At 71.4% G+C, this 54,695-nt stretch carries 58 protein-coding genes (1 of these 58 running past the window's edge); 30 read left to right on the top strand and 28 right to left on the bottom strand.

Translation table 11 applies throughout. From position 1 onward, the window contains the following. The 6 genes in view from CCS38_RS27110 to CCS38_RS27085 are tightly spaced (at most 10 nt apart) and all read right to left on the bottom strand, a layout consistent with a single transcriptional unit that may run on beyond the window. On the bottom strand, positions 1 to 902 hold the 5' portion of the coding sequence (locus CCS38_RS27110; RefSeq protein WP_223735949.1) for an LLM class flavin-dependent oxidoreductase. The gene continues 142 nt to the left of window position 1, outside the view; the window shows 902 of its 1,044 coding nt (coding positions 1–902); its start codon is at positions 900 to 902; the stop codon falls past the left edge of the window. Next, positions 899 to 1,108 (bottom strand): tautomerase family protein, encoded by a 210-nt coding sequence (locus tag CCS38_RS27105; RefSeq protein WP_223735948.1) that lies wholly within the window; start codon positions 1,106 to 1,108, stop codon positions 899 to 901. Before CCS38_RS27105 ends, CCS38_RS27110 begins: the two co-directional genes overlap by 4 nt. Positions 1,109 to 1,118: 10 nt before the next feature. Then, entirely contained in the window at positions 1,119 to 2,606 is a 1,488-nt protein-coding gene (locus tag CCS38_RS27100; protein ID WP_223735947.1) for an aldehyde dehydrogenase, read from the bottom strand. Beyond that, complete coding sequence (locus CCS38_RS27095; protein ID WP_223735946.1) at positions 2,599 to 3,330, bottom strand: alpha/beta fold hydrolase; 732 nt, start codon at positions 3,328 to 3,330, stop codon at positions 2,599 to 2,601. Before CCS38_RS27095 ends, CCS38_RS27100 begins: the two co-directional genes overlap by 8 nt. 6 nt (positions 3,331 to 3,336) lie before the next feature. After that, a complete protein-coding gene (locus tag CCS38_RS27090) occupies positions 3,337 to 3,888 on the bottom strand; it encodes an amino acid synthesis family protein (protein WP_223735945.1) in 552 nt (183 codons plus the stop codon). Beyond that, on the bottom strand, positions 3,885 to 4,514 hold the full coding sequence (locus tag CCS38_RS27085; protein ID WP_223735944.1) for an amino acid synthesis family protein: 630 nt from the start codon (positions 4,512 to 4,514) through the stop codon (positions 3,885 to 3,887). The genes CCS38_RS27090 and CCS38_RS27085 overlap by 4 nt, the downstream gene beginning before the upstream one ends. Positions 4,515 to 4,835: 321 nt before the next feature. Between CCS38_RS27085 and CCS38_RS27080 the strand changes: the two genes are divergently transcribed. The 4 genes from CCS38_RS27080 to CCS38_RS27065 all read left to right on the top strand — a co-directional run bounded on the left by CCS38_RS27080 (position 4,836) and on the right by CCS38_RS27065 (position 8,049). Further along, positions 4,836 to 6,338 carry a BCCT family transporter gene (locus CCS38_RS27080; protein ID WP_223735943.1) on the top strand — a complete coding sequence of 501 codons (1,503 nt, stop codon included), beginning with the start codon at positions 4,836 to 4,838 and terminating at the stop codon, positions 6,336 to 6,338. Then, positions 6,325 to 6,750, top strand: a complete 426-nt coding sequence (locus CCS38_RS27075) for an ester cyclase (protein ID WP_223735942.1) — start codon at positions 6,325 to 6,327, stop codon at positions 6,748 to 6,750. Before CCS38_RS27080 ends, CCS38_RS27075 begins: the two co-directional genes overlap by 14 nt. 56 nt (positions 6,751 to 6,806) lie before the next feature. Then, entirely contained in the window at positions 6,807 to 7,310 is a 504-nt protein-coding gene (locus CCS38_RS27070) for a flavin reductase family protein (protein ID WP_223735941.1), read from the top strand. 70 nt (positions 7,311 to 7,380) lie between these two features. After that, the gene (locus CCS38_RS27065; protein WP_223735940.1) at positions 7,381 to 8,049 is read left to right on the top strand and encodes a GntR family transcriptional regulator; all 669 of its coding nucleotides are present in this window, start codon (positions 7,381 to 7,383) and stop codon (positions 8,047 to 8,049) included. 18 nt (positions 8,050 to 8,067) lie between these two features. On the opposite strand, the gene CCS38_RS27060 is transcribed toward CCS38_RS27065, so the two are convergent. Further along, positions 8,068 to 8,937, bottom strand: a complete 870-nt coding sequence (locus CCS38_RS27060; RefSeq protein WP_223735939.1) for an ABC transporter permease — start codon at positions 8,935 to 8,937, stop codon at positions 8,068 to 8,070. Next, positions 8,934 to 9,929, bottom strand: a complete 996-nt coding sequence (locus CCS38_RS27055; protein WP_372457152.1) for an ATP-binding cassette domain-containing protein — start codon at positions 9,927 to 9,929, stop codon at positions 8,934 to 8,936. The genes CCS38_RS27060 and CCS38_RS27055 overlap by 4 nt, the downstream gene beginning before the upstream one ends. Before the next feature lie 93 nt (positions 9,930 to 10,022). Here CCS38_RS27055 and CCS38_RS35770 point away from each other — a divergent pair, with 93 nt between their 5' ends. The 4 genes from CCS38_RS35770 to CCS38_RS27035 all read left to right on the top strand — a co-directional run bounded on the left by CCS38_RS35770 (position 10,023) and on the right by CCS38_RS27035 (position 12,814). After that, positions 10,023 to 10,136 (top strand): lasso RiPP family leader peptide-containing protein, encoded by a 114-nt coding sequence (locus tag CCS38_RS35770; protein WP_223735937.1) that lies wholly within the window; start codon positions 10,023 to 10,025, stop codon positions 10,134 to 10,136. Positions 10,137 to 10,205: 69 nt separating this feature from the next. After that, positions 10,206 to 11,921, top strand: a complete 1,716-nt coding sequence (locus CCS38_RS27045; protein WP_223735936.1) for an asparagine synthase-related protein — start codon at positions 10,206 to 10,208, stop codon at positions 11,919 to 11,921. Between the two features lie 75 nt (positions 11,922 to 11,996). Next, on the top strand, positions 11,997 to 12,272 hold the full coding sequence (locus CCS38_RS27040; RefSeq protein WP_223735935.1) for a PqqD family peptide modification chaperone: 276 nt from the start codon (positions 11,997 to 11,999) through the stop codon (positions 12,270 to 12,272). A gap of 44 nt (positions 12,273 to 12,316) precedes the next feature. Next, on the top strand, positions 12,317 to 12,814 hold the full coding sequence (locus tag CCS38_RS27035; protein WP_223735934.1) for a lasso peptide biosynthesis protein: 498 nt from the start codon (positions 12,317 to 12,319) through the stop codon (positions 12,812 to 12,814). 19 nt (positions 12,815 to 12,833) lie between these two features. Here the strand turns inward: CCS38_RS27035 and CCS38_RS27030 are convergent, their stop codons facing one another. Beyond that, on the bottom strand, positions 12,834 to 13,607 hold the full coding sequence (locus CCS38_RS27030) for an IclR family transcriptional regulator (RefSeq protein ID WP_223735933.1): 774 nt from the start codon (positions 13,605 to 13,607) through the stop codon (positions 12,834 to 12,836). Between the two features lie 179 nt (positions 13,608 to 13,786). On the opposite strand from CCS38_RS27030, the gene CCS38_RS27025 reads away from it, so the two are divergent. Genes CCS38_RS27025 through hxlB form a run of 5 tightly spaced genes read left to right on the top strand, consistent with a single transcriptional unit; the run spans position 13,787 to position 18,158 of the window. Then, positions 13,787 to 15,106, top strand: coding sequence for an MFS transporter (locus CCS38_RS27025; RefSeq protein ID WP_223735932.1), 1,320 nt, complete (start codon positions 13,787 to 13,789; stop codon positions 15,104 to 15,106). A gap of 7 nt (positions 15,107 to 15,113) precedes the next feature. Further along, positions 15,114 to 15,911 (top strand): fumarylacetoacetate hydrolase family protein, encoded by a 798-nt coding sequence (locus CCS38_RS27020; RefSeq protein ID WP_223735931.1) that lies wholly within the window; start codon positions 15,114 to 15,116, stop codon positions 15,909 to 15,911. Next, the gene (locus CCS38_RS27015; RefSeq protein ID WP_223735930.1) at positions 15,908 to 16,882 is read left to right on the top strand and encodes a sugar kinase; all 975 of its coding nucleotides are present in this window, start codon (positions 15,908 to 15,910) and stop codon (positions 16,880 to 16,882) included. The genes CCS38_RS27020 and CCS38_RS27015 overlap by 4 nt, the downstream gene beginning before the upstream one ends. A 39-nt stretch (positions 16,883 to 16,921) precedes the next feature. Then, positions 16,922 to 17,548 carry an orotidine 5'-phosphate decarboxylase / HUMPS family protein gene (locus tag CCS38_RS27010; RefSeq protein ID WP_223735929.1) on the top strand — a complete coding sequence of 209 codons (627 nt, stop codon included), beginning with the start codon at positions 16,922 to 16,924 and terminating at the stop codon, positions 17,546 to 17,548. Positions 17,549 to 17,579: 31 nt separating this feature from the next. Then, on the top strand, positions 17,580 to 18,158 hold the full coding sequence (hxlB, locus tag CCS38_RS27005; RefSeq protein WP_223735928.1) for a 6-phospho-3-hexuloisomerase: 579 nt from the start codon (positions 17,580 to 17,582) through the stop codon (positions 18,156 to 18,158). Between the two features lie 24 nt (positions 18,159 to 18,182). On the opposite strand, the gene CCS38_RS27000 is transcribed toward hxlB, so the two are convergent. Then, a complete protein-coding gene (locus tag CCS38_RS27000) occupies positions 18,183 to 19,181 on the bottom strand; it encodes an aldo/keto reductase family protein (protein ID WP_223735927.1) in 999 nt (332 codons plus the stop codon). 210 nt (positions 19,182 to 19,391) lie between these two features. On the opposite strand from CCS38_RS27000, the gene CCS38_RS26995 reads away from it, so the two are divergent. From CCS38_RS26995 to CCS38_RS26960, 8 genes are all read left to right on the top strand, one after another. Next, positions 19,392 to 20,696 carry an ATP-grasp domain-containing protein gene (locus tag CCS38_RS26995; RefSeq protein WP_223735926.1) on the top strand — a complete coding sequence of 435 codons (1,305 nt, stop codon included), beginning with the start codon at positions 19,392 to 19,394 and terminating at the stop codon, positions 20,694 to 20,696. Between the two features lie 61 nt (positions 20,697 to 20,757). Then, positions 20,758 to 22,809 (top strand): CocE/NonD family hydrolase, encoded by a 2,052-nt coding sequence (locus CCS38_RS26990; protein ID WP_223735925.1) that lies wholly within the window; start codon positions 20,758 to 20,760, stop codon positions 22,807 to 22,809. A gap of 42 nt (positions 22,810 to 22,851) precedes the next feature. After that, complete coding sequence (locus CCS38_RS26985) at positions 22,852 to 23,052, top strand: hypothetical protein (RefSeq protein WP_223735924.1); 201 nt, start codon at positions 22,852 to 22,854, stop codon at positions 23,050 to 23,052. Continuing rightward, positions 23,049 to 23,507: an MrpF/PhaF family protein gene (locus CCS38_RS26980; protein ID WP_223735923.1), complete on the top strand. Its 459-nt coding sequence runs from the start codon at positions 23,049 to 23,051 to the stop codon at positions 23,505 to 23,507. The genes CCS38_RS26985 and CCS38_RS26980 overlap by 4 nt, the downstream gene beginning before the upstream one ends. Next, positions 23,500 to 23,784: a Na(+)/H(+) antiporter subunit B gene (locus tag CCS38_RS26975; protein ID WP_223735922.1), complete on the top strand. Its 285-nt coding sequence runs from the start codon at positions 23,500 to 23,502 to the stop codon at positions 23,782 to 23,784. Before CCS38_RS26980 ends, CCS38_RS26975 begins: the two co-directional genes overlap by 8 nt. Beyond that, on the top strand, positions 23,781 to 24,554 hold the full coding sequence (locus CCS38_RS26970; RefSeq protein WP_223735921.1) for an MnhB domain-containing protein: 774 nt from the start codon (positions 23,781 to 23,783) through the stop codon (positions 24,552 to 24,554). Before CCS38_RS26975 ends, CCS38_RS26970 begins: the two co-directional genes overlap by 4 nt. Then, on the top strand, positions 24,551 to 24,901 hold the full coding sequence (locus tag CCS38_RS26965) for a sodium:proton antiporter (protein WP_223735920.1): 351 nt from the start codon (positions 24,551 to 24,553) through the stop codon (positions 24,899 to 24,901). Before CCS38_RS26970 ends, CCS38_RS26965 begins: the two co-directional genes overlap by 4 nt. Then, positions 24,898 to 26,658: a complex I subunit 5 family protein gene (locus tag CCS38_RS26960; RefSeq protein ID WP_223735919.1), complete on the top strand. Its 1,761-nt coding sequence runs from the start codon at positions 24,898 to 24,900 to the stop codon at positions 26,656 to 26,658. The genes CCS38_RS26965 and CCS38_RS26960 overlap by 4 nt, the downstream gene beginning before the upstream one ends. On the opposite strand, the gene CCS38_RS26955 is transcribed toward CCS38_RS26960, so the two are convergent. Both CCS38_RS26955 and CCS38_RS26950 read right to left on the bottom strand, forming a co-directional pair. Continuing rightward, on the bottom strand, positions 26,655 to 27,755 hold the full coding sequence (locus tag CCS38_RS26955; protein WP_223735918.1) for a M20 family metallopeptidase: 1,101 nt from the start codon (positions 27,753 to 27,755) through the stop codon (positions 26,655 to 26,657). The two genes, CCS38_RS26960 and CCS38_RS26955, sit on opposite strands and share 4 nt — an antisense overlap. Next, positions 27,721 to 28,701, bottom strand: coding sequence for a cation diffusion facilitator family transporter (locus CCS38_RS26950; RefSeq protein ID WP_223735917.1), 981 nt, complete (start codon positions 28,699 to 28,701; stop codon positions 27,721 to 27,723). The genes CCS38_RS26955 and CCS38_RS26950 overlap by 35 nt, the downstream gene beginning before the upstream one ends. 166 nt (positions 28,702 to 28,867) lie before the next feature. Here CCS38_RS26950 and CCS38_RS26945 point away from each other — a divergent pair, with 166 nt between their 5' ends. Further along, positions 28,868 to 29,833: an LLM class F420-dependent oxidoreductase gene (locus CCS38_RS26945; RefSeq protein WP_223735916.1), complete on the top strand. Its 966-nt coding sequence runs from the start codon at positions 28,868 to 28,870 to the stop codon at positions 29,831 to 29,833. 24 nt (positions 29,834 to 29,857) lie between these two features. Here CCS38_RS26945 and CCS38_RS26940 read toward each other — a convergent pair whose 3' ends face one another. From CCS38_RS26940 to fdh, 4 genes are read right to left on the bottom strand one after another with little or no spacing between them, the layout of a single operon-like run. Next, the gene (locus CCS38_RS26940) at positions 29,858 to 30,886 is read right to left on the bottom strand and encodes a phosphotransferase family protein (protein ID WP_223735915.1); all 1,029 of its coding nucleotides are present in this window, start codon (positions 30,884 to 30,886) and stop codon (positions 29,858 to 29,860) included. A gap of 4 nt (positions 30,887 to 30,890) precedes the next feature. Further along, positions 30,891 to 31,832, bottom strand: coding sequence for an NrfD/PsrC family molybdoenzyme membrane anchor subunit (gene nrfD, locus CCS38_RS26935; RefSeq protein WP_223735914.1), 942 nt, complete (start codon positions 31,830 to 31,832; stop codon positions 30,891 to 30,893). Then, positions 31,829 to 32,773 carry a 4Fe-4S dicluster domain-containing protein gene (locus tag CCS38_RS26930; protein ID WP_223735913.1) on the bottom strand — a complete coding sequence of 315 codons (945 nt, stop codon included), beginning with the start codon at positions 32,771 to 32,773 and terminating at the stop codon, positions 31,829 to 31,831. The genes nrfD and CCS38_RS26930 overlap by 4 nt, the downstream gene beginning before the upstream one ends. After that, positions 32,770 to 36,045, bottom strand: coding sequence for a formate dehydrogenase (fdh, locus tag CCS38_RS26925; protein WP_223735912.1), 3,276 nt, complete (start codon positions 36,043 to 36,045; stop codon positions 32,770 to 32,772). Before fdh ends, CCS38_RS26930 begins: the two co-directional genes overlap by 4 nt. 203 nt (positions 36,046 to 36,248) lie before the next feature. Between fdh and CCS38_RS26920 the strand changes: the two genes are divergently transcribed. Together CCS38_RS26920 and CCS38_RS26915 are read left to right on the top strand one after the other, a co-directional pair. Beyond that, positions 36,249 to 36,806 (top strand): cysteine hydrolase family protein, encoded by a 558-nt coding sequence (locus CCS38_RS26920; RefSeq protein WP_223735911.1) that lies wholly within the window; start codon positions 36,249 to 36,251, stop codon positions 36,804 to 36,806. Positions 36,807 to 36,890: 84 nt separating this feature from the next. Beyond that, on the top strand, positions 36,891 to 37,223 hold the full coding sequence (locus CCS38_RS26915; RefSeq protein ID WP_223735910.1) for a plasmid stabilization protein: 333 nt from the start codon (positions 36,891 to 36,893) through the stop codon (positions 37,221 to 37,223). A gap of 42 nt (positions 37,224 to 37,265) precedes the next feature. On the opposite strand, the gene CCS38_RS26910 is transcribed toward CCS38_RS26915, so the two are convergent. Genes CCS38_RS26910 through CCS38_RS26885 form a run of 6 tightly spaced genes read right to left on the bottom strand, consistent with a single transcriptional unit; the run spans position 37,266 to position 43,836 of the window. Beyond that, complete coding sequence (locus tag CCS38_RS26910; RefSeq protein ID WP_223735909.1) at positions 37,266 to 38,651, bottom strand: alpha/beta hydrolase family protein; 1,386 nt, start codon at positions 38,649 to 38,651, stop codon at positions 37,266 to 37,268. Further along, positions 38,651 to 39,982: an MFS transporter gene (locus CCS38_RS26905; protein WP_372457151.1), complete on the bottom strand. Its 1,332-nt coding sequence runs from the start codon at positions 39,980 to 39,982 to the stop codon at positions 38,651 to 38,653. The genes CCS38_RS26910 and CCS38_RS26905 overlap by 1 nt, the downstream gene beginning before the upstream one ends. Next, positions 39,979 to 40,434 carry a MaoC family dehydratase gene (locus tag CCS38_RS26900; protein ID WP_223735907.1) on the bottom strand — a complete coding sequence of 152 codons (456 nt, stop codon included), beginning with the start codon at positions 40,432 to 40,434 and terminating at the stop codon, positions 39,979 to 39,981. The genes CCS38_RS26905 and CCS38_RS26900 overlap by 4 nt, the downstream gene beginning before the upstream one ends. Continuing rightward, on the bottom strand, positions 40,431 to 41,966 hold the full coding sequence (locus CCS38_RS26895) for an acyl-CoA synthetase (RefSeq protein ID WP_223735906.1): 1,536 nt from the start codon (positions 41,964 to 41,966) through the stop codon (positions 40,431 to 40,433). Before CCS38_RS26895 ends, CCS38_RS26900 begins: the two co-directional genes overlap by 4 nt. Positions 41,967 to 42,015: 49 nt before the next feature. Further along, positions 42,016 to 42,882 (bottom strand): amidohydrolase family protein, encoded by an 867-nt coding sequence (locus CCS38_RS26890; protein ID WP_223735955.1) that lies wholly within the window; start codon positions 42,880 to 42,882, stop codon positions 42,016 to 42,018. Between the two features lie 18 nt (positions 42,883 to 42,900). Next, on the bottom strand, positions 42,901 to 43,836 hold the full coding sequence (locus CCS38_RS26885; protein WP_223735905.1) for an SDR family NAD(P)-dependent oxidoreductase: 936 nt from the start codon (positions 43,834 to 43,836) through the stop codon (positions 42,901 to 42,903). A gap of 243 nt (positions 43,837 to 44,079) precedes the next feature. On the opposite strand from CCS38_RS26885, the gene CCS38_RS26880 reads away from it, so the two are divergent. Then, positions 44,080 to 44,574, top strand: coding sequence for a MarR family winged helix-turn-helix transcriptional regulator (locus tag CCS38_RS26880; protein ID WP_223735904.1), 495 nt, complete (start codon positions 44,080 to 44,082; stop codon positions 44,572 to 44,574). 6 nt (positions 44,575 to 44,580) lie between these two features. On the opposite strand, the gene CCS38_RS26875 is transcribed toward CCS38_RS26880, so the two are convergent. Both CCS38_RS26875 and CCS38_RS26870 read right to left on the bottom strand, forming a co-directional pair. Further along, positions 44,581 to 45,111, bottom strand: coding sequence for a hypothetical protein (locus tag CCS38_RS26875; RefSeq protein ID WP_223735903.1), 531 nt, complete (start codon positions 45,109 to 45,111; stop codon positions 44,581 to 44,583). Positions 45,112 to 45,281: 170 nt separating this feature from the next. Further along, a complete protein-coding gene (locus CCS38_RS26870; protein WP_223735902.1) occupies positions 45,282 to 46,979 on the bottom strand; it encodes an IclR family transcriptional regulator domain-containing protein in 1,698 nt (565 codons plus the stop codon). Positions 46,980 to 47,164: 185 nt separating this feature from the next. Here CCS38_RS26870 and CCS38_RS26865 point away from each other — a divergent pair, with 185 nt between their 5' ends. From CCS38_RS26865 to CCS38_RS26845, 5 genes are all read left to right on the top strand, one after another. Then, positions 47,165 to 48,361, top strand: a complete 1,197-nt coding sequence (locus CCS38_RS26865) for a 4-hydroxybenzoate 3-monooxygenase (protein WP_223735901.1) — start codon at positions 47,165 to 47,167, stop codon at positions 48,359 to 48,361. A 108-nt stretch (positions 48,362 to 48,469) separates the two neighbouring features. Next, positions 48,470 to 49,144 (top strand): HAD family hydrolase, encoded by a 675-nt coding sequence (locus CCS38_RS26860; protein ID WP_223735900.1) that lies wholly within the window; start codon positions 48,470 to 48,472, stop codon positions 49,142 to 49,144. 182 nt (positions 49,145 to 49,326) lie between these two features. Beyond that, positions 49,327 to 49,641, top strand: coding sequence for a hypothetical protein (locus tag CCS38_RS26855; RefSeq protein WP_223735899.1), 315 nt, complete (start codon positions 49,327 to 49,329; stop codon positions 49,639 to 49,641). A 35-nt stretch (positions 49,642 to 49,676) separates the two neighbouring features. Further along, positions 49,677 to 50,909, top strand: coding sequence for a cytochrome P450 (locus CCS38_RS26850; RefSeq protein ID WP_223735954.1), 1,233 nt, complete (start codon positions 49,677 to 49,679; stop codon positions 50,907 to 50,909). A 25-nt stretch (positions 50,910 to 50,934) separates the two neighbouring features. Continuing rightward, on the top strand, positions 50,935 to 51,594 hold the full coding sequence (locus CCS38_RS26845; protein WP_223735898.1) for a chemotaxis protein CheB: 660 nt from the start codon (positions 50,935 to 50,937) through the stop codon (positions 51,592 to 51,594). 18 nt (positions 51,595 to 51,612) lie between these two features. Here the strand turns inward: CCS38_RS26845 and ligD are convergent, their stop codons facing one another. From ligD to CCS38_RS26825, 4 genes are all read right to left on the bottom strand, one after another. Then, positions 51,613 to 52,629: a non-homologous end-joining DNA ligase gene (ligD, locus tag CCS38_RS26840; RefSeq protein WP_223735897.1), complete on the bottom strand. Its 1,017-nt coding sequence runs from the start codon at positions 52,627 to 52,629 to the stop codon at positions 51,613 to 51,615. 2 nt (positions 52,630 to 52,631) lie between these two features. Then, on the bottom strand, positions 52,632 to 53,276 hold the full coding sequence (locus CCS38_RS26835; protein WP_223735896.1) for a DNA polymerase ligase N-terminal domain-containing protein: 645 nt from the start codon (positions 53,274 to 53,276) through the stop codon (positions 52,632 to 52,634). Positions 53,277 to 53,370: 94 nt separating this feature from the next. After that, complete coding sequence (locus tag CCS38_RS26830; protein ID WP_223735895.1) at positions 53,371 to 53,778, bottom strand: VOC family protein; 408 nt, start codon at positions 53,776 to 53,778, stop codon at positions 53,371 to 53,373. A 245-nt stretch (positions 53,779 to 54,023) separates the two neighbouring features. Beyond that, entirely contained in the window at positions 54,024 to 54,464 is a 441-nt protein-coding gene (locus tag CCS38_RS26825; protein ID WP_223735894.1) for an SPW repeat protein, read from the bottom strand. Positions 54,465 to 54,695: the final 231 nt, after the last annotated feature.

The following is a 54,695-nucleotide window of genomic DNA, read 5'->3' as shown; positions in this document are numbered from 1 at the left end:
GCGGGGGTGCCGATCACCGCGGTCTTGTGCAGCGACTCCGGCGCGAACTCCGGACGGTCCTCGAACTTCGACTCCGGGCTGGGATCGAGAAATCCGTTCACCGGGGTCGTCTTGTTGCCGAACCAGGCGTCGAAGGTGCGGTAGTAGCGGTTGATCGCCTCCGCGGCCGGGCGCCAGCCGTCGGGCTCGTCGGGGGAGTGGACATGGGTGTGCCGCAGCACCATCAGGTCGGGGCGCGGCACCTCGGGGTGGTTCGCCACCGCCGTCTCGAACTTCCGCTTGAGGTCCACGACTTCCTCGTCGCCCTTCATCAGCGGGGTGACCATGACGTTGCAGCCCTGGGCCACCGCGAAGTCGTGGGAGTCGGGGTCGCGCGCGGCGATCCACATGGGCGGGGTGGGCTGCTGCACCGGCTTGGGCACGCTGGTCGACGTCGGGAACTGCCAGATCTCGCCGTCGTGTGCGTAGTCGCCCTGCCAGAGCGCCCGGACAGCCGGCACGAGCTCGCGCAGATGCTTGCCGCCCTCGCGGGCCGACAGCCCGCCCGCCATGCGGTCGAACTCGAACTGATGGGCCCCGCGGGCGAGTCCGACCTCCATGCGGCCGTTGCTGATGACGTCGAGCAGCGCGCATTCACCGGCGACCCGGACCGGGTGCCAGAACGGGGCGACGATGGTTCCCGCGCCCAGCCGGATGGTCGAGGTCTTCGCGGCCAGGTGCGCGAGCAGTGGCATCGGGCTGGGGGAGATCGTGTACTCCATCGCGTGGTGCTCACCGATCCACACGGTGCTGAACCCGCCGTCCTCGGCCATCAGCGTCAGCTCGGAGAGGTTCTCGAAGAGCTGCCGGTGGCTGACCTCCTCGTCCCAGCGCTCCATGTGCACGAACAATGAAAACCTCATGACTGCTCCTCGTTTGCAACATTCATCTCAAGCAGAGTGACATCCCCCGTCGCCCAGTGCGTCCGGGGGACCTCGTGGACGACGACACGGATGTACTCGGGCCGGGTGTCGGTGGTGCGGAGGACCGCGGCGTGCACCTCGTGCATCAGGTTCCGGAGCTGCGCCGGGGTGCGGCCCTCCGCGATGGTGATGGCGACCTGTGGCATGTCGGCTCCCTCAGCTCCGCATCGTGAACGGGTCGGCCACGGGCTCCTCGCTCGTGTTGATCCAGACGCTCTTGAGCCGGGTGTACTCCTTGATCGTCTCGGTGCCGTGCTCGACGCCGACGCCGCTGGTCTTGAAGCCCTGCCGCGGTGACATCGGGGACATGGCCCGGTAGGTGTTGACCCAGACGGTCCCGGCATCCAGGCGCGCCGCCATCCGGTGCGCCCGCGAGAGGTTCTGCGTCCAGACGCCGGCCGCGAGACCGTACTCGGTGTCGTTGGCCAGGCGGATCACCTCCTCCTCGGTGTCGAACGGCATGACCGCCAGGACCGGGCCGAAGATCTCCTCGCGTACGACACGCATGCCGTTGTCGACGTCCACGAGGATGGTGGGCTCGTAGAAGTAGCCGCCGAGGCCGCCGTCGGTGGGGTGCCCGCCGGTCAGTACCCGGGCGCCTTCGCTGCGGCCGAGGTCGACGTACCCGGCCACCTTGTCCCGCTGGGCCTCGAAGGCGAGCGGGCCGAGCTCGGTCGCCTCGTCCATGGGGTCGCCGATACGGATCGTCTTCGCGCGCTCGGAGACTCGCTCCAGCAGCTCGTCGTAGACCGACCGGTGCGCGAACACGCGGCTGCCGGCGATGCAGGTCTGTCCGGCGGCGGCGAAGATGCCGGCGACCACTCCCATCGCCGCGTTCGGGATGTTGGCGTCCTCGAACACGATGTTGGGCGACTTGCCGCCGAGTTCGAGGGTCGAGCCGACGAAGCGGCCCGCGGTCGCCGAGGCGATGCGCGATCCGGTGGCGGTGCTGCCCGTGAACGAGATCTTCGCGAGGTCAGGGTGGTCGACGAGGGCCTGCCCGGCCTCGGCGCCGAACCCGGTGACGACGTTCACCGCACCCGGCGGGAAGCCTGCCTCCAGCGCCAGCTCGGCGAGCCTGAGCACCGTGGCCGAGGTGTACTCGGAGGGCTTGATCACGACGGTGTTGCCGGCGCAGAGAGCCGGTGCCAGTTTGCTGCTGGTCAGCGTCAGCGGAGAGTTCCAGGGCGTGATCGCTCCGACGACGCCCAGCGGCTCCCGTGCCGTGTAGTTCAGCACCCGGCGGTCGGAGGTCGGGACGACGTCGCCGTGGATCTTGTCCGCCAGGCCGGCGTAGTAGTGGTAGTACTCCGGCAGGCCGGCCAGCTGTCCGCGCATCTCGCGCAGCAGCTTGCCGTTGTCCTGCGTCTCCATGCGGGCGAGCTCTTCGGCGTTCTCGGCGATCAGGTCACCGAGGCGGCGCAGCAGGTGTCCGCGGCGCGTCTGGCTGAGGTCGCGCCAGCGCGGGTCCTCGAACGCCTCCTTCGCGGCGGCCACGGCCCGGTCGATGTCGGCGGCATTCCCGCGCGCCGCCCGGTAAAGAACCTGGCGCGTGGCCGGGTTGGTGCTCTCGAAGTACTCGCCCGAGGCGGGCGCGACCCACCTCCCGCCGATGAAGTGCTGCGACGTGTCGATCTCAGGCATGTGCGCACTCTCCGATGAAAGTGGTGAGGGAGCCGACGAACGCCTCGGGGCGCTCGACGGGCAGCATGTGACGCGCCTCGGGGATGACCACCGCGCGGCAGTCCGGAAGCGCCGCGGCGAGCCGACGGGTCATCGCGGGGGTGGAACCCGGATCGTTCTCACCCGTCACCGCCAGCGCGGGCACGGTGATCGCGCCCAGGTCCGGCCCGAGCTCGGCGTCTGCCGTGGCGAAGATGCGGTAGCAGTTGAGGAAGGAGCTGACGTCGTTGGCCCGCAGCGTGGCCTCGGTGCGGGCGACCCGGGCCGGGGCGACGTCGGTACCGGCGTACCAACGCTCCAGGGACGCGGCGGTACTCGCCGCGAAGTCGGCCTCCGCGGCGCGCAGCCGGGCGAGGACGGACGCCCGCTCCTCGGACGTCCGCTCGCACACCGAGCTGACCGAGGTCAGCGTGGCCACCAGCTCCGGCCGGTGCAGCGCCAGGTGCTGGGCGACCAGCGCGCCCAGCGAGAAACCGACCAGGTGCGAGCCCGCCGGAATCCCACCGGCCACCCCGTCGGCCAGGTCTGCGAGTGTCACCCCGTCGCGCGCCGGTGGGCGGGAGCCGTGGCCCGGCAGGTCGGGGGTGAGCACGGTGAATCGGTCGGCCAGCAGTGCGGCGGCGGGCTCCCACATGGTGTGGTCGAGCCCCACGCCGTGCAGCAGCACGATGGTCGGCTTGCTCATCAGTGCCTACTGCTCGGTCGAGAGCGGAGCCAGGCGCTGCTGGGGGCGTCCCTGGGCGGCGGCGGCAAGCGCGATGACGATCTCGTCGGGGTGGGGAGCGTCGGTGATCCGGACCTCGGTGGTCTGGTGGTGCGAGCGGATCGTGGCGTCGGTGATGTGCTTCAGCGGGATGTCGAACACCACGCCGGCGGCTCCGCGCTTCTCGACGGCCGGCAGCAGGGTGGTGGCGTTGGCGGCCTTGCGGAAGTGGTCACCGAACTGGAGTGTGTGGATCAGCGCCGAGCCGTGCTCGATCTCGCCGTCCAGGCCGACGATGGCCGCCTTGCCGTACGCCTCGGCGGGGGCCCCGAGGGCGTCGAGCACCGCCGGGGCCAGCAGCGCGCCGACGTCGGAGGCGTTGGCTTCGATGCCGGGAGCGAGGTCCTCGACGAAGCCCTGACCGGCCCACGGGTTCTCGATCACGGCTGCGACGACGGCGATCCGGGCGGGCGGGCTGACCTCGCGGCCGCCTTCCGTGCGGATCTCCTCGACGGTGGTCACAATCTTGCGGACGTTCATGCGGGGACTTCCTCCAGTGTTTCGGTGGTGACGACAGGGTCGGTCTTGCGGTCCCCGATACGGGGGTGCGGGCGGGGTCCCGTCGACGCGGCGGCGATGACGACGATCTCGTCCGCACGCGGTGCGTCGGCAACGCGGGCGCTGATGGTCTGGTAGTGACTGCGCGTTGCGGCGTGTGTCTTGTGCCAGAGCGGGACGACCAGCGTCTCGCCGGCTTCGGCGCGCGTGTCGGCGAAGCAGATGATCGATTCGCCCTGGAGGAATTCCCGGACGAGGTTGCCGAAGTACGGCGTGTGGATGAGGGCTCCGGCGTGCTCGATCTCGCCCGCCGTGCCGACGATCGCAGCCTTGCCGAAGGCTTCGATCTCCGTCACGCCGCCCAGTGCCTCGATGAGGCGGTCGGCGAGCAGCCGCGCGAGTACCGGGGCGACCCGGCCCTGCTCCGCGGACAGATCGGCCGATGGGCCGGCGCCCACCCAGGGATTCCGCACTACGGCGGCGACGCTGGCTCGCCTCGCGGGCTGTGCGGGGGCCTCGCCCGCCTCGGTGAGGACGACGTCGCGGTAAAGCACGAGCTTTCGGAGGCCGATGCTTTCGTCAGGACGTTCCGTGATGCGCTCTTGCATGCCACAGGACGATAAGTACGCCTCTTGCATCGGTCAAGGGGGTGCGTGGCGAGAGTTCTCCGCGCCTCCGTCCGAACCCCTTGCTGGCGCCTCCATACTGCATCTGAGCTGGACATTCTGGAGCGTGAGCGATCGGGTCGAGATTCCGGTGCGACAGACTCTTGACGCTCAACCTGTGACATGCCTTACTGCTTCTTGTATGCCAGTTCAGGCAGCCGTCGAATCCCGGACTCAAGGAGTTTCATGTCCAGTCCCCCTAGACCGGGTGCGGAAATGGCCCCTGTGACGCCGTCCGGGGGTGCTGACGAAAGCACCTCCCCCGTGGGCAGGCTCGGCTCCGTCTTCTGGTCCTCGCTCGGCATCTCCGCCCTCTTCGTCGGCTGGGCGGTGGTGTTCACGGACAACCTCAACGAGGTCACCACCGCCTCCCTGGACTGGGTGACGGCCACCTTCGGCTGGACCTATCTGGTGGTCACCCTCGCCATCCTGGTCTTCCTGGTGTTCCTGGCCTTCGGCCCCGCCGGTGAGATCCGGCTCGGCAAGGACACCGACCGCCCCGAGTTCTCGACGCCGACCTGGTTCGCCATGATTCTCAGTGCGGTCATGGGCATCGGACTGGTCTCCTACGGCGTCGCCGAACCGATCTCCCACCTCGCGACGCCGCCGCACGGCCTCGCGGAGCCGAACACACCGGCGGCAGCTGTCCGGGCCCTGCAGTACTCCTACTTCGACTGGGGCCTGCACGCCTGGGCGATCTTCGCCGTCTTCGGTCTCGCCATCGCGTACTCGACCCACCGCAAGGGCCGCCGCACTCTGGTCAGCCAGCTGTTCGTACCGCTGCTGGGCGACCGGGTGAACGGGCCGGTCGGCAAGGCGATCGACGTGCTCGCCGTGTTCGCGACGCTCTTCGGCACCACGACGTCCCTCGGCCTGGGCGCGCTCCAGGTCAACAACGGTCTGGGCACCCTGTTCGGGATCCCGGTCAACTCGATGACGCAGGTGCTCATCATCGCCGCCGTCACGTCCCTCTTCACGCTCTCGGCCGTGACGGGTGTCAGCAAGGGAATCAAGTTCCTGAGCCAGGGCAGCTCACTGCTCGCGGTCGCGTTGTTCGTCTTCATGCTGATCGTCGGCCCGACCGTCTTCATCGCGAACCTGTACACCGAGTCCATGGGCCGGTGGGCCACCGACTTCTTCCGGATGAGCCTCCAGGGCACCGCGTTCGGCGGGCTGGAGTGGATGCAGCTGTGGACCTACTTCATGATGGCCTGGTGGGTGTCCTGGGGCGCCTTCGTCGGTGTCTTTCTCGCCCGCATCTCCCGTGGCCGCACCATCCGCGGGTTCATCATGGGCGTCCTGGTCGTCCCCAGCGTGGTGTTCTTCACGTGGTTCACCGTCTTCGGCGGCACGGCGATCCACGTCGACCTGTTCCAGGGCGGCGACATCGCCGAGCAGACCACGGCCGACGTCAACAGCGCGTTCTTCGCGACCCTGGAACACTTCCCCCTCGCCGGCGTCACGTCGGTGATCGCGATCATCCTGGTCGTGCTGTTCTTCGTCTCCGGTGCGGACGCCAACACCTACGTACTGTCCATGATGACCTCGGACGGGTCGCTCACCCCGCGCCGTCCGGTGCTCATTCTCTGGGGCGTCCTCACCGGTGTCACCGCCGTGGTGCTCATGCTCGCCGGCGGACTGACTGCCCTTCAGAACACCGTCATAGTCACGTCGTTGCCGTTCCTCGTGATCATCGCCGGCCTGGCGGTGTCCTTCTGGAAGGAACTGGGCGCAGACCGAAAGGAGAAGACTGATGTCGCACACTGAAACGCGTCGCGGACTCATCGAGAAGGTGTGGGCCGCGGCCTGGGAACAGGGCGATGTCGACGCCCTCGACCAGCTGCTGAGCCCGGACTACCGCCGCCATGGCACGGACGCGGGCCCGCAGGACCTGAGTACCTTCAAGGCATCGATCGTCTCGACCCGAGCGGCGTTCCCGGACCTGGCCACGGCCATCGACGACCTCGTGGTCGACGGCGACAGAGCGGCGATCCGCTGGCACAGCAGCGGAACCCATGTGAACTCGTTTCTCGGTGTCCCCGCCACCGAGCGGCGTGTCGAGGTGAGCGGTGCCACCTTCGCCCGGTTCGAGGGGGACCGCATCGTCGAGGAGTACGTGACCTGGGACCCGAGGGCGCTGCTCTCGGCGCTCGGCATCATCCGGGTGGCACAGGACTGACGGCCTGCCGGCCAAGTGGCACAGGACTGACGATCAACATGACAAGGAGCATTTCCATGGCACCGCTGTCCACGCAGCCCGACATCGACCTGATGAAGCAGGTCAACCGGCAGTTCGTCACCGGCGTCACGGTCGTGACCGCGATGGACGGCGAGACCCCCAGGGGGCTGGCGGTCAACGCGTTCTCGAGCATCTCGCTCGACCCCGCCACCGTGATGGTGTGCGTCCAGCGCACCTCGTCCACGCACGACTGTCTGTTCCGGGCGGGTCACCTCGCGATCAACATTCTCTCTACGGAACAACTCGACGTAGTGCGCACGTTCGCGCAGAAGTCCGATGATAAGTTCAAGGATCTGGACTGGGAGCGCGGCCCGTTCGGGAGCCCACTGATCGCCCGGAGCAGCGCGCAGATGGAGGTCGAGATCCGCGAGCGGCTCCAGGCCAGCACCCACACCGTCTTCATCTGCCGCGTGGTGCATGCTGCGGTCACCGAGAACAATCCCATGGTCTACAGCGCGGGTAAGTTCTTCGACGGTGGCGCGCTCGCGCCTCTGGGATGATCAGCGGGCGGCTCGAGAGACGGAGGAGGGCTCGGTGAATCGCGGCACAAGCGGTGCTACGAAGGGGTCGATGCAGGCCAGGGTCATCGACGAAATGCGGCGGCGCATCATCAAAGGTGACATCAAGCCCGGCGCTCCGGTTTCGGAGCTCGCGCTCGCGGACGAGTTCGGCGTCAGCCGTACACCGGTCCGCGAGGCCCTCAAGCAGCTCCAGACCGAGGGGCTGGTCGAGATCCGGCCCCGCGTCGGTACCTTCGTCACCACCCCCTCCCGCCGTGAGATCACCGAGCTCTTCGAGATGAAGGAGCTCCTGGAGGGGGCGGCCGCCCGCCTCCTCGCCCAGCGTGGCCGGGTCCCGGAGATCGACAGGCTGGAGCGCAACCTGCGCGAAGCCGATGACGCGGTGGCGCGGGACGACCGGGAGCGTTACGCCGAGCTGGTCCAGGAGTTCCACGACGTCCTCATCGCCGGCGCGGACAACAGCAAGCTGGAAGCCCACTACCGGATGCTGATGAACCAGCTGGCGTACTCCCGGTTGGTCAACACGTCCTTGAGCCAACCGGGACGTCCCCTCCAGTCGGACCGCGAGCACCATCTCGTCCTGGAACTGATCCTGGAGAAGGACGGCGACAGCGCCGAACACGTCATGCGCGAACACGTCAGGGCCAGCCGGCGTGCGTTGCTGGCGGGGTTGCCGATCGGCAGCTCGAAGGCGGGTACCGGCACGGCAGGCACCTGATTCCGAGCCGCTGCCGTCTCACTCCAGTCGGCCGAAGCGGTGGGCGGCCCACAGCAGTGCGCTCGCGCCCAGGAGTACCAGGGTCACGATTTCGAGTGCGGCCGGGACCTGCCAGTTGCCCCAGTGCACCGTGGTGGCGGCCGGGGTGCCGGGGACGTGCTGCGCGATGCTGCGGCGCAGTACGTCGACGGCGTACGACAGTGGGTTGACGGCTGTCAGTTGGGCGAGCCAGCCGGGGAGGGCGGTCAGCGGGAAGAACGCTCCGGAGAGGAAGAGCAGAGGCATCAGGGCCAGGCTGAGCAGGACGTGGAAGGACTCCACGCTGCGGATTCCGATGGCCAGTGCCGCTGCCAGGGCGGTGAGGACGAACGAGGCCAGCGCCACGGTGGCGAGCAGCGAGAGCAGCAGCACGGGGTGGTAGGGCAGCCCGACGGTGCCGGCGGTGGCGAGCAGGACCGCGCCCTGGACGGTGGCTTCCGTGGTGCCGCCCAGGCAACTGCCGTACAGCAGGGTGGAGCGGCGTACGGGCGCCATCAGTGTTTCGCGGAGGTGGCCGCTCTCCCGGTCGGTGATCAGCCGCATGCCGACCGTCACCGCGGGGGTCTGGACGGTCATCAGCAGCACGCCGGGGAAGAGGTAGGTGCGGTAGTCGCCGCCCACGGCCGTCGCGGGCACCAGGGCGGCCAGGCCCCCGCCGAGGAGCAGCAGGAACAGCAGGGGCTGAACGAGCATCAGGGCGGTCTGGATGGGCTGGGCGAGCATGCGCAGCAGGTCACGCAGGACGAGGGCGTGGACGGCGCGCAGTTCCCGAACGAGGGGTCCCGGAGTGGCGGGTGGCGCCGGGGCCGGCTGCCGCGGCGGCGCGGCACCTTCCGCGGAGGATGTCACCGCTGCGGTCCGGGGTGGGTGATGCTGCGGCCGGTGTGGTGGAAGAAGACGTCGTCCAAAGTGGGTTCCGTGAGGGTGATGGCGTGCACGGGGATGCCACGGGTGGCCAGTGCGGCGCACAGCCGGGGAATCTGCCGTGCGCCCGCCGCCACCGCGACCGTCAGGCCGTCAGGTCCGGCGGCAGGAAGCAGGCCGAGGTCCTGCCGGAGGGCGGCCGCCGCCGCGGCGTCGTCGGCGGTGCGCACGCGTACCCGGTCGTCACCGATGGCGGCCTTCAGCTCCGCAGGGGTGCCGTGGGCGACGACCCGGCCGCGGTCGAGGATGGCGATGCGGTCGCAGTGCTCGGCCTCGTCCAGGTAGTGGGTGGTGACGAACACGGTGGTGTGCTGGTCGGCGCGGAGGCGCGCCAGGTGGTCCCAGACCTGGGAGCGGGCGTGCGGGTCGAGGCCGACGGTGGGTTCGTCGAGGAAGAGCACGCCGGGTTCGTGGAGCAGGGCGCGGGCGATCTCCAGGCGGCGGCGCAGCCCGCCGGAGAGGGTGCGTACGCGGTCCCGGCGGCGCGCGGTGAGCCCGGTCAGTTCCAGCAGCGCGGCGCCCCGGGCGCGGGCGCGGGAGTGGGAGAGGCCGTAAAGGCGAGCGTGGAGGTAGAGGTTGCGTTCGGCGCTGAGGTCCGGGTCGACGGCACTGTGCTGGAACAGCAGCCCGACGCCGCGCCGCACCTGTTGCGGCTGAGTGCGGATGTCGGCCCCGGCCACGCGCGCGTGGCCCGAGGTGGGGCGGGCCAGGGCACAGAGCATCGCGATGGTGGTGGTCTTGCCGGCACCGTTGGGGCCGAGGAAGGCGAACGTTTCCCCGGGGTGTACGTGGAGATCGACCCCGCGGACCGCCTCCGCGCCGGGGTAACGCTTAGTCAAGCCCTGGGCATAGATTGCATAGCCGTTTCCCGCTCCCGGGCTCACCTGGTTGCTTCCTTTTGACGTAGCACGCTCCACCCCGCAATCTAGAGAAATAGAGGGGGAAAACACTCTATATGTCGCATACCGCCCTAGTGGTAGCGACCCGAGAGCAGAAAGAAAGTGACGACCATGCGCCTGCGTTACACGCCTCCGAAAGTCGTCCGTATCGGACGAGTCGAGAAGTTGACCGGGCAACTGCGGCGGGGTACCCCCGACGTGCTCGGCCACGGCAACCTGGCCTGACCGCCATGAGTACGGGGCGGAGCCGAGGCGGCTCCGCCCCGTACTGCGGTACGACACCCGGAGAGAGCGATGGCCGAGCAGTACCTCACGGAGTTTCCCGGCTGTTCCGGACGGATCGCCGCCGGTACGACCGCCGTGGACTACGCGTACGTACCGTTCGACGCCCGTCATGGCCACCGCCCGGCCGGCAGCCACGTGCGCCAGTGGATTCCGGCAGGAACAGCCGCTCCCGCACCCGGTATTCCCCAACCGGTCCCGGACGCCATCCTCGCCCTGGCCGGTCCGGCTCCGCGAGAACTGCCGACGGAACAAGTGGCGCGTCTGGTTCGGGACGTGGACCGGGGCCGGTACGCCGCGCTCCGCCATCTGCCACCGGAACTCGCCGGCGCCGTCGTGACACCCCGGCGCGTCGTCCTCTTCCGCGGGGTGTGCAGCGCCGACCAGCTCTTCTTCCGCGTAGCGGGCGGCTGGACACGGTGGTCGGGCGACCCCCGCGATCTCCTCGACGGGCCACCGGAGTTCGACCGCGAGACGCTGTGGCGCGCCTGCCGCGGCGAGGACGTCTTTGTCTTCCCCGGCCTGAGCCTGCTGCTTCCCGGCCGTCTCGCCGTCGCGGACGGCCGGACCGCACGCACCGAGACGTACGACACGATCACCGCGCTCCCGCTGCCGCGCCGCACGCCCCTCCGCCGCTACGCCGACCTGGCGTACGAACTGCTGGGGGAGGAGACCCGCCGCTACGCGTCCGCCGGCCGCATCGGCGTCCTGCTCTCCGGGGGCGTCGACTCCGCCACCGTGCTCGCCGCGCTCGCCGATCAAGGGGCCGACGTCACCGCCTACCACATGCACAGCGCCGACCCGCTCGCCGACGAGTCACCGCGGGCGCGCGAGGTGTGCCGTGCACTGTCGGTCCCACTCGTGGTGGTGGAACCGCCCGGCGAGGACGAGTCCTACTTCCCCCGCGCGCACGACTTTCCGCTGCCCTTCAACCATGTCTGGTTCCGGCGCCTGGACCTGACGGCCCGTCGGATCGCCGAGGACGGGGTGCGCACACTGCTCACCGGCCTGGACGGGGACGTCGTCTTCGGCCCGCTGCGCTACGGCCTCTACGACATCGCCGCCGCGGACGTGCCGTGGCGTGAACGGTGGGCCATGGCCAACGGGCTGTTGAGTTCCCGCTGGGAGCTGAGCCGGATCGTCCGCAGCATTCGCCCCGGCTACTCGCTCTACGAGGACCCGGAAGCGAGCGCCGAGACCGAGCGCGCGAGCGACTTCCTCGTTCCCGTCCCCGGCGCCGGTCCCGAGCGCTACGAGCTGGATTCGGCAGCGCAGGAACACACCCTGAACCTCACGGTCTGGCGGCCGCACGGCATCCACTGCGCCAAGCCCTGGGGCGGCCGGGGGCTGCGCAGGCTGGCGGCCCGGCTGCCCCACGCCTACCGGGTCATCCCGTATGCCGGGCGCACCATCGACAAGCCCGTGCTGCGTCTCGCCGCCGCGCGCCGTAACATCCCCTCCCGCGTGTGGCGCCACTACGGGCGGGACTGGCTCGGCTCGCCGGACGAGACGTGGTGCCTGCGCCACCCGGAAGCCGTCGCGGACGTGCTCGGCGGGCCCGGCACCCGGCTGGCCGCCCTGGGCGTCGTCGATCCGCACCGCCTCGCCGCCGTCCTCGCCGATCCGCGCGCACTGCGGCGCAATGCCGAGAACCTGCTCTGTACGGCCATGGTTGAGCTGTTCCTGCGCGACCTGGCAGTCAAGTCGGCGACCGTTCCCCGCACTTGAGATCCGGACACGCGCCGATGTTTCCGCCCACCCGGTGAACGCCGTGGGCCCGGCCCCTGCGACAGGAGATCCCCGATGCCGCTGATCCACCTCGCCGAACACACCGTTTTCGACCCCGCCGACGGTACGGGAGTCCTGCTCGACGCCGCCGAAGGCGTCTACTTCGAGCTGAATCCCACCGCGACCCTCATCCTGGAGGCGGCACTGCGCTGCGAGACGTACGACGAAGCAGTCGGCGACCTCGCGGAACGCATCGACGCCGACCACGGCGAACTGCGCGAGGGCATCACGTCGCTCGCCGCCCAGCTCGCCGAGAGCCGCCTCGTCGAGCCGAGCGGCGTGACGCCGTGACGGACGGGGTGATGCCGGGCCGGGGGACCGCGCACCGATCGGCCGTGCACGGGCCGGCCGCGGACTGGGCCTTCCTGCTGTGGGGCGATGACGCGGCCGGGCCCGCGCCCCGTACGTCCCCTTCGGCGCGGCTGGCCGCCGCCGTGCACACGGCACGGGCGCTGCGGGTCCTGAGCCGGCACGGCTGGGGAGCGGCGCAGGTCCGGCTGCGCGATCTGCGGCCGGCGACGGGCGCCCACCGCGGCCTGCCGGAGGCGACAGCCATCCGCGTCGCGCGCCGCGAACTGCCCCGCTGTCAGCTCGTGGTCCGGCTGGCCGACCCCAACGCGCTGTGCCTGGCCAGGTCGTTCGCCCTCGCCGTCCACCTGTCGGCGATCGGGCTGCCGGCCGAGACCGTCATCGCCCGGCAACGGTCGTCGATCGGCGCCCGGTTCGCCTTCCACTCCTGGACCGAACTGTACGGCGAGGTCCTCAACGACGTACCGGTCGTGCAGAGCGGCCACACGGTGCTGCAGCGGGTCGGGTGCTCCGCACTCCACTGACCGGCCGGCCCGGCCCCTCTCAGAACGGGCGCGGTGGCAGCAGTGCCGCGAGTTCGTGTGCCGCGTCGGCCAGTGCGGGGCGCAGGGTCAGCAGGTCTGCCGTGGGCATGCGGAAGGCGGGGGCCGCGACGGAGAGGGCGGCGTGGGCGATGCCGTCCGGGGTGAGGATGGGGACGCCCAGTGCGCGGATGCCCGGCTCGTGTTCCTCGTCGGCGATGGCGTGGCCTTCGGCGCGCACCTTCTCGATCTCGGTGCGGAATGCCGCGCGGTCGGTGATCGAGTGAGGGCCCAGTGCGGTCAGTTCGACGCCTTCGATGAGTGCGTCGCCTACCTCCGCGGGCGCGAAGGCGATCAGCACTTTGCCCATCGAGGTGCAGTGCACCGGGCCGTGTTTGCCGGGCTCGCCGCGCACGCTCACCTGCTGCGGGCCCTCGACGTGATGGATGTACAGCTGCTTGTCGCCGTCCAGTACCGACATCAGGACGGCCTCCCGGCAGGTCTCGGCGAGCCGGCGCATCACCGGCAGTGCGACGCCCGCGAAGCCGTGCGCGTGCGAGACGCGCTGGCCGAGCTGGTACACCCGTAGCCCCAGCGTGTAGTGCTTGGTGCGGGCGTCGAACTCCACGAAGCTGTCCCGGGTCAGGGACTTCAGGAGCCGGTAGCACGTGCTGGTCGGGAAGCCGGAGGCGCGGGCCAGTTCGGAGAGCGTGACGCCGGCCGGGCGCTCGCCGAGCAGGGTGAGGACGTGCAGGGCCTTGCCGACCATGTCGGAGGCCGGGGTGCTGGTGGACATACGGGCAGTTTCCCACACTCCTTCTCACATGGCGGCAAGGCTTTCTTCCATTCGGAAACAATCCGTTGACAGGCGGAAACGCGGGCGTCATTCTCTTTTCAGTTCGCGGGAGTGCTTGCCGCATCGTGGCAAATAGCCCTGGCCCGCTGCCCTTTCCGTCTCGGAGAAAGGCCACCTGGATGTCGACCCCGCACCCGGCCGCCGCCCCGGCGCCCGCCGTCGCCGATCTCAGCCGCCGGCGCTGGACCCGGCTGATGCCCGTGGTCTTCGTGACCTACAGCTTCGCCTACCTGGAACGCTCCAACTTCTCCGTGGCCGCCGCCGGCGGCATGGCCGACGACCTGCACATCACCGGCTCCGTCTCGGCCCTGCTCGGCTCGCTCTTCTTCCTCGGCTACTTCGCCTTCCAGATCCCCGGCGCCATCTATGCCGAGCGACGGAGCGTCAAGAAGCTCATCGTGTGGTGTCTGGTGCTGTGGGGTGTGCTCGCCACGGCGCAGGGACTGATCCCCGACGTGCGCGTGCTGATGGTGGTGCGCTTCCTGCTCGGCGTCTCCGAAGCCGCCGTACTGCCCGCGATGGTCATCCACATCACCCACTGGTTCACCGCCCGCGAGCGCGGCCGCGCCAACACCTGGCTCATCCTCGGCAACCCCGCCACCGTCCTGTGGCTCACCGTCGTCTCCGGCTACCTCGTCGAATGGGTCGGCTGGCACGGGATGTTCATCGCCCAGGGTCTGCCGGCCCTGATCTGGGCGTTCGTCTTCCACAAGTGCATCGACGACCACCCGCGCGACGCCAAGTGGCTCACGCCCGAGGAGCGCACCGCGCTGGAAGGCGCCCTCGCCGCCGAACAGGGGCGGCTGCCGGCCGGCGGCAGCTACCTCGCCGCGCTCCGCTCCCGCAACGTCGTCCTGCTCTCCCTCCAGTACTTCCTGTGGAGCCTCGGCGTCTACGGGTTCGTCTTCTGGCTGCCCTCCATCGTCCGCGCCGGCAGCGACGAGGGCATCGGCCTCACCGGCCTGATCTCGGCCCTGCCGTACCTCTTCGCCTGTGCCGCGATGCTCTGGAACAGCCGCGCCTCCGACCGCGCCGGCTCCCGCGGCCGGTACGTCTGGCCCTGGCTGCTGCTCGGCGCCGCCGGCTTCTACGGCTCCTATCTGCTCGGCGACGCGTTCTGGCTGTCGTACCCGCTGCTGTGCATCGCCGCGGCCGGTATGTACGCGCCCTACGGCCCCTACTTCGCCACCATCCCCGAACTCCTCCCGCAGAAGCTGAGCGCCGCCGCCGTCGGCCTCATCAACTCCTTCGGCGCGCTCGGCGGCTTCGCGGGCAGCTATCTGATCGGCACGCTGAACGATGTGACCGGCTCCACCGCCACGTCGTTCCTCACCATGGCCGGCTGCCTCGTACTCGCCGCCGCGCTGATGTTCGCGGTAAAGGCACCCCGGGCTGCCGCCCCCGTGCCGCGGCCGGCACCCCTCACGAAGGACGCCTGACAGCAGCATGCGCATCGCCCGAATCGCCCACGCCGGCGGCACCGCACACGCCGTACTCGACGGAGACACCGCCGAGGTCATCGCCGACCCCTTCGGGGCCGGGGGAGCGGCCGGCGGCGCCGCCGGCCGGGCGCCCGTCCGCCTCGGCCCCCGCCTGCCCCTCGCCGAGGTCCGGCTGCTCGCCCCCGTCCAGCCGCGCACGGTCGTCGGCATGGCCCACAACACCGGACCGGCCGACCGCGAACTGCCGCCCCAGGCATTCCTCAAGCCCGCCCGCTCCGTCATCGGCCCGGACGAGCCGGTGTACCTCGCGGACGGCATCGGCCGCGTCGACGCCGAGGCCGAACTCGCCGTCGTACTGGCCGCCTCGCCCGCCGGACACACCCCCGACACCGTGCTGCGCACCGTCTTCGGCTGGACCGTCGCCAACGACGTCACCGCGCGCGACCTGCAACGCAACGACCCGCTGTGGACCTCGGCCAAGGGCCACCCGGGCTTCACCCCGCTCGGCCCGTGGATCGAGACCGCTCTCGACGACCCCGACGACACCGAAGTGGCGCTCGCCCTCGACGGCGTACCGCTGCGCCCCGCCTCGACCCGCGAACTCGCCCGCGGCGTGGCCGAGATCCTCTGCTACCTGGGCGGCTTCCTGCCACTCGGCCCCGGCGACGTGATCCTCACCGGCGCCCCCGGCGAGTACGGCCCCCTTCGTCCCGGCGGCCACGCGGCCGCCACCATCACCGGCATCGGCACCCTGACCACTCCCGTCCCTGCCGGTCCCGTCCCTGCCGGAGGCCCCCGTTGAGCCCCAGCCCGCCTCCTCCGCCCCGCCTCGACGTGGTGACCTTCGGTGAGGTCATGGGCATGCTCGTCGCCGCCGACGACGGACCGCTGGCCGACGTCACCCACTACACCCGCTCGCTGGCCGGCGCCGAGATCAACGTCGCCACCGGACTGGTCCGCCTCGGCCACACCGCCGGCTGGGTGGGCCGCGTCGGCGACGACCCGCTCGGTGCCCACGCCCTCGCCGCCCTGCGCGCCGAAGGCGTGGACACCGCGCAGGTGACCGTGGACCCCGAGGCCCGCACCGGCTTTCAGCTCAAGAGCCGCGTCACCGAGGGCGACCCGGAGGTCGTGTACTTCCGCAAGCACTCCGCCGGCAGCCGCCTCGCACCCTCGGAAGCCGCCGATGCCTACATACGCGGCGCCCGCCACCTCCACGTGACCGGCATCCCCGCCGCCCTCTCACCCACCGCACGCGCCTTTACCCACCGCGCCATGATCGCGGCCCGCGACGCCGGGCTCACCGTCTCCTTCGACCCGAACCTGCGCCCCGCGCTCTGGCCCGACCGCGACGGGATGGTGCGGACCGTCAACGACCTGGCGGCCCGCGCCGACTGGGTACTGCCGGGACTGGGCGAGGGCCGGCTGCTCACCGGGGCACAGGACCCGGCCGACGTGGCCGGGTGGTACCTGGCGCGTGGCGTGCGCCGCGTCGTCCTGAAAGACGGGGCGCGCGGCGCGACGCTGTACGACCGGACGGGCGGGGTGTGGGCGCAGCCCGTGCTCCCTGTACGGGCCGTCGACACCGTGGGCGCGGGCGACGGCTTCGCGGCCGGGCTGATCAGCGCCCAGCTGGACGGACTCGGCCCGCGGCAGGCCCTCGCCCGGGCCGCCGCCGTGGGCGCCCTCGCCACGACCAGCCACGGCGACCGGGACGGCCTGCCCACCAGGGCCCGGCTGGAGGCATTCCTCCGCACGCACGCTGCCGCCTGATCCGACCCGAACAGACCGAGAAATACGAGGAGTTGGCCCATGGCCGTACAGTTGCAGATCGCCCTGGACCGGATGCCCCTGGAGCGGGCGGTCCGGCTCACCGAGGCCGTCGCGCCGCACGCCGACTGGATCGAGGTCGGCACCTCCCTGATCAAGCACTTCGGGATGCGCGCCGTGACCGAGGTGGCCGCGGCCGCCGGGAAGGTCCCCGTACTGGCCGATCTGAAGACCGCCGACGACGCGGTGTTCGAGTTCACGCTCGCGTACGACGCGGGCGCGGCCTCCGCGACCGTCCTCGGCGGCGCCGCCGACGCGACGCTGGACGCCGCCGTACGCGTCGCCGCCGAGCGCGGCGCCGAGACGGTGGTCGACCTGATGCAGACCACCGAGGAGCGGCGGACCGCCCTCGCCGCCCGGCTCCCGGCCGATGTTGTCCTGGCCGCACACGTCGGCAAGGACGCCCAGCGGGCCGGCGGCAACCCCGCCGACCTGCTCGGGCCCTGGCGGCACGGCCGCCGGGTCGCCGTCGCGGGCGGCCTGACCGCCGCCGACCTGCCGGCCTTCACCGGCCCCGACGACATCCGCGTCATCGTCGGCTCCGCGGTGACGGCGGCCGCCGACCCCGAAGCGGCGGCCCGCGCCCTCGCCGCGGCCGCCGGCCGCTGACACCCGTACACCGAACGGAAGGAACCGCCCCATGCCCGAGAACGACGAACTCCCCACCGCCACCACCCTCCTGGACACCGTCCAGGCAGAGCTGCGCGGCGTCCTCGCCGCCGTCGACGCCACCTCCCTCGACACACTCGCCACCGTCCTCCGCCACGCCCGCCGCATCTTCGTGGCGGGTGAGGGCCGCTCCGGCTTCATGGCCAAGGCGTTCGCCATGCGGCTGATGCATCTGGGCCTGTCCGTGCATGTCGTCGGCGAGACGACCACTCCGGCCGTGGCCGCCGGTGACACCGTCGTCGCGGTCTCCGGCTCGGGAACCACGGCCGGCACCGTGCGGGTGGCTGAAGCGGCGGTCAAGGCCGGCGCCGAGGTGCACGCCGTGACCACCGCGCCGGACTCCCCGCTCGGCACCCTGGCCGCCTCCGCCCTGCTGCTGCCCGCCGCGACGAAGTACCGGCGGCCCGGCGAGGCGCCCAGCGTTCAGCCGCTGTCCAGCCTCTTCGACCAGGCCACCCACGTCACCCTGGACGTCGTGGCGCTCCGCCTCGCGAACCTCCTGGAGGTCGACAACGAGCGCGCCCGCACGGCACACGCCAACACGGAGTGAGAGCCCCGTATGGGGCGCTCCGGATCAGTTGCCCGTCTGGTAACCCGCGGTCAGCTGCGGGTCCCGGGTGGCCACCGGATCCAGGATCGCCTCGACGGCCTTGAGCACCTCCGGCTCCAGCGTCACGCCGGCCGCCTTGACGTTCTCCGTGACCTGCTCGGGCCGCGAGGCGCCGATGATGGCGGCGGAGACGTTGGGGTTCTGCAGGACCCAGGCCACCGCGAGCTGGGCGAGCGAGAGGCCGGCCTGCTCCGCGAGCGGCTTGAGCTGCTGGACGCGCTCCAGCACCTCGTCCCGCAGCCAGCGCGCGACGAAGGTGGCGCCGCCCTTCTCATCCGTGGCGCGCGTCCCGGCCGGCGGCGCCGCGCCGGGGAGGTACTTGCCGGTCAGCACGCCCTGGGCGATCGGTGACCAGACGATCTGGCCGATGCCCAGCTCCTCACTGGCCGGCACCACCTCGGCCTCGATCACCCGCCACAGCGCGGAGTACTGCGGCTGGTTGGAGATCAGCGGGATGCGCAGCTCGCGGGCGAGGGCGTGGCCCGCGCGCAGCTGGTCGGCGGTCCACTCGGACACGCCGATGTAGTGCGCCTTGCCGGACCGGACCACGTCGGCGAACGCCTCCATGGTCTCCTCGAGCGGGGTGCTGTGGTCGTAGCGGTGGGCCTGGTACAGGTCGACGTAGTCGGTCCGCAGGCGGCGCAGCGACCCGTCGATCGACTCCATGATGTGCTTGCGGCCCAGGCCCCGGTCGTTGTGGCCGGTACCGGTCGGGAAGTAGACCTTGGTGAAGATCTCCAGTCCCTCGCGCCGCTCTCCCTGGAGCGCCGCGCCGAGCACGGACTCGGCGCGGGTCTCGGCGTAGACGTCGGCGGTGTCGAAGGTGGTGATGCCCGCGTCCAGCGCGGCACGGATGCAGGCGGTGGCCGCGTCCTGCGCCACCTGCGAGCCGTGCGTGAGCCAGTTGCCGTACGCGATCTCGCTGATGGTCAGGCCACTGCGGCCCAGGCGGCGGTATTCCACGTGTCAGCTCTCCTCAGTAGGACTTCTGCCCCTCGGGCACCATCCTGCCCCGCAGGTGCATGACTCCGGTGGCGTGGGTACTCGGCGGATCGATCCCGGGGCAGGCGCGTGGCGCGCCGGTCTTCACGCGTGTCTGTGATGACTCGGGTGGCCGTCGCACGGTAGAAGGACGGGTAGCCGGGCCCCCGCTGCCAATACGAAGGAGGTCCCTTGAGTAGGAAAAATATCTTTGTCGTCGGTCTGGACGAGGGAAACCTGCCCGAACTGCAGGCCATCCCCAACGCCGCGGAATATGAATTCCACGGCCTGCTCACCTCCGAAGAACTCCAGGTGGGGGAGGTATCCGTCCCTCACCTGCTGGAAAAGGCGTACGGCATCCTGGACGCTTTCGAAGGCAGCATCGACGCCATCGTGACCTACTGGGACTTCCCCGCGAGCACCCTCGTACCGATCCTGGGAGAGCGGTACGGAACGCGCCACACCAGCCTGGAATCCATCGTCAAGTGCGAACACAAATACTGGAGCCGGCTGGAACAGCAGAAGGTCATCGACGAACACCCGCGCTTCGGCATGGTGGACCTCTCCGCCGAGCACCCGGAACCGCCCGACGGCGTGCGCTTCCCGATGTGGCTCAAGCCCGCCCTGTCCTATTCCTCGGAACTCGCCTACGGCGTGCAGGACGAGAAGGAGTTCCAGGAGGCCGTGGCGAACATCCGGCAGGGCATCAGCCGGGTCGGGCGCCCCTTCGAATACATCATGGAGCAGCTGGAGCTGCCCCCGGAAATGGCCGGCGTGGGCGGCCAGGTATGCCTCGCCGAAGAGGCGATCGCCGGAATCCAGGTGGCCGTGGAAGGCTACGTCCTCAACGGTGAGGTCACCGTTTACGGCACGCTGGACTCCATCAATTACCCCGACAGCTCCAGCTTCCTGCGCCACCAGTACCCCTCCACCCTGCCGCCGGACGTCGTGCAGCGGCTGCGCACCGCCAGCGAACGGGTGATGCGCCAGATCGGCATGGAGGCGGCGACCTTCAGCATCGAATTCTTCTACGATCCGCACACCGACCGGATCAACCTGCTGGAGATCAACCCCCGGCACTCGCAGTCGCACGCGCAGATCTTCCACTACGTCGAAGGCGTGCCGAACCACCACATCATGGTCGCCCTGGCCCTCGGCGAGGACCCGCGGCTGACGTACGGCACGGGCCCCTACAGCATGGGCGCCAAGTGGTACTACCGCTGGTTCACCGACGCGGTGGTGAAGGACGTGCCCTCCGACGGGGACATCGAGCGCATCGAGCAGGAGATCCCCGGCGTCCGCATCGACATGGTGCCGGAACCGGGCAAGCGCCTCTCCGACAGCCCGCAGCAGGACAGCTACAGCTGCGAACTGGCGCACATCTTCACCGGCGCCGACAGCGTGGAGGAGATGACGGAGAAGTACGACCGCTGCGTGGCGGCCCTGAACCACCACTTCGAGGGCACCCCGCCGCCGGAAGACGGCACCGGACGCTGACCGTCGGCCCGTCGGCGAGGCGGGCGCACCCCGGCACCCAGGAAAGGAGCACGGCAGCCGCATGCAATACGTGAGCGACCTGCCCTACGCGACGAAGGAAGAGGACCACGTCGCGATCCCCATGCCCGACGGCACCCGGCTCTCCGCGCACATCTGGCGCCCCGTCACCTCCGACGGAGAACCGGTACCGGCGATCCTGGAGTACATCCCGTACCGCAAACGGGACCTCACCTCCGTCCGTGACTCGATCCACCACCCCTACCTCGCCGGGCACGGCTACGCCTGCGTCCGCGTCGACCTGCGCGGCACAGGCGACTCCGAGGGGGTTCTCCTGGACGAGTACCTGGAACAGGAACAGGCCGACGCCGAAGAGGTACTGGCCTGGCTCGCCGCACAGCCCTGGTGCGACGGGAACACCGGCATGATGGGCATCTCCTGGGGCGCCTTCGCGGCGCTCCAGGTCGCCGCCCGGCAGCCGGCGAGCCTGCGCGCCATCGTCATCGCGTCGTTCACCGACGACCGCTACTCCGACGACATGCACTACATGGGCGGCACACTGCTCTCGGACAACCTCGCCGAGGCCGGCACCATGTTCGCCTACGCCACCTGCCCGCCCGACCCCGAAGTGGTCGGCGACCGCTGGCGCGACATGTGGCACGAACGGATGGAGGCCAGCCGCCCCTGGGCCCTGGAATGGCTGCGCCACCAGCGTCGCGACGACTACTGGCGGCACGCCTCGGTCTGCGAGGACTACGACGCCGTCCAGGTGCCCGTCCTCGCCTCCAGCGGCTGGGCGGACGGTTACTCCAACGCCGTGTGCCGGCTGCTGAGCAACCTCGACGTGCCGCGCAAGGGACTCATCGGCCCCTGGTCGCACAAGTTCCCGCACCTGGGCGAGCCCGGCCCCGCCATCGGCTACCTCCAGGAAGTCGTGCGCTGGTGGGACCACTGGCTCAAGGGCGCCGACAACGGCGCCATGGACGGCCCCATGCTGCGCACTTGGATGCAGGACAGCATGCCGCCCTCGACTTCGTACGAGGAGCGGCCCGGCCGCTGGGTCGGCGAGCCCACCTGGCCCTCGCCGCGCATCAAGCCGAGCGTGCATCCCCTCAGCCGGCACCGGATCGGACCGGCCCGGACGGAGGACGCGGGGGAGCAGGACGACGATGCGGTCAGAGGCGAGGCGCTGACCGTCGAATCCCCGCTGTCCGTCGGTCAGTTCGCCGGCAAATGGGCCTCCTACAACGCGCCGCCCGACCTGCCGTACGACCAGCGTGAGGAGGACGGCGGCTCGCTCGTCTTCGACAGCCCCCCGCTCACCGAACGCCTGGAACTCATGGGCACCGCCACCGTCGAACTGGAGGTCTCCGCCTCCGAGCCCGTCGCCATGGTCGCCGCCCGGCTCTCCGACGTGGCCCCCGACGGCGGCGCCACCCGCGTGACGTACGGCCTGCTCAACCTCACCCGGCGGGACGGCAGCGGCGTACCGCAGCCCCTCGAACCGGGCCGCCGCTACCGCGCCACCGTCCAGCTCAACTGCACCGCCCAGGTGTTCCCGGCCGGCCACCGCGTCCGCCTCTCGCTCTCCACCTCCTACTGGCCGCTGGCCTGGCCGCCACCCCGCCCGGTCCGGCTGAGCATCTACGAGGGGACCAGCACCCTCACCCTCCCGGTCCGCCCCAACGACGTGCCCGACGACGTGCCCGACCCCGCCTTCGGCGAACCCGAGGGCACCGAGCCGGTCCCCGCCACCCAGCTGCTGCCCAAGGAACAGCGCTGGGACGTCAAACGCGACCTGGTCAACTACAACAACGAGCTGGAGATCGTGAAGGACGCCGGGCTGGTGCGGTACGAACAGCCGGGGATCGACGTCGGCCGCCGCGCGTACGAGCGGTACACCTCCGTCGCCGACGACTTCACCTCCGTACGCGGCGAATCGACCTGGACCATGCGCTTCCGGCGCGGCGACTGGGACGTGCACGTCGTCACCCACACCACCCTGTGGTCCAGCGAGGACTGCTTCTGCATCGACGCCACCCTCGACGGCTACGAAAGCGACCGCCGGGTCTTCTCCCGCACCTGGAACGAGACGCTCCCGCGCGACTCCCTGTGACAGGGGGTACCCGTCCAGCGCGTCGTCGGGAAAGGGGCGGACATGCGGTGTTCTGATGGCGGCATGGCGTGGGGCCGGGTGAGCGGTGTGATCGAGGTGGCCGTGTGGTGGGCGGCGCTCTTCGCCCTCTGGCTCTTCCTGATCAGCACGGTCGACGCCCTGGAACTCCTCGTCGGCGCCGCCGTCTCCCTGGTCGGCGCGGCCGCCGCCGCGGCCGCACGCCGGGCGGTGACCGACCGGTGAACGCCTGGCTGATGGCCGCCGCCGTGCTGATGGTGGCCGGCCTCGGCCCGGTCCTGTGGTGCGTGGCCACCGGGCCGCTCCGCCGCCGCGTCGCCGCCCAGAACACCGGCACGCTGCTGGTCTGCCTCGTCCTGCTGCTGCTCGCCCGCGGCTACGCCCGCCCGCCCTACACCGACGTGGCCCTGGTCGTCGCCCTCCTCGGGCCGGTCGGCACCCTCGTGTACGCCCGGCTCCTCGGGCCCGAGATGGGCGACGACCCGCAGCAGGGACCGCTCACCAGAGCCTTCGCGGTGCTCGCCACCGCGGCCGTCGTCCTGCCGCTGTGCGTCGCCGAGGGCCCCGGCCGGTCCCTGGTCAAACTCCTCCTCATCGGCGTGATCCTCGTCGGCGGCAACCTGATCTCCTCCCGAGCGCTGGCCGGCGGCCGCCCGAGGGAGGCGGACGACCATGGCTGACGTGCTGATCGCCCTCGCGCTGCTGCTGGTCGCCGCCACCGCTACCGCCGCCGTCGCGGTCCGCGACCCGGCCCGCCAAGCCCTGGTCCTCTCCGTCCTCGGCCTCACCCTCACCCTGCTCTTCACCGTCCTGCAGGCCCCCGACGTCGCCCTCTCCCAGCTCGCCGTCGGCTCGGCGCTGACCCCACTGCTGATCCTGCTGTCCGTACGCAAGGCCCGCCGCCGCTCCCTCGACCGAGTACGCGCGGAGAAAGAGGCGGAGGAGGGCGGCACATGAACCGACGGCTGCGGATGTGGGTACTGCTGCTCGGGCTCGCCGGCACGGCGGCCGTACTGGTCGCCGCCGCCTTCCGGCTCCCCTCCTTCGGCACCGACTTCCACCCTTACGGTGACCGCGCCGTCCGCGAGGCACTGGCCCGGCAGACCGCCAACACGGTCGCCGCCGTCAACTTCGACCAGCGCGCCTTCGACACCCTCGGCGAGGAGACCATCCTCTTCGCCGCCGTCCTCGGCACCGTCGTCCTGCTCCGCCAGGCCCGCGACGAACGCCACGTCGATCCGGCGCCGGCCGACGTCGCGGCACCCGTACGCCGCTACGCCCTCGTCCTGCTGCCCGTCACGGTCGTCGCCGGGCTCTACATCGTCGCCCACGGCCAGCTCACCCCCGGCGGCGGCTTCCAGGGCGGCGTGGTCGCGGCCACCGCTCTGCACCTGCTCTACATCGCCGTGGACTACCGCGCACTGGAACGCATCCGCCCCCTCGGCGTCTTCGAAGTCGGCGACGCGGCCGGCGAAGCCGCGTACCTCGTCATCGGCGTCGCCGGACTGCTGGCCGGGGCCTCCTACCTCGCCAACACGATCCTGCCGCACGGCACGTTCAACACCCTCTCCTCCGGCGGCACCGTACCGCTGCTCAACGCCGCCATCGGGATGGAGGTCGCCTGCGCGGTCGTCGTGCTCCTCGCCCGCTTCCTGGACCAGGCCGTCGAGATCGAAGAGGAAGGAGACAGGCGAAAGGAAGGCGAAGGGGAAGGGGAACGGAAATGATGGACGTACTGCCCTACCTGGTCGCCGCGTGGGTCTTCCTCGTCGGCTGCTACGGCCTCGCCACCAGCCGCAACCTCATCCACGGCGTCGGCTGCCTGGCCGTCTGCCAGGCCGCCACCTACGTCCTGCTGCTCGCCGTCGGCTACCGCAGGGGCGGTACCTCCCCGGTGTTCGCCGACTTCACCCCGGGCGCCCGCCCCGTCGTCGACCCGGTCGTCCAGGCCCTCGCCCTCACCGACGTCGTGGTCGGCGCCACCGTCACCGCCCTCCTTCTCGCCCTGGTCATACAGGTCGCCAAACGGCACCACACCCTCGACCCGGACGAGCTGTCGGAGCTGCGCGGATGAACCACCTGCTGCCGCTGGCCGTCGTGGTGCCGCTGCTGGGCGCCGCCCTCCTCGTCGCCGGGGGCCGCTTCGTGCCGCGCGTCGTCGCGGAGGCCGTGGGCGGCGCCGTCGCCGCAGCCACCGCGGCCCTCACGCTCTACCTCCTGCTCGCCGCCCCCTCCCCGGTGATCGAATGGGTCGGCGGCTGGACCCCGCACCACGGACACAGCGTCGGCATCGTCCTGCACGCCGACCACCTCGCCCTCGGCATGGCGGCGCTCGTCTCCCTCCTCGTCCTCGCCGTCCTCGTCTACTCCTGGCGCTACTTCGACGAACCACCGCACAAACACGCCGGCTCCTTCCCGGCCCTGGTACTCCTCTTCCAGGCCGGCATGTGCGGCTTCGTCCTCACCGGCGACCTCTTCAACGCCTTCGTCTTCTTCGAACTCATGGGCGTTGTCGCCTACGCGCTGACCGGCTATCGCGTGGAAGCCGCGAAAGCCGTCCAGGGCGGCCTCACCTTCGGTGTCGTCAACTCCCTCGGCGCCTACGCCATGCTCATGGGCATCGGCCTGCTCTACTCCCGCACCGGCGAACTCGCCATGCGGCACATCGGCGCCGCGCTCGACGCCCGTGGCGCCCCGGACGCCCTCGTCCTCGCCGCCTTCGTCCTCCTCCTCACCGGCCTGCTCGTCAAGGCCGCCGCCGTCCCCTTCCACTTCTGGCTCCCCGACGCGCACGCCGTCGCCCCGACCCCGGTGTGCATGCTGCTCTCCGGCGTCATGGTCGAACTCGGCGTGTACGGCACGGCGCGCGTGTACTGGACGATCTTCGCCGGACCCGGCGGCATCCCGCCCGAAGCGGTCACCCGCACCCTCCTCACCTTCGGCGTGCTCTCCGCCGCCGTCGGCGCGGTCATGTGTTGGTACCAACGCCACGTCAAACGACTGCTGGCCTACTCCACGGTGGCCCACACCGGCCTCTTCCTCATCGGCCTCGGGCTGCTGAAGCCCGAGGCGACGGGCGGCATCGCGCTGTACGTCCTCGGGCACGCGGGCGTGAAGGCAGCGCTCTTCGCGTGCGCGGGCATCCTGCTGGACCGCTACGGCTCCATCGACGAGTACGAACTGCACGGCCGCGCCACCGAACTGCGGCTGACCGCAGGCTACTTCGTCGCGGGCGGGCTGGCGCTCGCCGGGCTGCCACCCTTCGGTACGGCACTCGGCAAGGCCGTCACGGAAGAGGCCGCGGGGCCCTGGCTCGCCGCCGTGTTCGTCCTCGTCTCCGCGGTCACCGGGGGAGCGGTACTGCGCGTCGCCGCCCGTGTCTTCGGCGGCTTCGGCGCGGCCCCGGCGGACGACACGGAATGCGAGACCAGCGGCGAACGCGAACAGCCGGAGACCGAACAGCAGCTGACCCGGGTACCCGACACCATGCTGGCCGTCCCGGGCGCACTGCTCGCCGGAGCGCTCCTGGTGGGCGTGGTGCCGGCCGTCCGCGCCGCGGTGGGGAGCGCGGCGGACGAGGCGGCGGCCGGGGTGACCGTGGTCCCCGTGCCGCCGCACTGGTCGGCCGCCGGAATACTGCTCGGCGTACTCTCCGCGGCCCTCGCCGCCGCCCTCGCACTCCTCGCCGTCCGCCGCCCCCCGCACACCCGCAGCCGCCACTGGGTCGACCCCCTGCGCCTCCTGCACTCCGGCCACATCGGCGACTACGTCGCCTGGACCGTCGCGGGGACGGCGCTGCTGGGGGCACTGGCCTTGTCGGGGGTTCTTTAAGTCTCTTGAAGGGACTTCACCAGGCCGGTGACAAGGTTCGCCCGCTCCGCCATGGCATCGACCACCAGATACTCGTGGTCGGCGTGTGCGCCGCCGCCGACCGCTCCGAGGCCGTCGAGCGTCGGCACCCCGAGCGCGGCCGTGAAGTTGCCGTCGCTGCCACCGCCGACCGCCGTGCCTTCGATGCCGGGCAGCAACTGCTGTGCCAGCGCGAAGAGTTGGGTCGACGCCGCCTCGGGCATAGGGGGACGGCCGACGGCTCCCTCGACCGTGATCTCCGCCCCTTCGAGATGCGGCGCCAGTGCCGCGAACGCGGATTCGATGCGTTCCTTCTCGTCGGCCGACTCGACCCGGACGTCGACGGTGAGGGTGGCTTCCGCCGGTACCACGTTGTCGAGGGTTCCCGCGGACGCGACGGTCGGGGTGACGGTCGTGCCGATCTCCGGCCGGCCGAGCGCCGCGATGTCCAGTACCTGGTGCGCGGCCTCGATCAAGGCGTTGATCCCGGCCGCGGGCTCCAGGCCCGCGTGCGAGGCGCGGCCCGCGATGGAGACTTCGAACGTACCGCAGCCCTTGCGGCCGGTCTTCAGGGCGCCGCCGTCAGCGGCGCCCTCCAGTACGAGGGCAGCGCCGCAAGCAAGGGCTCGCTCTTCGAGGAGCGCGCGGGAGGAGCGGGAGCCGACCTCCTCGTCGGCGGTCACCAGGATCTCCACGCCCGACCGGTCGTCCAGCGCCGCCACGCCATGAATCGCCTGCACCAGACCGCCGAGCATGTCGAAGACCCCGGGACCGGTCGCACGCCCGTCCTCGACCCTGAACGGGCGGCGCGCGAGGGTGCCGAGCGGAAACACCGTGTCGTGGTGACCGAGGATCAGTACGCGGGGAGCGCCGCCGCCCGACCAGTGGACATGCGGTCCGGCTGCGCTGTCGATGAGGGCGGCCTGCCCGCCGAGGCGGCTCTCGATGACCGCGGCGACAGCCTTGGCCGATGCCGTCAAGGCGCCAAGATCGCGCGACGGCGATTCGACTTCGACGAGTATCCGCAGATCCTCGAGCATCGCGTCAACACTCACGGGGACGGCCTTGTGCATCATCATGCGGCAAGGGTAGTTGGCACACCGTGGACGCCCCGCTGGGCTGTTCGGCCGGTGCCTCCGTGATGTCCAGGAAGACATGGTCGGCCTGGGGCCAGGTGCGCTCGACCTCGCGCTTGATCCGTACGCACACCAGCTCCACCCGCTCGCTGTCCAGCCCCGGCGCGAGGTCGATCCGGGCCGCCACCAGCCACGAGTCCTCCCCGAGCCGCATCGTGAGGAGCGCCGCCACGTTGTCGACCTCGGGCTGCGAGAACAGCAGCGCCCGGATGCGGTCCCGCAGGTCCTGGTCGACGGACTCACCGATCAGGTGGTCGCGCGCCTCCTTGCCGAGCCGGTACGCCACGTACACCAGCAGCAGCCCGATCGCGAACGACGCCGACGCCTCCCACACCACCGCGCCCGTGAGCAGGTGCAGCACCATCCCGGCCGCCGCCAGCAGCACGCCGAGCACTGCGGCGCCGTCCTCAGCGAGGACCGTGCGCAGCGCCGGATCGCCGCCGCCGTCCTTGTGCACGCGGAGCTGGTACACCGCCCTGATCAGCGAACTTCCCTCGGCGAGCAGGGCCACGCCGAGCACGATCAGCCCCGCCGTATAACCGCTCGGGGTCTCGTGCGAGCCGTCCCGCAGCGCGCTGATGCCCTGGAAGAAGGAGAAGCAGCCGCCCATCACGAAGATGCCGACCGCGGCCAGCAGCGCCCAGAAGTACCGCTCCATGCCGTACCCGAAGGGGTGGCGGCGGTCGGCAGGGCGGCGGCTGCGGCGCAGCGCGGCGAGCAGGAACAGCTCGTTCAGGCTGTCGGCGACGGAGTGCGCGGCCTCGGACAGCAGCGCGGGCGAGCCGGACAGCAGACCGCCGACCGCCTTTGCGACCGCGATGACGAGATTGGCGGCGAGCGCCACGACAACCGTCACCCGGGTCCGGCCGTCGGGTTTCTTTCGATTCACCGTGATTCACCGCCGCCATTCGGGGGACGCGGAGGTTCCGGGAGATCCGCAATACACATCGATGGAGCGTGTACCCGGTTCGATGAAAGGGAACCACGGGAAACTGCAACGGAAACACAGGAAACCGCGCAGGGGATTCCGCAACCAGCCGAAAAGGTGAGTGACGATGGTGGACGTCGGATACACGATGATGACCGAACAGGCCGGTCCGCGCGAATTGGTCGACCATGTGGTGATGGCCGAGCGCGCCGGTTTTGACTTCTCCGTCACCTCGGACCATTACTTCCCGTGGCTGGCCTCGCAGGGCCACGCCCCGTACGCCTGGAGCGTGCTCGGGGCCGCTGCGCAGGCCACCTCCCGCATTCCGCTGATGACGTATGTGACGTGCCCGACGACCCGGTACCACCCGGCGGTCGTCGCCCAGAAGGCGGCGACGATGCAGCTGCTCGCGCAGGGCCGCTTCCGGCTCGGCCTCGGCTCGGGCGAGAACCTCAACGAGCACGTCGTCGGGCAGGGCTGGCCCACGGCGCCGGTGCGCCTGGAGAAGCTGGAGGAGGCCATCGAGATCATCCGGGCGCTGTTCTCCGGTGACGAGGTGACCTACCACGGCGAGTATTTCGATGTGGACCAGGCCGTGCTGTGGGACCTGCCCGAGGAGCCGCCGAAGATCGGTGTCGCGGTGTCCGGCGGGTACTCTTGTGCGGTCGCGGGCCGGCTCGGTGACCTGGTCATCGCCACCGAGCCGAAGAGCGAGCTACTGCAGCAGTTCGACAAGCACGGCGGTACGGGGAAGCCGCGCGTGGGCCAGATCCCGGTCTCCTACGACCCGGACCGGGACGCGGCGATCGCCCGGGCGCACGACCAGTTCCGCTGGATGGTCGGCGGCTGGCCGGTCAACGCCGAACTCCCCGGCCCGTCCGGCTTCAGCGGCGCCACCCAGTACGTACGCAAGGAGGACATCGCGCAGGCATTCCCGTGCGGTGACGACGTCGGTACGTACGTGGAAGCGGTGAAGGCATACGCGGACGCCGGCTTCACGGAGGTCGCCCTCGTCCAGATCGGCGGCGACCAGCAGGAACCGTTCATCGAGTGGGCCCAGAAGAACCTGCTGCACGAGCTTCGGACGCTGTGAGGCCCTGCTGGGAGGAGCAGCTCTCTATGGCCGCTGCGCCGGGACGGGCCGGAGCGCGGGCCAGCGGGTGAGCATGCGTTGGCGCATCGCGGTACTGAGGCCGCTCAGGCCGCTGAGAGAGGCGTGGCCGGCCGTCATCCGGGCGACGACCCCGAGCCGGTGGACGAGCCGTTGCCGGGCGGTCGCGGTGCCCCACTTCCAGTCCCGGTGCGGAATCCGGGCCAGGTGATCAGTGCTGTCGCGGTGTGCCCGCTGCACCAGCGCGTCACCGCGGAGCAGCCAGCCGGCGCACGCGTCGGCGAGCCCGTCCTCGGCCTCGGAGCCGGTCAGGGCGCGCCACTCCGCGCGGTATGCGCCCTCCGCCCGTTCCAGCAGCGGCTCCGCCGCCGACGTGACACACCAGCAGGTCGGAAAGCCGATGCGCAGATAGGCGAGCTCCATCAGACCGCTGCCCAGGGACGCCTGCTCGAAGTCGATGAAGCGGAGCCCCGTGGGGGTGTGGAGATCGTTGCCGGGGCAGGGGTCCCCGTGCAGCAGGGCATGCCCGGGTGCCCGGCCGAGCCGATGCACGAGGTCATGGAGCTCGCCGGGCACGCCGGACGGGACCGGCACCTCCAGCGCCCCGGCCAGCCGCAGGAAGGACTCGACATCGGCCCGAGCCGGGCCCTGCCACCGGGGGAGCGCACCGGCGTCCTCCGGGCGGGCGGTGGCATGCAGCCGTGCCAGCGCGGCCGCGTAGTCGACGATCCAGTCACCGGCCGGGCGCCGGTGCTCCAGATGCTCCAGTACCAGGACCCGTTCGCCGGGGTCGGTGGCCAGCAGCGCGGGCACCACAGGGGTTTCCGCGCGGGAGGCGAGCCGCAGGGCTGCCACCTCACGGGCGTACCGCTCGTCGGCGCCGGGACCGGCGACGAGCTGCTTCAGCACCGCGGTCGCCGTCGGGAACTCGACGCGCCACACGCGCGAGCGAGGGCTGCTGCTCAGCTTGCGGGAGCGCCCGGGCAGTCCCAGCTCGGTCCGTAGCGCGTCCCCGAACGGCAGTCGTGACCACATGCACTCATTCTTGCCCCCTCCGCTGCGGTTCCACCGTGTACTTCGGGTCGTCCGCCGAGGCGATTCCGGCGTGGAAGATGCCGAAGCGGGTGAGGGCCGAGCCGGTCAGGAGGGCGAGGCCGCCCGCAACTGCCGCCGGGCGGCTGCGGTGGCCGAGCAGTCCGGCGGTCGCGGCGCCCGCCACGGTGAGCGCCTGTGCGCAGCGCAGCAGTGTGCCTGCTTTGCCCGAGCGGTAGGTCTCGGCGACCATGCCGAGCCGCCGCTCGGCCGCGGTCACGGCCGCCTTGTCGGCCGCGGCGGCCAGCAGCGCGGCGTACCGCGCAGGCGCGTTCTCCCTGGTCGGGGACGTCACCAGCGCCATGCCCGAGGCGGCGGCGGTCGCCGAGGCGGCGAAGAGGTACGGCAGTTCGCGGTGGGCGCCGTGCCAGGCGGGCACCGCCGTGTCCGCGGCGAGTACCGCCGTGTACGTCGTGACGGCCGGGCCGAGCAGCGCGGCGGCCCCAGTTGCGGCGGCGCCCGCCCGTGGCAGCCACCCGGTCACCGCGCTCGCGGCCGCCGCGCCCGCCAGCGGCCCGTACCCCGCCAGCAGCCACGAGCCGACACTCATCGGCGAGGTCGGCTTGCACACCCGCAGCATGTTGAGGAAGCGGTCGGGCCGGCCCAGGTCGTTGATGAGGGCCGCGGTCGAGAGGGAGATCGCCGCCAGGGACGAGACCTTCAGCGTCTTCGCCATCGTGCGGCGGCCGGTCAGCTGCGCGCCCGCGGCCAGTACGGAACCGGCGCCGGCCAGGCCGCCCGTGAAGAAGTACCCGGCGATGTCCCGGGGCTCCCACGCCGGTGCTTTGATGACGGGCCGTCCGTAGTACGAGTCGAACTCGGCCCGGGGGACCATGAGTTCCTCGCCCTTGCGCCGCCGCTCGCCCTTCCTGGCCGGGGTGCCGGTCATCGCCGTCCCTTCCGCCCGAGCATCGCGGGCAGTACGAAGGAGGCCGCGGCACCGGCCGCCAGGGACAGGGCCGCCGCGCCCGCGTGTTTCCACATCGCCGGGAGGTCGCGCGTGGTGACCACCGGGTCCGGCGGCAGTCCGTACACCTCCGGTTCGTCCAGCAGGAGGAAGAACGCACCGTCGCCGCCGACGCCGTCCTCCGGGTCGTGCCCATAGAGCCGGGCGCCGGGCACGCCCGCCTCCTGGAGCTGGTCGACGCGCAGCGCGGCCCGCTCGCGCAGTTCGTCCAGCGGGCCGAACTGGATGGAGTCGGTGGGGCACGCCTTGGCGCAGGCCGGTTCCTGACCGGCGCCGAGCCGGTCGTAGCACATCGTGCACTTGAAGGCCCGGCCGTCGTCCGCGCGCTGTTCGATGACGCCGTACGGGCAGGCCGGTACGCAGTAGCCGCAGCCGTTGCAGATGTCCTCCTGGACCACGACCGTGCCGTACTCGGTGCGGAAGAGCGAGCCGGTCGGGCAGACGTCGAGGCAGGCCGCGTGCGTGCAGTGTTTGCAGACGTCGGAGGACATCAGCCAGCGCATGTCCCCGGCGGGCTGTTGCGGGTCCTCCTCGGCGAGCGGGAGTTGCGTACGGCCGTCCGGCGCTGGTGACTCGGCCGGTACCCGGCGCGGCGCCGACTGTTCGATGAAGGCGACGTGCCGCCACGTCGAGGCGCCCAGGCCCTGGGTGTTGTCGTACGACATGCCGGTGAGGGACAGGCCGTCCTCGGGGATCGCGTTCCACTCCTTGCACGCCACCTCGCACGCCTTGCAGCCGATGCAGACGGAGGTGTCCGTGAAGAAGCCGACCCGTTCGGGCGGGTCCGGGTGGCCCGCGTCCCCGGCCGGGTCCGGTTCCGGGCCGCTGAAGAGGCTGCCGGTCTCGAAGAAGACGCCGGTCATGACGGCTGCTCGCTTCCCGTGAACTCGGTGATGCCGGCGCGCCGCCGGTACTCGGCGACCAGCCGGGGCAGGTCGGGGCCGCGCGGCCGGCGGCCCGGGCGGATGTCGGCGGTGAGCGCCTTGTCCTCCTGGATGTGCGCGTTGGGATCCAGCGCGATGGCCACCAGCTCGTTGGCCGCGTCGCCGGTGACCGTGCCGTTGGGTCCCCAGTGGAACGGCAGGCCGATCTGATGCACCGTCCGGCCCTGTACCGTCAGCGGCTTCATCCGCTCCGTCACCAGCACCCGCGCCTCGATCGCGTTGCGGGCCGTGATGACCGTCGCCCAGCCGGTGTGCGTGAGACCCCGCTCGGCCGCGAGCTGCGGGGACACCTCGCAGAAGAACTCCGGCTGGAGCTCGGAGAGATACGGCGACCAGCGGCTCATGCCGCCCGCGGTGAAGTGCTCGGTGAGCCGGTAGGTGGTGACCACGTACGGATAGGTGCCCGCGCCGGGCTCGTCGCCGCTGGGGTGGTAGCGGTTGCCGGGGCGGGAGTGGGTCTGCCGCGCGGGCGACCGGGAGCGGGACGGGTACAGGGCGTTGGCGAACGGGGAGTCCTGCGGCTCGTAGTGCGTGGGCAGCGGCCCGTCGAGCAGCCCGGCGGGCGCGAACAGCCAGCCCTTGCCGTCGGCCTGCATGATGAACGGGTCGTCGCCGCGCAGCGCGTCCGGCCCCTCGGCGTCAGCCGGCGGCACGTACCCGGGCTCCTTGTCCGGTACAAAGTCCGGCACGTCGCGCCCGGTCCACTGGCCCGCCTCGGCGTCCCACCAGACGTATGCCTTGCGGTCGCTCCACGGTGTGCCGTCGGGCCGGGCCGAGGCGCGGTTGTAGAGGATCCGGCGGTTGGCGGGCCAGGCCCAGGCCCACTCCGCGGCCACCCAGTCCTGTTCCGTGTGCGGCTTGCGCCGGTCGGCCTGGTTCACGCCGTCCGCGTACACCCCGCAGTAGATCCAGCAGCCGCAGGTCGTCGAGCCGTCGTCCTTGAGCTGGGTGTACGCGGAGAGCGGCGCGCCGTCCGGGCCGCGGCCGTTGATCTCCGCCAGCACGGCGTCGGCGACCGGCTCCTCCAGTTCGCCCTGTACGGGATAGTCCCAGGCCAGGTCCTGGATCGCGCGGTCCATCGGGTCGGTGGAGGCGGCCAGCTTCGCCTTGATGCGGCGGCCGAGGTGGTACATGAACCACAGGTCGCTGCGCGCGTCGCCCTCGGGCTCGACCGCGGCGTGGTGCCACTGCAGCCAGCGGTTGGTGTTGGTGAAGGAGCCGGACTTCTCGGTGTGCGAGGCGGCGGGGAGGAAAAACACCTCCGTGCCGATGTCCTCGGTGCGCAGCTCGCCGGACTCGATTTCCGGGCCGTCCTGCCACCAGGTCGCGGACTCGATGAGGGAGAAGTCGCGGACCACCAGCCAGTCGAGGTTGGCCATGCCGAGCCGCTGCAGGCGGGTGTTGGCGGAGCCGACGGCCGGGTTCTCGCCCATCAGGAAGTAGCCCTTGCAGGCGCCGTCGAGCTGGGCGAGGACGATGTCGTACGCGCCGTGCGAGCCGGTCAGCCGCGGCAGATGGTCGAAGCAGAAGTCGTTTCCGGGCGTCGCCGCGTCCCCGTAGTAAGCCTTCAGCAGGCTGACCAGGTACGCCCGCATATTGCTCCAGAATCCCTTGTCCGTACGGCTCGCCGTGACGAACGTGTCGAGATCCTCGTGCGCGTGGGCGTGCGGCATCGGCAGATATCCGGGCAGCAGATTGAAGAGCGTGGGAATGTCGCTGGAGCCCTGGATGGAGGCGTGGCCGCGGAGCGCCTGAATTCCGCCGCCGGGCCGTCCGATGTTGCCCAGCAGCAATTGCAGCACGCTCGCCGCGCGAATGTACTGCGAGCCGACCGTGTGCTGCGTCCAGCCCACCGCGTACACGAAAGCGCTGGTGCGTTCCGGCCCCGAATTCTCGGTGAGTGCTTCGCAGACGCGCAGGAACGTCTCGCGCGGCACGCCGCAGATCTCCGCGACCATGTCGGGGGTGTAGCGCGCGTAGTGGCGCTTGAGGAGCTGGAAGACGCAGCGCGGGTGCTGGAGCGTCGGGTCCTGGTCGGCACGGGACTCGGCCTGCGCGCCGCCCGAGCCGTGGGTCTCGGCGTGCCCCGCCGCGTGGAGACGGCGCCCGGTCTCCGGGTCCTTCTGCAGCCGCTCGTCGTGCCGCTGCTCCACGTCGCCCGAGGGCGCCTGCACGTCGGCGCCCTCGTACTGCCAGGTCTCCGCGTCGTAGCGGTGCTTCTCCTCGTCCAGGCCCGAGAAGATCCCGTCCAGGTCCTCGGTGTCCCGGAAGTCCTCGCCGACCAGGGTGGCGGCGTTGGTGTACGCCAGGACGTAGTCGCGGAACTCCTTGCCCTCGGTCAGTACGTGGTTGATGATCCCGCCGAGGAACGCGATGTCCGTGCCGGCCCGCAGCGGTACGTGCAGATCGGCGAGGGCGCTGGTGCGCGTGAAGCGCGGGTCGACGTGGATGACCGTCGCGCCGCGGGCCTTGGCCTCCATGACCCACTGGAAGCCGACCGGGTGGGCCTCGGCGAAGTTGGAGCCCTCGATGACGATGCAGTCGGCGTGCTGGAGGTCCTGCATGAAGGTGGTCGCGCCGCCGCGCCCGAAGGACGTGCCGAGCCCGGCGACCGTGGAGCTGTGGCAGACCCGCGCCTGGTTCTCCACCTGGACCACGCCGAGCCCGGTCAGCAACTTCTTGATCAGGTAGTTCTCTTCGTTGTCCAGCGTCGCGCCGCCGAGGCTCGCGATCCCGAGGGTGCGGGCCACGTGTGCGCCGTCGACCTCCCACTCCCAGGTCTCGCGGCGGGTCTCGATGACCCGGTCGGCGATCATGTCCATCGCGGTGTCGAGGTCGAGCGGCTCCCAGTCGGTGCCGTGCGGACGCCGGTACAGCACCTGGTGGCGGCGTGCGTCGCCGGTCGTCAGCTGGAGCGTCGCCGATCCCTTGGGACACAGCCGGCCCCGGCTGATGGGGGAGTCCGGGTCGCCCTCGATCTGGACGACACGCTCGTCCTTGACGTACACCTGCTGGCCGCAGCCGACCGCGCAGTACGGACAGACGGACTGCACCACCCGGTCGGCGGTGTCCGTACGCGGGCGCAGCTCCTCGGTGTACGCGGACATCGCGGCGCGTCCGCGGCCGAGCGGGTCCTCGCCGGTGAGCTGCCGGTACACGGGCCAGTCGCGGAGCAGCCGCCGTACGCCCATGGATCCTCCCGCCGTCGGCGCCCGGTGCCCGGTGCCCGGGGCCGTGATGAGTGCCTCCAGGGTTGCCCCTGATGCGCCCGGGTGCCCGGCGACAGGCCGCTCACACCCGCCAATCGGGCGAGCGGCCGTGGGGCGGCGCACGTCGACCGCCGGGCGCGCGGCCCCGAGGTGAGAACCGCCCGCCCGCGGTGAACCCTGGAGGCGTGAGTCACACCGCCCTCATCGTCATCGACATGATCAACACCTACGACCACGAGGACGCCGACCTGCTGCTGCCCTCGGTACGCAAAGCACTGCCCGCCGTCGTCCGCCTCATCGAACGGGCGCGCGCGGACGGCGTACCGGTGATCTACGCCAACGACAACTTCGGCGAGTGGCGCTCGCACCACGGCGAGATCCTGCAGACCGCGCTCGACGGGCCGCACGCGGAACTGGTGGACCCCGTCCGCCCCGACGACTCCTCGCTCTTCATCGTCAAGGCCCGGCACTCGATCTTCTACGAGACGCCGCTGGCCTATCTGCTGTCCCAGCTCGGCATCGACCACGTCGTGCTCTGCGGCCAGGTCACCGAGCAGTGCGTGATGTACTCCGCGCTGGACGCGCACATCCGGCACCTGAAGGTCACCGTCCCGGACGACGCCGTCGCCGCCATCCACCCCGACCTCGCCGAAGCGGCGCTGCGCATGATGGAACGGAACATGAACACCCGCATCTGTACGGTCGCGACGCTGGACTGGGACGCGGCCGCGCGGCGTGATTGACGGCTGCCGTGCCGGGCACTCGGGTGGCGCAAGCACAGCCGAGCGGAACGCGTGACCTGTTCCGCGTACGGAGAGGAGCGCATGATGCCCAGCGGCTCCAACGCCAAGCGCGAGCGTCAGTACGAGCACATCAAGGAAGGTGCCGAGAAGCGCGGCACCTCCCCCGGGCGCGCGAAGGAGATTGCCGCGCGGACGGTCAACAAGGAGCGGGCCCGCTCCGGCGAGGCGAAGTCGGCCAGCCGGTCCTCCACGCAGGACACGAAGTCCGCACCGGAACGCGGCGGCCAGCGCTCCGGCAACCGCACCGGCCCGAAGGGCCCGACGAAGGACCAGCTGTACAACGAGGCCAAGCAGAAGAACATCGACGGCCGCTCCTCGATGACCAAGGACGAGCTGGCGAAGGCGCTCGGCCGCTGAGAACCGGCGTGCCGCTGAGAGGTGTGCCGCTGAGAACCGGTGTTACGACCCCGGGCGGTCCGGGTGCGCCAGATCGTACGGACGCGGATACGGCCCCGGGCGGAAGGCCGAGTAACGCGCCTCCGTCGTCGGGTCGGACCGCCGTGCCTCCGCGTTGAGCGCGCCGGGCGAGGTATTGCCCCAGCGCCCGGTCTCGACCCGGCGGTCGACCGTGTGCAGCGCCGCGAGCTGCTCCGCGGGGCTGAACGTGCAGTGCCCGGCATTGTCGACAATTCCCTGGCGCAGCAGCGCCCCGGACCCGGCGGCCGTGACGGCCCGCTCGTGCGCCGAGGTGACCTGCACCGGGACCAGCGCATCGCCGGTCGTGTGCACGTCCAGCTGCGGGGTGCGCAGCTTCCCCGTGAAGGCGATGTTGCGGGTCATGTAGCGGACGGCCGCCGGGTCGGCCTTGATGCGGGGCGCGTCGGCGAGCGTACGGAGGTCGTTCCGCAGCGAGAGCCCCGCCGCCTTGTAGAGCGCCGCGACCTCCTTGAAACCGGATGACTTGCGCAGCATCGCCGCGTAGTCCACGCCGGTGTTCCACGACATGTTCCCGCCGGCCCGCTGCTCGGCCTCCTGGCGGCGCCCGAAGGCGGCGTCCAGCATCATGCCGACCGCCTGGTACTGGTTGGCCTGCTGCGCCTCGTAATCGTGCGGCGCGGGGCGCTCCTGCTTCGGGTCGTTCCAGCCGGGGATGTTGTGCAGGGCGGCGGCCAGCGCGATCCGGGCCCGCCCGGCCGGGGTGTCCTGGGCCTTGTCGACGGCGGAGCCGAGCTCGCCGGCGGTCCGGTCCGCCTCGGCCGCGTCCGCGAAGCCGGTCAGCGGGAAGTCGGAGCCGGGGGCCAGCAGCGTCTTCAGGGCGAAGGCCGGGTCCAGGGTCGAGTTCCAGTTGGCGACGCCGCCCTGGACGAGGCCGCACAGGGACAGCGAGCCGTCGATGCGGCCGGGGTGCCGCTCGGCGATGGCGGTGGTGACCAGGCCGCCGTAGGACTGGCCCCAGGCGAGCGTGCGCCGCGCCGGGCCGACCCGGTCGGCGAAGACGTCGAGGGTGGCGAGCTGGTCGGGCACCGCCTGCTCGACGGCCCACCCGGTCCTGGCGTACGACGATCCGGCGAGCGCGTACCCCTCGCTGAGCAGCAGCTTCTTCGTGGTCTCGTCGGTGGCGTCCACCGCCTCGTTGGGGGCGCCGGCCGGCCGGTAGCCGTGGCTGAACAGCAGCAGGGTGCCGTTCCAGCGGGCAGGGGTGTCGATCATGTACGTGGCGCCGGAGGGCAGGGTGCCTTCGAGGTGGCGGGGCTCGTCCGGCGCGGCGGTCGCGGGCGGCACCGCGGCGGTGGCGAGCAGCGCGGCGACGGCCACGGCGGTCCCCGCCCGTGTGCGTACTCTCATCAATGAACTCCTTCCGGTCGGATGTGTTCTCCTGAGTGCGGTTCGGTGCCGAACCGGTCGCGGCTGGTCTCCCTCACCCGCCACACCGTCAGCGCCGTGACGGCCGCGCCTGCCGTGAGCAGCAGCGCGACGGGCCCGCTGCCGCCGTACGAAGCGAGCAGGCTGCCGGCGATCAGCGGCGAGAACCCGGCGCCGAGCAGCGTTGCGGTCTGGTAGCCGAGCGAGGCGCCGGTGTAGCGCACGCGCGTCCCGAACATCTCGGTGAGCAGCGCCCCCAGCGGCCCGTACATCGTGGACTGGGCGACGCCGTGCCCGAGGACGAGCGCCAGGATCAGCAGCCCGGGACTGCCGGAGTCGACCAGCGCGAACACCGGGAACGCGGTGGCCGCCGACAGCACCGCACCGGCCAGCACCACCGGCCGCCGCCCGAACCGGTCGGACAGCGCCCCGGCACACGGCAGCACCAGCAGCGCCGTGCAGGAGGCGAGCGTGACGCCGGTGAGGACCTGCGTCCGTGTGAAGCCCTGCCCCACCGCGTACGAAACCATGTAGCTGGTCAGCAGCGACTGCGCGACGAACGGGCCGATGCCCACGCAGGCCGCGAGCAGCACGGCGCGCGGCTTGCGCAGTACGTCCAGGAGCGGCAGCCGGGCGGCGGTCCGCTGCTCCTTGACCGCGCGGAACAGCGGGCTCTCGGTGACCTTCAGCCGTACGTACAGCCCGGCGACCAGCAGGACGATGCTGAGCAGGAACGGCACCCGCCAGCCCCAGGTGCGGAACTGCTCGTCGGGCAGCGTGCCGACGAGGGTGACGACGGCGGTGGACAGGACGGTGCCGAGCGGCGCGCCGAGCTGGGTGAGGCTGGTCCACCGGCCGCGCGGCCGGCTGCCCGCGTGCTCGGCGACCATCAGTGTCGCGCCGCCCCACTCGCCGCCGATCGCGATGCCCTGGACGACGCGCAGCAGTACCAGCAGCACGGGCGCCCACACGCCGATCGCGTCGTACGTCGGCAGCAGCCCGATGAGGAAGCTGCCGACGCCCATCAGCACCATCGTCGTCAGCATCATCGACTTGCGGCCGAGCCGGTCGCCGAAGTGCCCGAAGACGAGGCCGCCGAGCGGCCGGGCGACATACCCGGCCGCGAAGGTCCCGAAGGCCGCGACGGTACCGGCAGCGGGCGAGGCCGCCGGGAAGAACAGATCGCCGAAGACGAGCGCGGCGACCGTGCCGTAGACCAGGAAGTCGTAGAACTCCACGGCCGTGCCGATCAGTCCGGAGACCGCGACCCTCCGGAGCTGCCGCGCGTCCTGCGCCTCGCTCACGGCGGTCATCCGTAGAAGCGGGAGAGGCTGCGCAGCACGCAGGCGGGCTTGGCGGCACCCTCGATCTCGACCGTGCCGTCGACCGCGATCTGCACCCCGCCCTGCACCTCGTCCACGGAGGCCAGCGTCGCGGCCAGCCGGATGCGCGAGCCGACCTTCACGGGGGAGGGGAAGCGGACCTTGTCCAGGCCGTAGTTGACCTTCGTGGTGACGCCCTGGACGTCGAGGAGTCCGGTGAAGAGCGGTATGAAGAGCGAGAGGGTCAGGTAGCCGTGGGCGATCGGCGCGCCGAAGGGGCCCTCGGCGGCCTTCTCGGGATCGGTGTGGATCCACTGGTGGTCGCCGGTGGCGTCGGCGAAGGTGTCGATGCGGTCCTGGGTGACCTCCAGCCAGTCGCTGGTGCCCAGGTCGCTGCCGGCGAGCTTCTTCAGTTCGTCGAGGCCGTTGACGGTGACGGTCATGAGGTTCCTCTTTCGTTGCTGTGGAGTGGGTGCGTGCCGTACAGCGTGCGGACGCGGGGTTTGAGGAGCTTTCCGGAGGCGGTGCGCGGCAGTTCTTCCGCCACCACCACCGACTTGGGGATCTTGTACTTGGCCAACTGCCCGGCCAGTGCGGCGAGCACCTCGGCCGGATCCAGGACGCAGCCCTCCCGGGCGACGACGACGGCACGGGGCACCTCGCCCCACCGCTCGTCCGGTACGCCGATCACGGCGCACTCCGCGATGCCGGGGTGGGCGAGCAGGGCGTTCTCGACCTCGGCGGGGTAGATGTTCTCGCCACCCGAGATGATCATGTCCTTGAGGCGGTCGACGACGGTGACATAGCCGTCCGCGTCGGCCCGGGCCGCGTCGCCGGTGCGGAACCAGCCGTCGGCGAACGCGGCGGCGCTCTCCTCGGGCAGGCCCCAGTAGCCGGACATCACGTTCGGGCCGCGCACCAGCACCTCGCCGGTCTCGCCGATGCCGGTCTCCGTCAGGTCGGGCCGCACCACCCGTACGTCGGTGAAGAAGTGCGGCACTCCTGCCGAGCCCGCCTTGGTGACGGCGTGTTCACCGTCCAGGAAGAGCGCGCCGGGGGACGCCTCGGTCATGCCGTACCCCTGCTGGAAGGTCAGCCCGCGCTCCTGGTACGCGGCGATCAGCGGCCCGGACACGGGGGAGCCGCCGCAGGTGAGGATGCGCAGCGAGGACAGATCGGCGGCCGGCCAGCGAGGGCTGCGCGCGATCCGCTCGTACATCGTGGGCACCCCGAACATGAAGGTGATCCCGTGCTCGGCGATCAGGTCGAAGGTGGCCTCGGAGTCGAAGGACTCCACCAGGACGCAGGTGCCGCCCTTGAGCAGGACCGGCAGGGTGAGCATGTTCAGCCCGGCGGTGTGGAACAGCGGCGCGGAGACGAGCGCCACCTCGTCCGCGGTCAGGTCGGTGTCGACCAGGACGTTGAGCGCGTTCCAGGTGAGGTTGGCGTGCGTGAGCATCGCGCCCTTCGGGCGGCCCGTCGTGCCCGAGGTGTACATGATGATGCACACGTCGTCGCCGCTGACCGGCTCGTCGAGCGGCTCGGCGGCGGAACCCGCCATCAACTCCTCGTACTCCGGGCCCACTTCGACGTACGTCCGTACGCTGCCGGCCCGGTCCCGCAGCCCGTCGACGAGTCCCGCGTGGGTGGGGGAGTGCACCAGTGTGACGGCGCCCGAGTCGGTGAGCTGGTATGCGATCTCCGGTCCGGCCAGCCGGGTGTTGAGCGGTACGAAGACCGCGCCCAGCGCGCCCGCGGCGAAGAACGTCTCCAGGAAGGCCGGGTGGTTGGGGCCGAGATAGGCGATCCGGTCGCCGCGCCGGACGCCGGCCGCGCGCAGCGCGCGGGCCAGCCGGGTGGTGCGGTCGTACAGTTCGGCGTAGGTGGTCGCCGTGCCTTCGTGGCGGACGGCGGTGCGGTGCGGGGTCTTGCGGGCCCGGCGGGCGGGCCACGACCCCAGTCCCTCGTTGCGCACAGCGGCTCTCCTTGGGTCCGTTGGGCCTCTTGGGATCCTTGCCGTGGGGTCAGGCGAGCCCGAGCAGCCGGGCGGCGTTCTCCTTGAGGATCTTCGGCCGGACCGCGTCCTTGATCTCCAGCTTCGCGAAGTCCGCGAGCCAGCGGTCCGGCGTGAGCACGGGGTAGTCGGAACCGAAGAGGACCTTGTCCTTGAGCAGCGTGTTGGCGTACTGCACGAGCTGCGGCGGGAAGTACTTCGGCGACCAGCCCGACAGATCGATGTGCACGCCCGGCTTGTGCGTGGCCACGGCCAGCGCCTCGTCCTGCCAGGGGAAAGAGGGATGGGCCAGGATGATCTTCAGATGCGGGAAGTCGGCCGCCACGTCGTCCACGTGCAGCGGATTGGAATACTTCAGCCGGATCCCGCCACCGCCCGGCACGCCCGCGCCGATGCCGGTCTGCCCGGTGTGAAAGAGGGCGATCGCCCCGGCTTCCTCGATGACCTCGTACAGCCCGTACGCCAGCCGGTCGTTGGGGAAGAACGCCTGGATGCTCGGGTGGAACTTGAAGCCGCGTACGCCGTACTCCTCGACCAGCCGCCGTGCCTGCTTCACCGCCGCCTTGCCGCGGTGCGGGTCGAGCGAGGCGAACGGGATCAGTACATCGGCGTTGGCGGCGGCGGCCTCGGCGACCTCCTCGTTCGGCACCGGCTCGGTGCCGGTCGCGGACTCCGCGTCCACGGTGAAGACGACGGCGGCCATCTTCCGCTCGCGGTAGTACGCGGCGATCTCCGGCAGCGTCGGCTTACGGCTGCCCTCGATCTTGAAGTACGCGCTGGAGGCGTCGGCCAGTTCGTCGTCCAGGGACGCCCGGCCCTTGCTGGAGACCTCGGCGTGCGTGTGCACATCGATGGCGACCAGTTCGTCCATGTTCATCGCGCCGGTCGTCATGGCTCACGCCTCCGGGATCACGGGGGCGGGGATACCCACGGACTGCGGTTCGCGGCCCACGGAGGTGTGCCAGGCCGCCGCGACGGTCTCCGGGCGCCAGCCGCCGTCCGCGTACGCCACCGACACCTCCTGCGGGTGCGACCACAGCGCGAGCTTGTCGCCGCCGATGCCGACGCACTGGCCGGTGACGTCCTTCGCCGCGTCCGACGCGAGGAACGGCACCAGCGCCGCACAGTCCTCGGCCGTGCCGAAGCCCTCGCCCTTGCGCAGGAAGTCCGGCAGCGGCTCGCCGCGCCGCATGGCCTCGATGTACGGGGCGAACGCGGGGATCGTCTCGGTCATCGCGGTCGCCGCGACGGGCACGATCGCATTGACCGTCACACCGGCCCGCGCCAGCTCCATCGACCAGGTGCGGGTCATCGCGGCGATACCGGCCTTCGCCGCGGCGTAGTTGGTCTGCCCGAAGTTGCCGCGCTGCCCGGCGGGCGAGCCGACCAGGATCAGCCGGCCGCCCTCGCCCTGCTCCCGCATCCGCACGGCGGCGGCCCGGGCACAGGTGAAGGTGCCCTTCAGGTGGGTGGTGACAACGGCGTCGAAGTCCTCGTCGGTCATCTTCCACAGCACCCGGTCCCGCAGGATGCCCGCGTTGGTCACCATCACGTCCAGCCGGCCGAACTCCTCGACCGCGCGGGCCACCAGCCGGTCGGCGGCCTCGGTGGTACCAACGGCGACGGCTTCCGCGACGGCCCGGCCGCCGGCCTCGGTGATGGTCTTCGCGGCCTCTTCGGCCACGGCCTCGTCGAGGTCATTGACGACGACGGACGCGCCGGCCGCGGCGAGCGCCGAGGCGTACGCGAGGCCCAGGCCGCGGCCGGAACCGGTCACGACGGCGACCTTGCCGGTGAGGTCGACGGGGGAGTGGGCAGTGGGTCCGGACACGGTGAATCCTCTCAACAGGCGCGGTGCGCAAGGGAGTTGGATGGCATGGGGGAAGGTGGGCCGGGCTGTTCGCCCGGCTTCCGGCCCCGCCGTGACCGAAGCTAAGACCAATCGTTGTTGACGTCAATGGTTGTCTTCGTAATCGAAAATGCGGCATGCTGAGGGCGCTGGTGAGATGGAGAGCCGGAGAGAGCCGGAGAAGCTGCCCCGCGCCCGGGGCGCCGAACAGGGAGCGCGCCACCGATGACCGCCCACGGAACGCCCACCGCCCACGCCCCGCATCCGGGGCCTGTCGACGCCGACGAGCCGTGGATGCGGGGCCTGCACGCCGACACCGGGTATCTGCTCTACCGGCTCGGCCTGCGCTCGGGGCAGCTCTTCAACGCAGCGCTCCAGGAATCCGGCCTCCGGCTGCGGCACTACGCACTGCTGCGCTACCTCGCCACCGTCGAGGGCGCACCCCAGCGGGACCTGAGCGAACGCCTCGGCTACGACCCGAGCGCCATCGTCGGCCTCGTCGACGACCTCGAACGCCTGCACCTCGTCGAGCGCCGCCCGGCCCCCACCGACCGGCGCCGCCGCATCGTCGTACTGGCCGAGGCCGGCCGGACGTACCTCCGCGACACGGATGAGGCCAGCCACCGCGTCACCGACGAACTGACGGGCCCGCTCTCGGAGGAGGAGCGGGACACACTGCACGCGCTGCTGCTACGGGTGGCGCAGACGGATCGCGGGTGAGCGGTGCTAGGGCGCACCCACGAACTCCAGGGTGGCCGGGCCCTTCTGCGACTTCACCCCCTTGCCGGAGCAGGCGGCCAGGTCCAGCGCGGGCAGAACCACCACGCGAATGGCCTTGCTGCCCTTGCCCACTCCGCTGGTGACCTCGCCCATCGATGTGACCGTGGTCGTGCCATTGGCCGCGCGCTTGACGTCGGTGACAGAGAACTTGACCGTGCTGGTCTTTTTGGTGTTCCAGGTGTACCGGATCACGTCCGGAGGAGTCGGTTGTGCGGTCACCAGGCAGCTGGCCTTCTCATCGAATGATGCTTTGCCGCTACCGTCCTTGATGCCGTCCGGCGCCACGGCGCAGTCGTACTTCTCCGTGACCGTGGCGGTAAGGGTCTGCTCCTTATTGGTCATTGCGGGGCTGTACGAGGCGGTCTGTTCGCCCTCGCAGCTGAGAAGCGTGGGGGCGCCATGAGCAGTGGGAGCCAGGAACAATGCCCCGGCGGTCATACCGAGCAGTGCTGCCGTACAGCGCGCGAACATGCGCATGAACCCATCCTTGAGTCGGTCGGTCGGCTTTCCCGGAACGACGAGCAGAGCCAACCCAAGCGACACCGGACGAGCCGGACAACACAGCGCCGCACGCTGCACCAGGAACCAGCCACAGGCGCAGCTCTCCCTGTGCACCACACGTCACGCCAGTGAACCGGCGCGGCGGCTCAGGTCAGTGGGATGCGCGCGAAGCGTCCCGCGATGTGCAGGTCCGCCTCGATGCCGGCGACCGTCGCGCGGAGTTCGGGCAGTACGTCCGTGACGCACTCCTCGGTGGTCCGCCGGACGGTGTGCATCGCGACGTTCACGGCCGCCACGACCTCGCCCGTACCGCTGCGCACCGGTACCGCGATCGAGCGCAACCCCTCCTCCAACTCCTCCTCCACCAGGGCGTATCCCTGGTCGGCGACCTGGTCCAGGAGCGTGGCGAGCGCGTCGGGGCCGGTGACCGTCCGCGGGGTCAGCGGGCGCGGTTCGCTGCGGGTGAGCCGCGCGTACCGTTCGGCGGGCGGCAGTCCTGCCAGCATCGCCCGGCCCAGCGCGGTCGCGTAGGCGGGCAGCCGGGTGCCGACGGTGATGTTGACGCTCATCACGCGGGTGGTGGCGACCCGTGCCGTGTACCGGATGTCGTCGCCGTCGAGCGCGGCGAGGGACGCCGAGTCGTGCACTCGCGCGGCGAGCGCCGCGAGATGGGGCGCGGCGATCTGGGGGAGCGAGGTGCGGGAGAGCGGGGGGTAGCCGAGCGCCAGGACGCGCGGGATGAGCCGGAAGGTACGCCCTTCGGAGGCCACGTACCCCAGATGCTCCAGCGTGATCAGGGCCCGGCGCGCGGTGGCCCGCGCCAGCCCGGTCGCCTCGGCGGCGGCGGACAGCGTCAGCTCGGCGCGCCCCTCGCCGAACGCGGTCAGCACGGTCAGACCGCGGGCCAGGGACTCGATGAACTCGCGGCCCAGCTCCTGCTTGGAGGCGGCGGTCCAGGCGGCGAGCGGCTGCTCGGCGGGCTCCGGGGCGGGCTCGTCCGCGGCCTGCGCGAGCTCCCGCTCCATCCCGTCCACAGTCTCCCGCAGCCGGGACAGCAGCGTGTCCCGCAGAGACGCCGCGCTGTGCCGGCTGGTGTGGCTCACCACGTTCACCGCGCACGCGATCGAGCCGTCCGGGGCGTGTACCGGCACGGACAGCGCCACCAGCCCCGGCTCGATCAGCTGGTCGTCCAGCGCCCACCCCCGCTCGCGTGCCTCCCGGGCACGCTCCTCGAAGCGGCCATCGTCGGAGCGGTCGTCGGCCGCCGCCCCGCCGGTGTCACGCGGCGGTACGGCCAGGAAGCCCCGGTCCTCCGGATCGGCGGCCCGGCGCTCCCGCCAGCGCGCCCACTCCGCGTCGGTCCACTCCGCGGCGAACAGCGCACCCGGCGCGGTGCGCTCGGCCGGCAGCAGGTCGCCGATGCGGAAGCTGAGCGACATCGCGCGGCGCCGGGTCGCCTGGTGCAGGAAGCGGATGCCGTCCCGGTCGGGGACCGCGAGGGACACCGACTCGTCCAGCGCGTCGGCGAGCGCGTCGGCGTGCCCGCCGAGCAGCCCCGGCAGCCGCAGTGCGGCGAGGTAGGCGTTGCCCAGTGCCATGACGCGCGGAGTGAGCACGGCGTCCCGGCCGTCCAGGCGCACGAAGCCCATCCGGGCGAGGGTCGCGGTCACCCGGTCGACGGTGGAGCGGGCGAGGCCGGTGGCGCGCTCCAGCTCGCTCAGGCTCAGCGTGCCGTCGGCATCGGTGAGCCGGCGCAGCACGGCGATGCCGCGCATCAGCGGCGTGACGGCCTCGGCCGGTGCCTCGGTGGCGGCGGGCGGCGTCGTGGTGTCGGTCGGTGGCATCGGCTCTCCGTCGTGGATCCTCGGTACACCGTAATCGCCCGTAAACAAACCGTTGACAGGCGTACGGAGCGAGCGCAGACTCATGGCCACGCAGTCGTGAACATTACTTCACTACGCGAACACCTGCCACAAGAAGCGGTACCCGATCCGGTACCGCGCCGTCCTCGACGACGAGGAGACATCACATGCACACCACCGTCGGGATCATCGGCGGCGGCCCCGCCGGCCTGCTGCTCGCCCGTCTGCTGCACACCGCCGGCATCGACAGCGTCCTGCTGGAGCGCCGCGACCGCGCGTACGTGGAGCAGCGCCAGCGCGCGGGCATCCTGGAGCAGGCCACCGTGGACGCGCTGCGGGCGTGCGGGGCCGGGGCCCGGCTGGACGCCGAGGGCATGGTCCACGACGGCATCGAGCTGCGCTTCGACCGGCGCGCGCACCGCATCGACTTCCCCTCGCTCGCCGACGGGCGCCGCGTGACGGTCTACGCCCAGACCGAGGTCGTCAAGGACCTCATTGCGCTCCAGCTCGCCGAGGGCGGCCCGCTGCTCTTCGAGGCGGACGTGCACGCAGTGGAGGGTGCCGACACCGACCGCCCGCTGATCCGCTACACCCACGAGGGCCAGGAACAGACCCTCACCTGCGACTACGTCGTCGGCTGCGACGGCTTCCACGGAGTGGCGCGGAACGCCGTACCGGAGCGGCTGCGCACCACGTACGAGCGCGTGTACCCGTACTCCTGGCTCGGCATTCTGGCCGACGCGCCGCCCGCCGCCGACGAGCTGATCTACGCCCACTCCGACCGCGGCTTCGCGCTGGCCAGCATGCGCTCCCCGTCGGTCAGCCGGCACTACCTCCAGGTTCCCAACGGCACCGACCCCGCCGACTGGCCCGACGACCGCATCTGGGACGAGCTCGACGCCCGCTTCGCCCTCGACGCCGACCCGAGCTGGCGGCTCAAGCGCGGCCCCGTCACCGCCAAGTCGGTCCTCCCGATGCGCAGCCACGTCACCGAGCCGATGGCGTACGGCCGGGTGCTGCTGGCCGGCGATGCCGCGCACATCGTGCCGCCCACCGGCGCCAAGGGCCTCAACCTCGCCGCCGCCGACGTCATCGTCCTGGCCCGCGCCCTGACCCACTGGCACGCCACCGGATCGACGGACCTGCTGGACTCCTACTCCGACACCTGTCTGCGCCGCGTCTGGCGCGCGGAACACTTCTCGTACTTCATGACCACCACGCTGCACACCGCCCCCGACCAGTCCCCCTTCGAGACCCGCCTGCAGCTCTCCCAGCTCGACCGCGTCGCGACCTCCCGCCACGCCGCCGCCGAACTGGCCGAGAACTACACGGGCCTGCCGCTGGCTACGGGGCCGCTGGCCTGAGCCTCCGGGGCCGCCCCTGGGCCGATCACCCGTTCGGCCGGGGGCGGGATGGTCGGTACCGCTGTGCCGGGTACCCGTACGTCCCGTACCGGACGGAAAGGCACAGCCATGGCACGCGCGGCACTCTTCGACGTCGACGGCACGCTCGCCGACACCAATCACCTCCACGTCACCGCGTGGTGGGAGGCGTTCCGGCAGCGTGGGCACCACGTGCAGATGACCGCCATCCACCACGCGCTCGGGCGCCCGTCGAGCGATCTGATCGCGCATGTACTGGGGGAGGACCGGGACACGGGACAGGACGCGGATATCAGCGCCGCGCACAAGACGCTGTACGCGACGTACTTCGAGCGGCTGTCCGCGCTGGACGCCGCCGGGGAGCTGCTGCGCGCCCTGGCGGCACGCGGCTGGCGGAACGTGCTGGTCACCTCGGCCGACGGGCACGAGCTGGGCGCGCTGCGCCGGGCCATCGACGCCGACGACGCCATCCTGGACACCGCCAGCGCGGACGACGTCAGCGAGGGAAAGCCCGCGCCCGAGCCGGTGGAGCACGCCAGGAAGCTGGCCGGGGTGACGACGGAGCAGGCGGTGTTCGTCGGGGACTCGGTGTGGGACATGCAGGCCGCGGCCCGGGCCGGGGTCGGCGCGGTCGCCCTGCTGTGCGGAGGCATCCCGCGGGCCGATCTGGAGAAGGCCGGGGCCTCGGAGGTGTACGCGGATCCGGCCGACCTGCTGGCCCGGCTCGACGACAGCCTCTTCGCCCGGGTGACGGGGGAGGAATGAGCCCGCCGTCCCTTTGAGGCACAGGGGAAACATCCCGTGATGCCGGATATGAGTTGGCGCACGAAGATGAGTTGAGGCCCGTCCGGAGGGGCACCCGAGGAATCTCGTGCAGTCCCCGGTAAGGACAGTCCCGGAACGACGGTCCCGGAATGACAGTCCCCGGACGGATGGAACGGAGCGTTATGACCCCGAAGAACGAACAGGGCGAGAACGGGCGCAGCGCCGCCAAGGGCGCGGGCCGGGGCGATCCCCGGAGCCGGGACACGGCGGCGAAGGAGGTACTGGCCGAGTTCGAGGACGCCGAGACGCGCGTCGCCGGACCCGACGAGCGGCGGCACGTGGCCGGCGAGAGCGGCGACCCCCTGACCACCAGCCTGGACGCCCAGGAGTCCATCAACGAGGCCGGCCGCGCCGAGGCCGGCACCGACCCGGACCAGCGGGATCAGCGGCCCCCACGCGCGAAGCGGCAGCGGTCCGCGCGGCCGGAGGAGGGCTGAGCGCTGTGGCTGTGCCCTTGTCGGCCTTGTCGTCCCTGTCCGACAGCACCGTGCCCCTGCTCCTGGAGGGGTACGCGTGGCTGCCCGACCGCCGGCGCCGCAACGGCGGCGCGCCGGTCCGCACCCGGCTGCTGGGAAAGCCGGCGATCGCACTGCACGGCACGGACGCCGTGCGGTTCTTCTACGACGAGAGCAACATCCACCGCCGCGACGCGCTGCCGGGCCCGGTGCTCGACACACTCTTCGGCCGCGGCGCGGTGCACACCCTCGACGGCGACCGCCACCGGGTGCGCAAGGCCCTCTTCGCCCACCTGCTCAAGGACGAGGAAGCGATCGCCGACCTGACCGAGCGCGCGACCGCCGAGTGGCAGCGGGCCCGCGCCGACTGGTCGGGCCGCCCCCGGGTCGTCCTCTTCGACGCGTTCGCGCTGCTGCTCACCCGCGCGGTCTGCGACTGGGCGGGCATCGCGCTCGACGACGACGGCGCGCAGGAGATGGCCGACGACCTGGTGGCGATGGTGGACGGCTTCGCGACGCCGGGGCCGCGCCACTGGCGGGCCCGCCGCGCGCGCAGCCGTCAGGAGGAGCGGCTGGCGCGCCGCATCGAGGACATCCGGCGGGCCGGGCCCGAGGACCGGGCGTCGGGCCGGCCGACCGGTACGGCGCTGGCCGAGGTGGCCCGGCACCGGGAGGTCGACGGCGCCCCGCTCGACGCGCACACCGCCGCAGTGGAAGTGCTCAACGTCATCCGGCCGACCGTCGCGGTGGCCTGGTTCCTGACCTTCGCCGCGCACGCCCTGCACCGCTGGCCCGAGCACCGCGCGCCGCTCGCCAAGGGCGATGCCGCGTACGCCCGGGGCTTCGCCCACGAGGTACGCCGCTTCTACCCCTTCGTACCGTTCCTCGGCGGGCTGGCCGCACGCGACCTGGAGTGGCGGGGCGAGCGCATCGGGGACGGCACGATGGTCCTGCTCGACGTCTACGGGCAGAACCACGACCCCGACCTGTGGCCCCGCCCGTACACCTTCGACCCCACGCGCTTCACGGACGCCGAACCGGGCCGCGACGACCTCATCCCGCAGGGTGGCGGCGAGGTCTCCCACGGCCACCGCTGCCCGGGCGAGGACATCGTGCTCGCGCTGCTCCAGACCCTCGTACCCCTGCTGGCACGGCTGGAGTACCGAGTGCCGGAACAGGACCTCACGGTGCCACTGCACCGGATCCCGTCGACGGTGCGCGGCGGGTTCGTCGTCACCGGCGTCCGCTGACCGGCGACCCGGGCAGGTGGCAGCCATGACGTCGTACGTCCCGAAGTTCGACCGGGAGCCCGGTCTCGCGCCCGAGGCCCGGTTCCCGGTGGTCGCGCTCGCGTCCTCGGCCGGCGGGCTCAACGCGCTGTTCCAGGTGCTCGGGCCGCTGCCCGCCGATCTGCCGGCAGCCGTCCTGGTGGCCCAGCATCAGCAGCCCGACCGGCCCAACAGGCTGCCGCAGCTCCTCGACGCCCGCAGCCGGCTGACGGTCCGCTCCGCCCGCGACGGGGACACCCTGGAGCAGGGCACCGTACTGGTCACCCCGCCCGGCTCCCACCTGCTGGTGGTCAGCGACAACCGCATCGGACTGATCGACGTCGGCAAGCGCGCGCTGCCGCCGCGGCCGACGGCGGACATGATGCTGGCGACCCTGGCCGTGACCTGCGGGCCGCGGGCCCTGGCGGTGGTCCTCACCGGCGTCGGCACGGACGCCCAGTCCGGCATCCGCGCGGTCACCTGCTGCGGCGGCCGGGCCCTCGCCCAGGACGAGGCGAGCTCGGCGCACTTCGGGATGCCGGGCGCGGCGATCAGCACCGGCGAGGTGGACATGGTGCTGCCGCTGACGGAGATCGCCAAGGAGATCCAGGCGCATGTGACGGCGGTGGGGGAGGAGGGGCCGGACAGCGGCAGCAAGGCGTGCTGACCGGCGTACGGGCCGCTGTCAGGCGGCCTCCCGCGGCTCCTCCCGCACCACCTCCGACGGCTTCTTGTCGTCCCGCAGGCCCAGGAAGCGCGGGTGGCGCAGCATCCCGTCCCGGGTCCACTCGGTGAAGCCGACCTCGGCGACCAGCTCGGGGCGTACCCAGTGCGCGGCCCGTTCCCGTACCGGGTCGCCGAACGGGGACCGGGCCTGCTCCCGTTCGTCCAGGAGGCCGCGGATGCGGTGCAGCGCGGCCCGGTCGTAGCCGGTGCCGACCTTGCCCGCGTACCGCAGCCCGCCGTCCGCGTAGTAGCCGAGCAGCAGCGCGCCGAAGCCGACGCGGCTGCCGGCCGGCTCGGTGAAGCCGCCGATCACGAACTCCTGGCCGCGGGCGCACTTCAGCTTCAGCCAGTCACCGGAGCGGCGCGGCACGTAGGGTCCGTCGGCGCGCTTGGCGATCAGTCCTTCCCAGCCCCGCTCGCAGGCGTCGGCCAGCCGCTCCGGGCCGCCCTCGTTGCGGTGCGGGGTGAAGCGCAGCGGGGAGACGAAGCGCAGGCTGCGGCGGAGCAGGGACTTGCGGGTGCGCAGCGGCAGCCCGCGGAGGTCCTTGCCGTCCAGCCGCAGCAGGTCGAAGACGTAGTACGTCACCGCCACCGAGCTGGCGCGGGCCTGTGCGGGGTCGGTGATGCCCATCCGCTGCTGGAGCCGGGAGAACTCGGTGCGGCCCTGCGAGAAGGCGACGATCTCGCCGTCCACGGCGAAGTCCCGGCCGGTCTGGGCGGCCAGCGCGTCCACGATCTCGGGGTAGGTGTCGTTCAGGGGCCGGCCGGTGCGGGACAGCAGCCGGGTGCGAGACCCGTCGCGTACGGCCAGCGCCCGTATGCCGTCGAGCTTCCGCTCGAAGATCCAGCCGTCGTCGAAGTCCCGGCGGTCGGAGAGCACCGCGAGCATCGGGTGGGCTGCCAGCTCTTCGCCCGAGGGGGCGTCGGCCAGCAGCCGCCGTTGTTCGCCGGGCAGCGACTCCAGCAGCCCCGCCACGCTCAGTCCTTGCCCTCGTCGGCTGCGCTCTCGTCGGCCGCCACCTGGCCGAGCGTCCGCCCGCTCCGTGCCGACTTGGCCCGGCGCGGGTCCGGTGTGCCGCGCTGCCCGGCCCGCTCGTCGTTCTCCTTCACCAGCAGCCAGGACTCCCGGCCCTCGGACTCCGCCGTGCGGAAGCGGGTGAGCGCGTAGCCGCCGCGCAGCTTCTCGCCGTTCATCCAGAACGTGATGTGCCCGTGCTCCAGCCGCTCGGCGAAGGTGGCGTCGCGGTCCTTGCGCTTCTTCGGCGGGAGCGGGCGGTACGTGCCCTGGTCCCACACGATCACCGTGCCGCCGCCGTACTCGCCCTTCGGGATCACCCCTTCGAATTCGCGGTACTCCATCGGGTGGTCCTCGGTCGGCATCGCCAGCCGCTTGTCGTGCGGGTCGGTGGACGGGCCCTTCGGGACGGACCAGGACTTCAGTACGCCGTCGACCTCCAGCCGGAAGTCGAAGTGCATGGTCGAGGCGTCGTGGATCTGCACGACGAAGACCGGGTCGCCGCCGTCGGCGGACGGCGTCCCGGCGGTCTCCGCGCCCCGCGGCTCGCGGGTCCGCTCGAAGTCGCGCTTGCCCTGGTACGTCGACAGCCCTCGCTCGCCCTGCACGGCAACCCCTTCCTGCTGATGGCCGCTGCTGTCACTGTCACTGTCGCGCACGGGCAGGCGCGGCGCACGCGGGAGCGGCGCGCGGGGCGAGCGGTCATACGGCACGCAGCGAGAAGGGATGCCCCGCGGGGTCGGAGTAGATCCGCACCTCCTCGCCGCTCTCGCGCCGCTCGGCGTCCATCGGCTGCCCGCCGTAGTCGATCACCTGCCGCTCCACGTCGTCCATGCGGTCCTTGGGCACCAGCAGGTGCAGATGGGCCTGCTGGGAGTCCTCGGGCCGCGGCCACGAGGGCGGCGTAGCGCCGTGGTCCCGGCGGAACGCCATCCGCGTCCCCTGACCGGCCGAGATCTCGATGATCTCGACGCCCGTCTCGGCCGGCAGCTCCGCGCCGAGCAGCTTCGCGTAGAACTCCGCGACCGGCTCGGGCTCCGCACAGTCCAGGACGAGCACTCCCGCCTCGACGAAGACGGTGGATTCCCTCGACTCCGCGCTCTCTGTCATCACAGGCCCCTCCCATAAACAGACCCGCCACCCGACCACTGCCGGGCGGCGCCGGTCCGAGTAGCCGTATGCGGCGGTTTCATGCCAGGGACCGCAGGGCGCGCGGCCGGGCCGCCGGGCCCGGACGCCCGTCGGCCGGCCCGCAATCACGGGCCGGCCGACGCATCCGCGTCCTCGCGTGAGGACTCCGGTTCCTGTTGTCTTCCCTCACTGTCGATGTGGAGCTTCCTCCCTTCTCCCGGCGGTTACGGCCGCTTACCGCCCCGCGCCGCCGCGCCCGCGCAGACCAGCCCGAGCAGGGTGGTCAGGGCGCCGACGATGATGTTGTTCCAGATGACTCCGGCGTCCGGGCTGGTGCCGACGATCCACGGCGACAGGATCAGCCACACACCGATGGCGGACATGGCCCAGCTCATGCCGTACATCCGATCCGGTGTGATGGTGAAACCGAGCGCCAGCAGGCCGATGGCGATGCCCAGAATGAGGTTGTGGGTCACCAGGGCGGGCTGGCTCGTCGTGAAGTGGAGTGTCCATGGCGAGATGGCGCAGTACAGACCGATGAGGAACACCGGCCCGTCCACGAGCGCCACATCGCGACCGCCGAGCATGCGGGCGTACCGGTCCCGCATCTCAGGCACATCGGGGTGACTGGCGATATCGCCTCTGCTGTGTGAGACGTCTGCCATCAGACTCGTCTCCTTCGTTCTCCGCAGGCCCGACCGCTGAGATCGGCAGGCACCTGCAAGCCCTATCTTGCGCTTATTTCCTCCTTATGTGTAGTTGGGAGCCCCGGCGGCGCTCCTAGCAGGAGCGCTGGGGTGGCAGGGGTCGGTCGGCGTGGCGCGTGAGGGTGGATCGGGTGCGGCGGTAGAGGCGCCAGGCTGTGGTGCGGAGGGGCTCGCGGGTGGGGGCCATGG

Origin of the sequence: Streptomyces purpurogeneiscleroticus (assembly GCF_020024005.1) — a bacterium.
Classification (GTDB): domain Bacteria; phylum Actinomycetota; class Actinomycetes; order Streptomycetales; family Streptomycetaceae; genus Streptomyces; species Streptomyces purpurogeneiscleroticus.
The sequence above is the reverse complement of the archived record's forward strand: the minus strand, read 5'-3'. Positions and strand labels throughout refer to the sequence as shown.

Bases quoted from the DNA above. Each gene is read 5' to 3' on its own strand.
- CCS38_RS26900 (WP_223735907.1), bottom strand. From the start codon at position 40,434: ATGACCGTCACCGTCAACGGCCTCGACGAACTGAAGAAGCTCGCCGGC.
- CCS38_RS26930 (WP_223735913.1), bottom strand. From the start codon at position 32,773: ATGACCGGCGTCTTCTTCGAGACCGGCAGCCTCTTCAGCGGCCCGGAA.
- CCS38_RS27065 (WP_223735940.1), top strand. From the start codon at position 7,381: ATGCAGGCCAGGGTCATCGACGAAATGCGGCGGCGCATCATCAAAGGT.
- CCS38_RS26830 (WP_223735895.1), bottom strand. From the start codon at position 53,778: ATGACAGAGAGCGCGGAGTCGAGGGAATCCACCGTCTTCGTCGAGGCG.
- CCS38_RS26875 (WP_223735903.1), bottom strand. From the start codon at position 45,111: ATGCGCATGTTCGCGCGCTGTACGGCAGCACTGCTCGGTATGACCGCC.
- CCS38_RS27095 (WP_223735946.1), bottom strand. From the start codon at position 3,330: ATGAGCAAGCCGACCATCGTGCTGCTGCACGGCGTGGGGCTCGACCAC.
- CCS38_RS27010 (WP_223735929.1), top strand. From the start codon at position 16,922: ATGGCCGTACAGTTGCAGATCGCCCTGGACCGGATGCCCCTGGAGCGG.
- CCS38_RS27025 (WP_223735932.1), top strand. From the start codon at position 13,787: ATGTCGACCCCGCACCCGGCCGCCGCCCCGGCGCCCGCCGTCGCCGAT.
- CCS38_RS26890 (WP_223735955.1), bottom strand. From the start codon at position 42,882: ATGAACATGGACGAACTGGTCGCCATCGATGTGCACACGCACGCCGAG.
- CCS38_RS26845 (WP_223735898.1), top strand. From the start codon at position 50,935: ATGACGTCGTACGTCCCGAAGTTCGACCGGGAGCCCGGTCTCGCGCCC.
- CCS38_RS26965 (WP_223735920.1), top strand. From the start codon at position 24,551: ATGATGGACGTACTGCCCTACCTGGTCGCCGCGTGGGTCTTCCTCGTC.
- CCS38_RS26945 (WP_223735916.1), top strand. From the start codon at position 28,868: ATGGTGGACGTCGGATACACGATGATGACCGAACAGGCCGGTCCGCGC.
- CCS38_RS35770 (WP_223735937.1), top strand. From the start codon at position 10,023: ATGCGCCTGCGTTACACGCCTCCGAAAGTCGTCCGTATCGGACGAGTC.
- CCS38_RS27070 (WP_223735941.1), top strand. From the start codon at position 6,807: ATGGCACCGCTGTCCACGCAGCCCGACATCGACCTGATGAAGCAGGTC.
- CCS38_RS26970 (WP_223735921.1), top strand. From the start codon at position 23,781: ATGAACCGACGGCTGCGGATGTGGGTACTGCTGCTCGGGCTCGCCGGC.
- CCS38_RS26905 (WP_372457151.1), bottom strand. From the start codon at position 39,982: ATGACCGCCGTGAGCGAGGCGCAGGACGCGCGGCAGCTCCGGAGGGTC.
- CCS38_RS27085 (WP_223735944.1), bottom strand. From the start codon at position 4,514: ATGCAAGAGCGCATCACGGAACGTCCTGACGAAAGCATCGGCCTCCGA.
- hxlB (WP_223735928.1), top strand. From the start codon at position 17,580: ATGCCCGAGAACGACGAACTCCCCACCGCCACCACCCTCCTGGACACC.
- CCS38_RS26825 (WP_223735894.1), bottom strand. From the start codon at position 54,464: ATGGCAGACGTCTCACACAGCAGAGGCGATATCGCCAGTCACCCCGAT.
- CCS38_RS26870 (WP_223735902.1), bottom strand. From the start codon at position 46,979: ATGCCACCGACCGACACCACGACGCCGCCCGCCGCCACCGAGGCACCG.
- CCS38_RS26855 (WP_223735899.1), top strand. From the start codon at position 49,327: ATGACCCCGAAGAACGAACAGGGCGAGAACGGGCGCAGCGCCGCCAAG.
- CCS38_RS26955 (WP_223735918.1), bottom strand. From the start codon at position 27,755: ATGATGATGCACAAGGCCGTCCCCGTGAGTGTTGACGCGATGCTCGAG.
- CCS38_RS26985 (WP_223735924.1), top strand. From the start codon at position 22,852: ATGCGGTGTTCTGATGGCGGCATGGCGTGGGGCCGGGTGAGCGGTGTG.
- CCS38_RS26990 (WP_223735925.1), top strand. From the start codon at position 20,758: ATGCAATACGTGAGCGACCTGCCCTACGCGACGAAGGAAGAGGACCAC.
- CCS38_RS27045 (WP_223735936.1), top strand. From the start codon at position 10,206: ATGGCCGAGCAGTACCTCACGGAGTTTCCCGGCTGTTCCGGACGGATC.
- CCS38_RS26860 (WP_223735900.1), top strand. From the start codon at position 48,470: ATGGCACGCGCGGCACTCTTCGACGTCGACGGCACGCTCGCCGACACC.
- CCS38_RS27105 (WP_223735948.1), bottom strand. From the start codon at position 1,108: ATGCCACAGGTCGCCATCACCATCGCGGAGGGCCGCACCCCGGCGCAG.
- CCS38_RS27075 (WP_223735942.1), top strand. From the start codon at position 6,325: ATGTCGCACACTGAAACGCGTCGCGGACTCATCGAGAAGGTGTGGGCC.
- CCS38_RS26915 (WP_223735910.1), top strand. From the start codon at position 36,891: ATGCCCAGCGGCTCCAACGCCAAGCGCGAGCGTCAGTACGAGCACATC.
- nrfD (WP_223735914.1), bottom strand. From the start codon at position 31,832: ATGACCGGCACCCCGGCCAGGAAGGGCGAGCGGCGGCGCAAGGGCGAG.
- CCS38_RS27100 (WP_223735947.1), bottom strand. From the start codon at position 2,606: ATGCCTGAGATCGACACGTCGCAGCACTTCATCGGCGGGAGGTGGGTC.
- CCS38_RS26960 (WP_223735919.1), top strand. From the start codon at position 24,898: ATGAACCACCTGCTGCCGCTGGCCGTCGTGGTGCCGCTGCTGGGCGCC.
- fdh (WP_223735912.1), bottom strand. From the start codon at position 36,045: ATGGGCGTACGGCGGCTGCTCCGCGACTGGCCCGTGTACCGGCAGCTC.
- CCS38_RS27030 (WP_223735933.1), bottom strand. From the start codon at position 13,607: ATGTCCACCAGCACCCCGGCCTCCGACATGGTCGGCAAGGCCCTGCAC.
- CCS38_RS27020 (WP_223735931.1), top strand. From the start codon at position 15,114: ATGCGCATCGCCCGAATCGCCCACGCCGGCGGCACCGCACACGCCGTA.
- CCS38_RS26940 (WP_223735915.1), bottom strand. From the start codon at position 30,886: ATGTGGTCACGACTGCCGTTCGGGGACGCGCTACGGACCGAGCTGGGA.
- CCS38_RS26880 (WP_223735904.1), top strand. From the start codon at position 44,080: ATGACCGCCCACGGAACGCCCACCGCCCACGCCCCGCATCCGGGGCCT.
- CCS38_RS27090 (WP_223735945.1), bottom strand. From the start codon at position 3,888: ATGAACGTCCGCAAGATTGTGACCACCGTCGAGGAGATCCGCACGGAA.
- CCS38_RS26975 (WP_223735922.1), top strand. From the start codon at position 23,500: ATGGCTGACGTGCTGATCGCCCTCGCGCTGCTGCTGGTCGCCGCCACC.
- CCS38_RS26865 (WP_223735901.1), top strand. From the start codon at position 47,165: ATGCACACCACCGTCGGGATCATCGGCGGCGGCCCCGCCGGCCTGCTG.
- CCS38_RS27040 (WP_223735935.1), top strand. From the start codon at position 11,997: ATGCCGCTGATCCACCTCGCCGAACACACCGTTTTCGACCCCGCCGAC.
- CCS38_RS26910 (WP_223735909.1), bottom strand. From the start codon at position 38,651: ATGAGAGTACGCACACGGGCGGGGACCGCCGTGGCCGTCGCCGCGCTG.